The 57671-nt window shown below is 66.1% G+C and carries 48 protein-coding genes and 1 other RNA gene (2 of these 49 only partly in view); 22 read left to right on the top strand and 27 right to left on the bottom strand.

The genetic code is table 11. From position 1 onward, the window contains the following. Both A7D17_RS08605 and grxC read right to left on the bottom strand, forming a co-directional pair. On the bottom strand, positions 1 to 192 hold the beginning of the coding sequence (locus tag A7D17_RS08605; RefSeq protein ID WP_064508695.1) for a carboxymuconolactone decarboxylase family protein. It extends 204 nt beyond the left edge of the window; 192 of the gene's 396 nt are visible here — the first part of the coding sequence; it begins with the start codon at positions 190 to 192; its stop codon lies beyond the left edge, outside the window. Next, the gene (grxC, locus tag A7D17_RS08600; protein WP_064508694.1) at positions 189 to 494 is read right to left on the bottom strand and encodes a glutaredoxin 3; all 306 of its coding nucleotides are present in this window, start codon (positions 492 to 494) and stop codon (positions 189 to 191) included. The genes A7D17_RS08605 and grxC overlap by 4 nt, the downstream gene beginning before the upstream one ends. Before the next feature lie 149 nt (positions 495 to 643). Between grxC and A7D17_RS08595 the strand changes: the two genes are divergently transcribed. The 8 genes from A7D17_RS08595 to lpxH all read left to right on the top strand — a co-directional run bounded on the left by A7D17_RS08595 (position 644) and on the right by lpxH (position 11696). After that, positions 644 to 2290, top strand: a complete 1647-nt coding sequence (locus A7D17_RS08595; RefSeq protein ID WP_064508693.1) for a M48 family metalloprotease — start codon at positions 644 to 646, stop codon at positions 2288 to 2290. A 198-nt stretch (positions 2291 to 2488) separates the two neighbouring features. Beyond that, entirely contained in the window at positions 2489 to 3178 is a 690-nt protein-coding gene (phoB, locus tag A7D17_RS08590; protein WP_002806631.1) for a phosphate regulon transcriptional regulator PhoB, read from the top strand. Between the two features lie 77 nt (positions 3179 to 3255). Continuing rightward, entirely contained in the window at positions 3256 to 4584 is a 1329-nt protein-coding gene (gene phoR, locus A7D17_RS08585) for a phosphate regulon sensor histidine kinase PhoR (RefSeq protein WP_064508692.1), read from the top strand. Between the two features lie 121 nt (positions 4585 to 4705). Beyond that, on the top strand, positions 4706 to 6808 hold the full coding sequence (gene ppk1, locus A7D17_RS08580; protein ID WP_064508730.1) for a polyphosphate kinase 1: 2103 nt from the start codon (positions 4706 to 4708) through the stop codon (positions 6806 to 6808). Positions 6809 to 6866: 58 nt separating this feature from the next. After that, positions 6867 to 8393: an exopolyphosphatase gene (gene ppx / locus A7D17_RS08575; RefSeq protein WP_064508691.1), complete on the top strand. Its 1527-nt coding sequence runs from the start codon at positions 6867 to 6869 to the stop codon at positions 8391 to 8393. Between the two features lie 231 nt (positions 8394 to 8624). Continuing rightward, positions 8625 to 9764, top strand: coding sequence for a glycosyltransferase family 4 protein (locus A7D17_RS08570; RefSeq protein ID WP_064508690.1), 1140 nt, complete (start codon positions 8625 to 8627; stop codon positions 9762 to 9764). Beyond that, positions 9745 to 10287: a phosphatase PAP2 family protein gene (locus A7D17_RS08565; RefSeq protein WP_064508689.1), complete on the top strand. Its 543-nt coding sequence runs from the start codon at positions 9745 to 9747 to the stop codon at positions 10285 to 10287. Before A7D17_RS08570 ends, A7D17_RS08565 begins: the two co-directional genes overlap by 20 nt. Positions 10288 to 10952: 665 nt before the next feature. Continuing rightward, complete coding sequence (gene lpxH, locus A7D17_RS08560) at positions 10953 to 11696, top strand: UDP-2,3-diacylglucosamine diphosphatase (protein ID WP_064508688.1); 744 nt, start codon at positions 10953 to 10955, stop codon at positions 11694 to 11696. A gap of 123 nt (positions 11697 to 11819) precedes the next feature. Here the strand turns inward: lpxH and A7D17_RS08555 are convergent, their stop codons facing one another. The 12 genes from A7D17_RS08555 to A7D17_RS08500 all read right to left on the bottom strand — a co-directional run bounded on the left by A7D17_RS08555 (position 11820) and on the right by A7D17_RS08500 (position 25742). Further along, positions 11820 to 12239, bottom strand: coding sequence for a hypothetical protein (locus A7D17_RS08555; RefSeq protein WP_064508687.1), 420 nt, complete (start codon positions 12237 to 12239; stop codon positions 11820 to 11822). 132 nt (positions 12240 to 12371) lie between these two features. Next, positions 12372 to 13625: a zinc-dependent metalloprotease gene (locus tag A7D17_RS08550; RefSeq protein ID WP_064508686.1), complete on the bottom strand. Its 1254-nt coding sequence runs from the start codon at positions 13623 to 13625 to the stop codon at positions 12372 to 12374. Positions 13626 to 13846: 221 nt separating this feature from the next. Further along, positions 13847 to 14653, bottom strand: coding sequence for a ferritin-like domain-containing protein (locus A7D17_RS08545; protein ID WP_064508685.1), 807 nt, complete (start codon positions 14651 to 14653; stop codon positions 13847 to 13849). After that, entirely contained in the window at positions 14650 to 15096 is a 447-nt protein-coding gene (locus A7D17_RS08540) for a hypothetical protein (RefSeq protein ID WP_153041918.1), read from the bottom strand. Before A7D17_RS08540 ends, A7D17_RS08545 begins: the two co-directional genes overlap by 4 nt. A gap of 133 nt (positions 15097 to 15229) precedes the next feature. Further along, positions 15230 to 16696, bottom strand: coding sequence for an amidophosphoribosyltransferase (purF, locus tag A7D17_RS08535; RefSeq protein WP_064508683.1), 1467 nt, complete (start codon positions 16694 to 16696; stop codon positions 15230 to 15232). Positions 16697 to 16726: 30 nt separating this feature from the next. After that, positions 16727 to 17476, bottom strand: coding sequence for a CvpA family protein (locus A7D17_RS08530; protein WP_064508682.1), 750 nt, complete (start codon positions 17474 to 17476; stop codon positions 16727 to 16729). A 227-nt stretch (positions 17477 to 17703) separates the two neighbouring features. Further along, positions 17704 to 18786 (bottom strand): SPOR domain-containing protein, encoded by a 1083-nt coding sequence (locus tag A7D17_RS08525; RefSeq protein WP_064508681.1) that lies wholly within the window; start codon positions 18784 to 18786, stop codon positions 17704 to 17706. A gap of 68 nt (positions 18787 to 18854) precedes the next feature. Next, complete coding sequence (gene folC / locus A7D17_RS08520; protein ID WP_064508680.1) at positions 18855 to 20153, bottom strand: bifunctional tetrahydrofolate synthase/dihydrofolate synthase; 1299 nt, start codon at positions 20151 to 20153, stop codon at positions 18855 to 18857. A 342-nt stretch (positions 20154 to 20495) separates the two neighbouring features. Continuing rightward, a non-coding RNA gene (locus tag A7D17_RS08515) (sX9 sRNA) lies at positions 20496 to 20567 on the bottom strand. Positions 20568 to 20627: 60 nt separating this feature from the next. After that, positions 20628 to 21272: a histidine phosphatase family protein gene (locus A7D17_RS08510; protein WP_064508679.1), complete on the bottom strand. Its 645-nt coding sequence runs from the start codon at positions 21270 to 21272 to the stop codon at positions 20628 to 20630. A gap of 88 nt (positions 21273 to 21360) precedes the next feature. Further along, positions 21361 to 23445 (bottom strand): S46 family peptidase, encoded by a 2085-nt coding sequence (locus tag A7D17_RS08505; protein WP_193395329.1) that lies wholly within the window; start codon positions 23443 to 23445, stop codon positions 21361 to 21363. A 215-nt stretch (positions 23446 to 23660) separates the two neighbouring features. After that, entirely contained in the window at positions 23661 to 25742 is a 2082-nt protein-coding gene (locus A7D17_RS08500) for a phosphocholine-specific phospholipase C (RefSeq protein ID WP_064508677.1), read from the bottom strand. Positions 25743 to 25846: 104 nt separating this feature from the next. On the opposite strand from A7D17_RS08500, the gene A7D17_RS08495 reads away from it, so the two are divergent. The 3 genes from A7D17_RS08495 to tdh are packed head-to-tail and all read left to right on the top strand — an operon-like array spanning position 25847 to position 29922. After that, on the top strand, positions 25847 to 28261 hold the full coding sequence (locus tag A7D17_RS08495) for a TonB-dependent receptor domain-containing protein (protein WP_082861813.1): 2415 nt from the start codon (positions 25847 to 25849) through the stop codon (positions 28259 to 28261). A gap of 11 nt (positions 28262 to 28272) precedes the next feature. Next, positions 28273 to 28854 carry a hypothetical protein gene (locus tag A7D17_RS24005; protein WP_153041917.1) on the top strand — a complete coding sequence of 194 codons (582 nt, stop codon included), beginning with the start codon at positions 28273 to 28275 and terminating at the stop codon, positions 28852 to 28854. 33 nt (positions 28855 to 28887) lie between these two features. Further along, positions 28888 to 29922 (top strand): L-threonine 3-dehydrogenase, encoded by a 1035-nt coding sequence (gene tdh, locus A7D17_RS08485; RefSeq protein WP_064508674.1) that lies wholly within the window; start codon positions 28888 to 28890, stop codon positions 29920 to 29922. Positions 29923 to 30080: 158 nt separating this feature from the next. Here the strand turns inward: tdh and A7D17_RS08480 are convergent, their stop codons facing one another. The 5 genes from A7D17_RS08480 to A7D17_RS08460 form a co-directional block, all read right to left on the bottom strand. Further along, positions 30081 to 30794 (bottom strand): TorF family putative porin, encoded by a 714-nt coding sequence (locus tag A7D17_RS08480; RefSeq protein ID WP_064508673.1) that lies wholly within the window; start codon positions 30792 to 30794, stop codon positions 30081 to 30083. Positions 30795 to 31173: 379 nt separating this feature from the next. Next, positions 31174 to 32205: a sulfate/molybdate ABC transporter ATP-binding protein gene (locus tag A7D17_RS08475; protein ID WP_064508672.1), complete on the bottom strand. Its 1032-nt coding sequence runs from the start codon at positions 32203 to 32205 to the stop codon at positions 31174 to 31176. A gap of 7 nt (positions 32206 to 32212) precedes the next feature. After that, complete coding sequence (gene cysW, locus A7D17_RS08470; protein WP_064508671.1) at positions 32213 to 33166, bottom strand: sulfate ABC transporter permease subunit CysW; 954 nt, start codon at positions 33164 to 33166, stop codon at positions 32213 to 32215. Then, positions 33163 to 34026 carry a sulfate ABC transporter permease subunit CysT gene (gene cysT, locus A7D17_RS08465; protein WP_064508670.1) on the bottom strand — a complete coding sequence of 288 codons (864 nt, stop codon included), beginning with the start codon at positions 34024 to 34026 and terminating at the stop codon, positions 33163 to 33165. The genes cysW and cysT overlap by 4 nt, the downstream gene beginning before the upstream one ends. A gap of 2 nt (positions 34027 to 34028) precedes the next feature. Continuing rightward, positions 34029 to 35045: a sulfate ABC transporter substrate-binding protein gene (locus tag A7D17_RS08460; RefSeq protein ID WP_064508729.1), complete on the bottom strand. Its 1017-nt coding sequence runs from the start codon at positions 35043 to 35045 to the stop codon at positions 34029 to 34031. A 170-nt stretch (positions 35046 to 35215) separates the two neighbouring features. Between A7D17_RS08460 and kbl the strand changes: the two genes are divergently transcribed. Together kbl and A7D17_RS08450 are read left to right on the top strand one after the other, a co-directional pair. Further along, positions 35216 to 36424 carry a glycine C-acetyltransferase gene (kbl, locus tag A7D17_RS08455; RefSeq protein ID WP_064508728.1) on the top strand — a complete coding sequence of 403 codons (1209 nt, stop codon included), beginning with the start codon at positions 35216 to 35218 and terminating at the stop codon, positions 36422 to 36424. A 2-nt stretch (positions 36425 to 36426) separates the two neighbouring features. Beyond that, a complete protein-coding gene (locus A7D17_RS08450) occupies positions 36427 to 36831 on the top strand; it encodes a hypothetical protein (RefSeq protein WP_064508669.1) in 405 nt (134 codons plus the stop codon). On the opposite strand, the gene A7D17_RS08445 is transcribed toward A7D17_RS08450, so the two are convergent. From A7D17_RS08445 to A7D17_RS08435, 3 genes are all read right to left on the bottom strand, one after another. Then, on the bottom strand, positions 36770 to 37630 hold the full coding sequence (locus A7D17_RS08445) for a pseudouridine synthase (RefSeq protein ID WP_064508668.1): 861 nt from the start codon (positions 37628 to 37630) through the stop codon (positions 36770 to 36772). The genes A7D17_RS08450 and A7D17_RS08445 overlap by 62 nt on opposite strands. A gap of 19 nt (positions 37631 to 37649) precedes the next feature. Next, positions 37650 to 38156 (bottom strand): hypothetical protein, encoded by a 507-nt coding sequence (locus A7D17_RS08440; protein ID WP_064508667.1) that lies wholly within the window; start codon positions 38154 to 38156, stop codon positions 37650 to 37652. Positions 38157 to 38357: 201 nt separating this feature from the next. Next, the gene (locus A7D17_RS08435) at positions 38358 to 39455 is read right to left on the bottom strand and encodes an OmpA family protein (RefSeq protein WP_029219243.1); all 1098 of its coding nucleotides are present in this window, start codon (positions 39453 to 39455) and stop codon (positions 38358 to 38360) included. A gap of 414 nt (positions 39456 to 39869) precedes the next feature. Between A7D17_RS08435 and A7D17_RS08430 the strand changes: the two genes are divergently transcribed. The 5 genes from A7D17_RS08430 to A7D17_RS08415 all read left to right on the top strand — a co-directional run bounded on the left by A7D17_RS08430 (position 39870) and on the right by A7D17_RS08415 (position 46478). Continuing rightward, positions 39870 to 40892 (top strand): zinc-binding alcohol dehydrogenase family protein, encoded by a 1023-nt coding sequence (locus A7D17_RS08430; RefSeq protein WP_064508666.1) that lies wholly within the window; start codon positions 39870 to 39872, stop codon positions 40890 to 40892. 294 nt (positions 40893 to 41186) lie between these two features. Further along, positions 41187 to 43226, top strand: a complete 2040-nt coding sequence (locus A7D17_RS08425; RefSeq protein ID WP_064508665.1) for an NADPH-dependent 2,4-dienoyl-CoA reductase — start codon at positions 41187 to 41189, stop codon at positions 43224 to 43226. A 427-nt stretch (positions 43227 to 43653) separates the two neighbouring features. Further along, positions 43654 to 44967 (top strand): MFS transporter, encoded by a 1314-nt coding sequence (locus A7D17_RS08420; RefSeq protein ID WP_064508664.1) that lies wholly within the window; start codon positions 43654 to 43656, stop codon positions 44965 to 44967. A gap of 521 nt (positions 44968 to 45488) precedes the next feature. Beyond that, positions 45489 to 45836, top strand: coding sequence for a hypothetical protein (locus A7D17_RS24000; RefSeq protein WP_153041916.1), 348 nt, complete (start codon positions 45489 to 45491; stop codon positions 45834 to 45836). A 180-nt stretch (positions 45837 to 46016) separates the two neighbouring features. Beyond that, complete coding sequence (locus A7D17_RS08415; RefSeq protein ID WP_064508663.1) at positions 46017 to 46478, top strand: cell wall hydrolase; 462 nt, start codon at positions 46017 to 46019, stop codon at positions 46476 to 46478. Positions 46479 to 46521: 43 nt separating this feature from the next. Here A7D17_RS08415 and A7D17_RS08410 read toward each other — a convergent pair whose 3' ends face one another. Then, positions 46522 to 48315, bottom strand: coding sequence for a chloride channel protein (locus tag A7D17_RS08410; protein ID WP_064508727.1), 1794 nt, complete (start codon positions 48313 to 48315; stop codon positions 46522 to 46524). Positions 48316 to 48738: 423 nt separating this feature from the next. On the opposite strand from A7D17_RS08410, the gene A7D17_RS08405 reads away from it, so the two are divergent. Next, positions 48739 to 49353: a glutathione binding-like protein gene (locus A7D17_RS08405; RefSeq protein WP_064508662.1), complete on the top strand. Its 615-nt coding sequence runs from the start codon at positions 48739 to 48741 to the stop codon at positions 49351 to 49353. 318 nt (positions 49354 to 49671) lie between these two features. On the opposite strand, the gene A7D17_RS08400 is transcribed toward A7D17_RS08405, so the two are convergent. Both A7D17_RS08400 and A7D17_RS08395 read right to left on the bottom strand, forming a co-directional pair. Then, entirely contained in the window at positions 49672 to 50658 is a 987-nt protein-coding gene (locus A7D17_RS08400) for a malate dehydrogenase (RefSeq protein ID WP_064508661.1), read from the bottom strand. 121 nt (positions 50659 to 50779) lie between these two features. Further along, positions 50780 to 51274 (bottom strand): peptidylprolyl isomerase, encoded by a 495-nt coding sequence (locus A7D17_RS08395; RefSeq protein WP_010368631.1) that lies wholly within the window; start codon positions 51272 to 51274, stop codon positions 50780 to 50782. A gap of 243 nt (positions 51275 to 51517) precedes the next feature. Between A7D17_RS08395 and typA the strand changes: the two genes are divergently transcribed. The 3 genes from typA (at position 51518) to A7D17_RS08380 (ending at position 55555) form a co-directional block, all read left to right on the top strand. Next, entirely contained in the window at positions 51518 to 53347 is a 1830-nt protein-coding gene (typA, locus tag A7D17_RS08390; RefSeq protein WP_064508660.1) for a translational GTPase TypA, read from the top strand. Between the two features lie 18 nt (positions 53348 to 53365). Beyond that, complete coding sequence (locus A7D17_RS08385) at positions 53366 to 53833, top strand: DUF2127 domain-containing protein (RefSeq protein WP_064508659.1); 468 nt, start codon at positions 53366 to 53368, stop codon at positions 53831 to 53833. A gap of 108 nt (positions 53834 to 53941) precedes the next feature. After that, complete coding sequence (locus tag A7D17_RS08380) at positions 53942 to 55555, top strand: amidase (protein WP_064508726.1); 1614 nt, start codon at positions 53942 to 53944, stop codon at positions 55553 to 55555. A gap of 188 nt (positions 55556 to 55743) precedes the next feature. Here the strand turns inward: A7D17_RS08380 and A7D17_RS08375 are convergent, their stop codons facing one another. Next, positions 55744 to 56871, bottom strand: coding sequence for a mechanosensitive ion channel family protein (locus tag A7D17_RS08375; protein WP_064508658.1), 1128 nt, complete (start codon positions 56869 to 56871; stop codon positions 55744 to 55746). 86 nt (positions 56872 to 56957) lie between these two features. Further along, positions 56958 to 57671 carry the 3' portion of a class II 3-deoxy-7-phosphoheptulonate synthase gene (locus tag A7D17_RS08370; protein WP_064508657.1) on the bottom strand. The gene runs 684 nt beyond the window's last position, so 714 of the gene's 1398 nt are visible here — the last part of the coding sequence; its start codon lies off the right edge, out of view; its stop codon occupies positions 56958 to 56960.

Genomic DNA, 57671 nt, shown 5'->3' with positions numbered 1-57671 from the left:
CATCGAGGCGACCAGGCCAAGCAGCTCCTTGGTCTTCACGTCCAGCGCGCCGGCCTGGTAGGTCTGGGTGTCGAGCGCGAAGAAACGCCGCACGACCTGGTTGGGCTCGGCCAGGATGCGCTGGTTCATGCGCTGGCGGAATTGCGTGAATTCGCGCAGGCGGTCGGCGCTGCCGTCGTCGGAACCACTCATGCCTGACCGCCCGTGCCGGTGAACAGCGGTTCCAGCTTGCCAGCGCGATGCATGGCCATCATGTCGTCGTAGCCGCCCACATGGACGTCGCCGACGAAGATCTGCGGCACGCTGGTGCGCCGGGCCAGCGCGACCATCTTCTCGCGCTCGGCCGGGTCCAGGTCGATCCGCACCTCGGTCCAGGTCTGGCCCTTGCTCTTGAGGAAGTTCTTGGCTGCCACGCAGTACGGGCAGATGGCGGTGGAATACAAGGTGATCTGCGGGCCGGCGGCCGCGTCCTGCCCGGTGTGTTCTTGGCTCACGGGAAACTCCGTGGTTGGTCTGAGGTCTGACACATGGTAACGGGCGACTGGAATTTCCACCTCGCCACCGCAACACTGTGGATTAATTGCCGATTCACGCCGCCGCGCCGTGCTGCCCGCAGGCTCCGCGCACTAGCTGGGAGTTCCACTTGCGCCTGCTTCCGCTCGCTACCGCCTTGACCCTGGCCGTCGCCATGGGCGTGGCACCTGCGCAGGAGAACCGCCTGCCCGATATTGGTTCGTCGGCCGGCGAGCTGCTGACGCCGGCGCGCCAGGCCGAGTACGGCAAGATGATGCTGGCCGAGCTGCGCAACTACGACTACGTGCTGGACGACCCGTTGATCGGCGACTGGCTGCAGACCATGGGCACCCGCCTGGGCGCCAATAGCGATCAACCGCAGCAGCCGTTCACCTTTTTCATGCTGCGCGACCGCCAGATCAATGCGTTCGCCACGCTGGGCGGCTACATCGCGGTCAACGCCGGACTGGTGCTCACCGCCGAGCGCGAGGACGAAGTGGCCGCGGTGCTGTCGCACGAAATCGCCCATGTCACCCAGCAGCACGTGCTGCGCGGGGTGGAACGCGCGCAACGCGACCAGATCCCGATCCTGCTCGGCATGCTGGCCGCGGTGGTGGCGGCGCAGCAGGCCGGTGGCAACTCCAAGGGCGATGCCACCATGGCCACGATCACCAGCGCCATGGGGCTGATGCAGCAGCGCCAAATCGACTACACCCGCTCCAACGAATCGGAGGCCGACCGGCTGGGCATCCGCACGCTGGTGCGCAGCGGCTACGACGTGGACGCGATGGCCGGCTTCTTCGAACGCATGTCGGTGGCGATGCGCGCCAACGAGGGCGGCTACAGCGCACCGGATTTCCTGCAGACCCACCCGGTCACCACCACCCGCATCAGCGAAGCCAAGGCGCGCGCCGAGCAGATGAAGAAGAACACCGTGGTGTTGACCACCTCGGTGCCGGGCGGAACGCGCCAGGAGCGCGTGGACCCGGCCGACCCATCGTTGTCGGAGCCGTTGAGCCGCAACGGCAACGCGCTGCTGCCGTATGCGCTGCGGTTGCCGGTGGACGCGTTGAGCCGTGGCGGCGACCAACAGGGGTTCGACTGGGCCAAGGAGCGCCTGCGCGTGCTCAGTGCGAGCACGCCCGATGCGGCCATTCGCGAATACGAAAACCTGCGCCGCAGCGCCAAGCAGGGCCTGACCGATGCGCAGCGTTATGGGCTGGCGCTGGCGCAGCTGCGCAACAGCGGGAGCCGGCCGAGCGAGCCGGTGGCCGAGCTGGCCGGCCTGCTGGAAGCGCATCCGGACAACCTGTGGCTGGCGCTGGGCCTGAGCGAGGCGCAGGCGCGCGTGGGCCAGCGCGAGGCGGCCAACGCGCGCTTCGATGCGCTGCTGAAGCGACTGCCGAACAACCGTGCGGTGGCGCTGACCTATGCCGGGGCGCTCAACGAACAGGCCAGCAAGGAATCCGGTCAACGCGCGCGCCAGGTGCTGGAGCCCCTGCTCTACCGCAGCGGCGAGGACCCGTTGCTGCAGCAAACCTACGCCCGCGCCTGCGAGCTGGCTGGCGATCATCTGCGTGCCAGCGAGGCCTATGCCGAATCGGCATCTCTGAACGGGCGCCCGGAGCAGGCCCTGATCCAGTTGGAGGCGCTGAAAAAGAAGGATCTGGACTATGTGACACGGGCGCGAGTGGATGCGCGTATCGCCGCGATCACGCCCACGGTGCTGGAGCTGCGCCGGCAGGGGATTCGCGACCCGGATCTGTCGACACAGTGACGCTTGGGCGGGAATCGGGAATCGGGAATCGGGAATCGGGTGACAGCGTACCGGCGACGCGCTGGATCTTGTCACTGTTTTCAGTTCAGTCCGTTTGCGCGCGCCGCGTGCAGCCGACTGACCGTGCCGGCCATGTCACATTAGAGTCACAAAACCGTAGTCTACTGGCGATCACCAAAGCCAGACGGTAAGCCCCGCGTGCAGAAACGCATTCTGATCGTCGATGACGAACCCGCGATTCGCGACATGGTGGCGTTCGCGCTGCGCAAAGGCGAGTTCGAACCCATCCATGCTGGCGACGCGCGTGAAGCGCAGACCGCCATCGCCGACCGGGTGCCGGACCTGATCCTGCTGGACTGGATGTTGCCCGGCACCAGCGGGCTGGATCTGGCACGGCGCTGGCGCAAGGAGCAGCTGACGCGGGAGATCCCGATCATCATGCTGACTGCGCGCGGCGAAGAGAACGACCGTGTCGGCGGCCTGGAGGCCGGGGTCGACGACTACGTGGTCAAGCCGTTCTCCGCCCGTGAACTGCTGGCGCGCATCCGCGCAGTGATGCGGCGCACCCGCGAGGACGACGAAGACGGCAGCGTGGCGGTGGGCCGCCTGCGGATCGATGGCGCTGCGCACCGCGTGTTCGCCGGCGATGCGCCGGTGCCGATCGGCCCGACCGAATACCGCCTGCTGCATTTCTTCATGACCCACCCCGAGCGCGTGTATACGCGTACCCAACTGCTGGACCATGTCTGGGGCGGCAGCGTGTATGTGGAAGAACGCACCATTGACGTGCACATCCGCCGCCTGCGCAAGACGCTGGAACCGTTCGGCCTGGAAAACATGGTGCAGACCGTGCGTGGCTCGGGCTACCGTTTCTCTTCGGCAACCTAGTGGTTGCCGCACAGCCGGTCGGCCCTGATGCTGGGCTGGCTCGCACGCCCACCTGACGCTCCGTGGTAACGCCTTCCATGCCTCAACATATCCGTTCCGCCTGGCTCAAGACGCTCGGCACTCTTGCGCTGTTGCTGGGCGCTGCCGTCGTGGTGGGCGTGTTGATCGAGCATGTGTGGATGGCACTGACGCTCACCGCACTGGGCGTGCTGAGCTGGCATTACTGGCGGCTGCGCCAGGTGCTGCGCCGGCTCACCGCGCGCCAGCGCGCCGAGCCGGCCGCCGGCGTCGGTGCCTGGAACGAACTGGACCGCCTACTGTACCGCAGCCAGGCTGAAATGCGCGGGCGCAAGCGACGCCTGATCGACATGCTGCGCACCTACCGCGCCGCGGCGCAGGCGCTGCCGGATGCGGTGGTGGTGGTGGACCGCAATAGCCAGCGCGTGCAGTGGTTCAACAAGGCGGCCGGCGGCCTGCTCGGGCTGCATCATCCCGGCGATATGGGTGTGTCGGTGGTGGAACGGCTGCAGCCGCTGCCGCTGGCCCACTGGCTGGCAGCCGGGCGCAATGCCGAACCAATGCTGGATGCTGCCTCGCCGGTGGACCCGGACCTGCGCCTGAATCTGCGCCTGATCCCGTATTCGGACGATTACTGGCTGCTGGTGGCACGCGATGTCAGCAAGCTGCTGCGCCTGGAGCAGGTACGCCGCGACTTCGTGGCCAATGTCTCCCACGAGCTGCGCACCCCGTTGACGGTGGTGCACGGCTACCTGGACATGCTCGACCCGGAAGACTTCCCGGACTCGGGCCCGATGCTGGCGGAGATGCGCAAGCAGTCGCAGCGCATGGCGCAGCTGGTCGAGGACCTGCTGACCCTGTCGCGGCTGGAATCGCAGGAAGAACTCGGCGAAGAACACGTGGCGATGGCGCCGATGCTGTCCACCCTGCGCCGCGAGGCCGAGGCGCACAGCCAGGGCCGGCACACGGTGGAAGTGATCGACGAGGCCGGCGTGGATCTGCTCGGCTCCAACAAGGAACTGCATAGCGCGTTCTCCAACCTGGTGACCAACGCAGTGCGCTACACGCCCGGCGGCGGCACGGTCACCATCCGCTTCCTGCGCGAAGGCGACGGCGCGGCGCTGTCGGTGCGCGACACCGGCTACGGCATCCCCGCCTCGCATCTGCCGCGCATCACCGAACGCTTCTATCGCGTGTCCAGCAGCCGCTCGCGCGAGAGTGGCGGCACCGGGCTGGGGCTGTCGATCGTCAAGCACATCCTGGGCCTGCACCAGGCGCGGCTGGACATCGAAAGCGAGGTGGGACGCGGCAGCGAATTCTCGTGTCATTTTGTGGCCGCCCGCGTCGTGCAACGCGAGCAGTCCCTGCCACTGTCACGCTCGGCGTGATATGTAAGAGGTGCAGGCCGCAGCGCGGCGCGATGCACCGGCGCCATCCGTGTCGCATCGCCTGCGTCGCGGCCCACGCGCCGCACACCACGCACACCACTTCGCCTTGATGACCGACTCCATGGGCCACGCCAAAGAACTGCACGACGTCACACCCGGCGACGACATCGCCACCGATCCGCTGCGTGATCCGGCGCTGTACATCAACCGCGAGCTGTCGCAGCTGGATTTCAATTTCCGGGTATTGGCGCAAGCGCTGGACGAACAGGTGCCGCTGCTGGAACGCCTGCGTTTTCTGTGCATTTCCTGCACCAATCTGGACGAATTCTTCGAGATCCGCGCCGCCACCGTACGCCATGCGCAGGAGTTCGGCTTGCCGCCGGCACCGGATGGCCTGAGCCCCACTGCCATCCTCAATGCCGTGCACGATCGCGCGGCCAAGCTGGTGGAGCAGCAGTACCACGCCTGGAACGAGGTGCTGCGCCCGGCGATGGAAGAAGCCGGCGTGGCCGTGCTCAGCCGTAGCGCATGGACGGCGCGGCAGAAACGCTGGCTGCGCGCCTACTTCCGTAACGAGATCATGCCGGTGCTGTCGCCGCTGGGGCTGGATCCGGCGCATCCGTTCCCGAAGATCCTCAACAAGACCCTGAACATCGTGGTGGTGCTGGAAGGCCAGGACGCGTTCGGTCGCGCCGGCCACCTGGCCATCGTGCGGGCGCCGCGTTCGTTGCCGCGCATCATCCAGTTGCCGGCCAGCCTGTCGCCGGAAGGCGCGCAGAGTTTCGTGTTCCTGTCCTCGGTGCTGTCCGAGTTCGTGGACGAACTGTTCCCGGGCATGCAGGTCAAGGGGTCCTACCAGTTCCGCGTCACCCGCAATTCCGAGTTGGTGGTGGACGAGGAAGAGGTCGAAAATCTCGCGCTGGCCTTACGCGACGAACTGGTCACGCGCGGCTACCGGCCGGCAGTCCGCCTGGAAATTGCGCACGATTGCCCGGCGCCGATCATGCGCACCCTGCTGCAGAACTTCGGCCTGAACGAGAACGCGGTGTACCGCATCGTTGGCCCGGTCAATCTCAGCCGCGTCACCCAGGTCTACGACCTGGTGCAGCGCCCCGAGCTCAAGTACCCATCGTTCAACCCGCGCACCTTGCGCGACAGCGAAGGCATCTTCGACATCGTCGGCAAGGGCGATGTGCTGCTGCACCACCCCTTCGATGCGTTCACCGCGGTGCTGGATGTCATCCGCCAGGCGGCGGTCGATCCGAACGTGCTGGCGATCAAGCAGACGCTGTACCGCACCGGCAAGGATTCGTTGATCGTCGATGCGCTGATCCTGGCCGCGCGCAACGGCAAGGACGTCACCGTGGTGGTGGAGCTGCGCGCGCGCTTCGACGAAGAGGCCAACCTGGGTCTGGCCGACAAGTTGCAGGAGGCTGGCGTGCAGGTGGTGTACGGCGTGGTTGGCTACAAGACCCACGCCAAGATGCTGCTGATCGTGCGGCGCGAGGGACGCAAGCTCAAGCGCTACGTGCACCTGGGCACCGGCAACTACCATAGCGGCACCGCGCGGCTGTACACCGACATCAGCCTGATCACCGCCGATGCGGAGATCGGTAACGATGTGCACATGCTGTTCCAGCAGTTGTCCGGGCTGGCCCCGCGCATGAAGCTGGATCAGCTCCTGCAGTCGCCGTTCACCTTGCATGCCGGCGTGCTGAAACGGATCGAGCGCGAAACCCGCCTGGCCCGCAACGGCCGCCCTGGCCGCATCATCGCCAAGATGAACGCGCTCAACGAACCGCAGGTGGTGCGCGCCCTGTACACCGCCTCGCAGGCCGGCGTGCAGATCGACCTGATCATCCGCGGGGCCTGCACGCTGCGGCCGGGCGTGCCGGGCGTGTCGGACAATATCCGCGTGCGTTCGATCGTAGGGCGCTTTCTGGAACACAGCCGCGTGTACTGGTTCGGCAACGACGGCGCGGCCGAGTTGTATTGCGCCAGCGCCGACTGGCTGGAGCGCAACCTGTTGCGCCGGGTGGAGACCTGCTTTCCGATCCTGGACCCGGACCTGGCCCGACGCGTGTATCGCGAGGTGCTGCAGAACTATCTGGATGACAACGTCAGCGCCTGGGAGCTGGACGCCGAAGGCGTCTACCACAAGCGTACCCCTGCCCCCGGAGAGCCGGCCCATTCGGCGCAGATGACCTTGCTCGATCGGATCTGAAAACGCCGCCGCCGTGGCCTCTCACGTGGCCAACGGCCCATCGGCTACCATGCGGCCCATGCCAACATCCTCCCCCACGATTGCCCCCCTGCGTGATGGCGATTTTCTTGCCGCCATCGATCTAGGCTCCAACAGTTTCCACATGGTCATCGCGCGCTACCTGATGGGCCAGCTGCGGGTGGTCGATCGCCTGCGCGAAACCGTGCGCATGGCCGATGGGCTGGATGGCAAGGGCGGCCTGTCCAACGAGGCGCGCCAGCGCGCACTGGAATGTCTGGCGCGCTTTGGCCAGCGCATCCGCGACGTGCCCTCGCTGCGCGTGCGTGCCTTGGCAACCAATACGGTGCGTCAGCTGCGCTCGCCGCAGACGTTCCTGATGCCGGCAGAGACTGCGCTCGGGCATGCGATCGAAGTAGTGAGCGGGCGCGAGGAAGCACGCCTGATCTATCTCGGCGTGACCCACGCGCAACCGCCCAAGCCCGACCAGCGCCGGCTGGTGATCGACATCGGCGGCGGCTCCACGGAATTCATCATCGGCCGTGGCTTCCACACCCTGGAGCGCGAAAGCCTGCAAGCCGGTTGTATCGCCAGCACCCGGCGGTTCTTTCCCGGCGGCAAGTTGTCCAAGAAAAAATGGAAGGATGCGCTGACCGAGATCGGTGCCGAATTCCAGCAGTTCGCCGGCCAATACAAGGCGCTGGGCTGGCACGAAGCGATCGGCTCGTCCGGTACGCACAAGGCGATCGGCGAGATCTGCGCGGCAATGAAGCTCACCAAGGGCGCGATCACCGCACAGGCGCTGCCGGCGCTGCGCGAGGAGCTGCTCAAGGCCAGGCGCATCGAAGACATCCAGCTGCCCGGGCTGGCCGCCGAACGCCGGCCGATCATTGCCGGCGGCATTCTGGTGCTCGAAGCGGCCTTCCAGGCGCTGGGGCTGGAGAAGCTGATGGTCAGCAAGGCGGCGATGCGCGAGGGCATCCTGTACGACATGCTTGGCCGCGGCGGCCAGAACGACCCGCGCGACAGTTCGGTGGCCTCGCTGGTGCAGCGCTACGGCATCGACGAAGTACAGGCGCAACGCGTGGAAGCCACTGCCTGCCGCCTGTTCGACCAGGTGTGCGACTCCTGGCAACTGGACGGCGACGATGCGCAGGTGTTGCGCCGCGCCGCGCGCCTGCACGAACTGGGCCTGATCATCGCCCACAGCCAGTACCATGTGCACGGCAGCTACATCCTGGAGCACTCCGATATCGCCGGCTTCTCGCGGCAGGAGCAGCAGGTGCTGGCCGCGCTGGTGCGCACGCATCGGCGCAACGTGCCCAAGACCGCCTTCGACGCCCTGCCCGACCGTCTGCTGCTGCCCACCCGCCGCAAAGCGGCGCTGCTGCGCTTGGCGGTGCTGCTGCACCGTGCACACGAGGCGGACCCGATTCCGACCCTGGAACTCACCGCCGAAGACACACGGCTGTCATTGATCCTGTCGCAAAGCTGGATCGACTCACGCCCGCTGCTGCGCGCCGACCTGATCGGCGAAGTGGAAAGCATGGCCGGCCTGGGTATCGCCTTCAAACCGTTTGTGACCTGAGGCGGGAATCGGGAATCGGGAATCGGGAGTCGGGAGTCGGGAGTCGAGAATTGTCGGTCACCGGCTTCTGATGCAGATGTCTCACAGGCGACCATGCGCTAGACACAAGCAACGCCGCGCTGTTGCGATTCCCGATTCCCGATTCCCGATTCCACTGTCACCGCCACGTCTTGTCGGCGCAACATCAATGCCATCGCCCTCCCGGAAGCTAGCGAAAACGGGAGAACGGGCATGCGCTACGCGATCGTTACCGAAACCTATCCCCCCGAAGTCAACGGCGTGGCACTCACGGTGCATGGCCTGGAAACCGGGCTGCGCGCGCGCGGGCACCAGGTGGACGTGGTGCGCCCACGCCAGAACGGCGATCCGGCCGAGGCTGCCGATGCCCTGCTGGTGCGTGGCGCGGCGCTGCCGCGCTACCCGGGATTGAAGTTCGGGTTGCCGGCCACGCAGCGCCTGACGCGCCACTGGCGCATGAGCCAACCGGATGCGATCTACATCGCCACCGAAGGCCCGTTGGGCTGGTCGGCGATGCGGGCCGCACGCCGGCTCGGCATTCCGGTAGCCAGCGGCTTCCATACCCGCTTCGACGAATACCTGCCCGACTATGGCGCGGCCTGGCTGCAAGGCACCGCGCTGCGCTGGATGCGGCGCTTCCACAACCAGGCCGAAGCCACCCTGGTACCGACGCGCGAGCTGCAGCAGACCCTGCGCGATGATGGCTTCCAGCACGTGCAGGTGCTGGCGCGTGCGGTCGACAGCCAGCAGTTCGATCCGGCCCGGCGCGATCCGGCGTTGCGGGCGGAATGGGGTATCGAAGGCGAAGGTTTTGCCGCGATCTATGTCGGGCGCATCGCCAACGAAAAGAACCTGCCGCTGGCCGTGCATGCATTCCGCAAGCTGCAGCAGGTCCGCCCGAAGGCGCGCTTCGTCTGGGTGGGCGATGGGCCGGCACGTGCGAAGATCGCGCATGAAAATCCCGACTTCATCTTCAGCGGCATCCAGCGCGGCGACGCTCTGGCGCGCCACTTCGCCAGCGGCGATCTGTTCCTGTTTCCCAGCCGCAGCGAGACCTTTGGGAATGTCACCCTGGAAGCCATGGCCAGCGGCGTGGCCACGGTCGCCTTCGACTACGGCGCTGCTCGCGAGTACCTGCGCAATGGCCAGACCGGCGCGGCGGTGGAGACCGATGAGGCCTTCGTCCAGGCCGCCGTGGCGCTGACGCGGGACGATGCACTGCGTCAGCGCCTGGCTGCGGCCGCCGCGCAGGCGATGAAAAAATTGCACCCGGACAATGTGGTGTCCGACTTCGAAGCCCTGCTGCTGGGCATCACCGCTGCACGGGGGCGTTATGTCGTCAACGCGGCTTGAGGTATGGCGCGGTCACGAAGCGCGCTGGTGCCGGCGCGCCAATCACTGGTGCCGTCGCCATCCGGTGCGGCGCACGTTTGCCGCGATCAGCCGGTTGGGCGACGGCGTGTTCTGGTACAGCCTGATGGGGCTGCTGGTGCTGCTCGATGGCATGGACGGCGTGCGTGCCTCCGCGCACATGGCCGCCACCGGCGTGCTGGCGCTGACGTTGTACAAGGCTCTCAAGCGCTGGACCCGCCGCCCGCGCCCCTACGCGGCCGACGTGCGCATCCGCGCCTGGGTGGCGCCGCTGGACGAGTTCAGCTTTCCGTCCGGGCACACCCTGCACGCGGTGTCCTTCAGCATCGTCGCACTGGCCTACTACCCGTGGCTGGCTCCGCTGCTGGTGCCGTTCTCTGCCGGTGTTGCGCTGTCGCGCGTGGTGCTGGGCCTGCATTATCCCAGCGACGTGCTCGCCGCAACGGCGATCGGCGTGGTGCTGGCCAGCCTGTCGCTGTGGGGGCTGCCTGCGGTGCTGGGGTAAGCGATAGCGGATCGCGTACGAGCCGGCTTCTGACCGGCCGGCGCAATGCGGGCGAACAGGGAATCAGTACGAACCCACGCAGGTGGCGGGGCCTTTTTACTAACCCTTCTCCCCGCGGGACATTGTCCTCCTTACGGGGGAGAAGGTGCCCCGCAGGGGCGGACGAGGGTGCGTGCGAAGCCTCATGCACTCGCCGTCGATTGGCTTTTCGCGAAAGCCGAAACGAACCATAACGCTACGGTGCGACTTCAGCGCGTGGCTTCACCCCGTACCCTACCGACGCTCCACGCCCCGGCCCGCGCTTGCGGCGCGAGCGCTCCGAGGCACGCGCGCCAGTGGCGCGCAAGCCGTGCCTTCTCGCCCAGCAGAGAGAGGGGGATCCAGCGCTGAAGGTGTACGGGGCTGACAAAGCCCTGCACACCGGGCGCATATCCGACGTATCGGGGCCTGGCCGGCAGGATAACCGGATGGCAGTCGCCGGCTACTGATACGGAAAGACGCGCATTGCTCGAACAACAGACGCTGAGAGGCTATACCGCCGCACGCTTTCCCGATTCCCGATTCCCGATTCCCGATTCCCGATTCCCGATTCCCGATTCCCGAATCCCGAATCCCGAATCCCGAATCCCAATTCCCGTCCCGCGTTCCCGCCGTACAATGACGCGATGACGACACTGTTCATTTCCGATCTGCATCTGGATCCGGCGCGGCCGGCGATCACCGAACTGTTCCTGGAGTTCCTGCGCACGCAGGTCCCCGGCAGTGATGCGCTGTACATCCTCGGCGATCTGTTCGAAGCCTGGATCGGCGACGACACTCCGTCGACCGCGGCCGATGCGGTCGCGCTGGCGCTGCATGCGGTGGCCGGTGCGGGCGTGCCGGTGTTTTTCATGGCCGGCAACCGCGACTTCCTGGTCGGCGAACACTATGCGCGGCGTGCAGGTTTCCGCATCCTGCCCGACCCCACGGTGATCGACCTGTACGGGCACACCACCCTGCTGATGCACGGCGACCTGCTGTGTACCGACGACACCGCGTACCAGGCGTTCCGGGCACAGACGCGCGACCCGGTGTTTCAGGCGCAATTCCTGTCGCAGCCGCTGGCCGCGCGCGTGGCGTTTGCGCAGCAGGCGCGTGCCGCAAGCCAGGCCCGCTACGCCGAACTCAAGCAAGGCGATCAGGCGCAGCTGGAAACCGTCACCGATGTCTCGCCGTCCGAAGTGGAGACGACCTTCGTGCGTTACGGTGTGGATCGCCTGATTCATGGACATACCCACCGCCCCGCCATCCATACCGTGCAGGCCGGTGACCGCACCTGCACGCGCATTGTACTGGGCGACTGGTACGAACAAGGCTCGGTGCTGCGCGTGGATGCCGACGGCGTCGCGCTGGAACAGCTGCCCCTATAGTGCGCCGCCGGTGTGTTGCGAGCGGCCAACCTGCCGCTCACGTACCAGCGAGCAATGCCTCCGCGCTGCGGCCGGGAGTCGGCACCAGCCGGTATTGAAGACGCGTGTGGTGAAGCGCAGGCCCTACTGCAGGCTGCGCGCGCGCTCGGCGTAGTCGACGAAATCGGCGTTGACCACGTCGTACCACAGCACCGTGCCGTCGGCCTGCACGCGGAAGCGATCGCGCACCGGACTGGTCTGCGGATCACCGGGGCAGCCATTGCCGTGGCGTTCGTGGACGGCAAATTCAAACGCATCCGCGCCAGGCGTATCGCCGGCTTCGGTAAGGATGCTGATGCAGTTGTCCGGATACGCATGATCGCGCTGCAGCTGCGCTTGCAGCACATGCAGCGCGCGGGCCTCGGCGTCGTTGCCGGTCACTGCCGCCGGCGTTGTCGCGGCAGGCGTGGGCGTGCTGGCAGCGGGCTCGGCTGCTTGCTGCCGGCAGCCGACAATGGTCAGCACGACCAGGCACGCAAGGGCATGACGCAAGGACGTGGACATGAGCACTCCGCTGGACAGGACGTTGCCGGCGGGTGCCGGCGGTGTCTCTAGTCTGCGCGATCATCGTGTGCGGGGGTAGCGCTCCCGTCCCGGCACCTGACCGGTGTCGGGACGAGAACGGCAGGCACGGCGTCAGCGGAAGCCGGCGATCGCGGCCTTGGTGTTGACCAGCACGCGCTGGTTGTCGGCGGTGCTGGCATTGCCCATCGGCACGCCGTTGTAGCTGATGTTGGGATTGGACCAATAATTCAAGCGCGGGCAACCACTGGTGCAATCGTAGGCCATGATGGTGCGCCAGCTATTGCCGTAGCGATACCCGTGGCCGTAGGCGTACGGCGACGTGCTCGGGTCGTTGGTGGCATCGTGACGCGCGCTCTGCAGGTGACCGATTTCATGCGCGAAACTGTAGTAGCCGGTAGCGCAATCCCAGTACACCGAGGCGAATGCACTGGCCGCATTCGAGCCGATGCCCGAGGCCAGGCCGCAGTAGCTGCTGTTGTCCAGCACGATCACGCCCACGTCCGCGGTGTAGGTATTGCGGCTGGTGTGGATGCTGTCCATGTACCCGTCGTTGGTCACCCGGAAGCGCTGCAGGTCGGTGGTGAAGTTGCCGGTTTCGGTGTAGCTGGTGGTCTCGTAGCGCGCCAACTGCAAGGTGATGCCGACGTTGCTGTTGATGTAGCCCTGGTTGGCTTCGGCCACCGCCAGCTGCACCAACGATTGCATGTTGCCGCCATACGCGGTCACGGCCTTGTTGGTGGCCACGACCAGTACGCGGATGGTGGCCGGGCTGCCGGATGAGGCAGCAGCGGTGGTCACGCGCCCGTCGCCCGGCATGTCGAACTTGGGCAACAGGCTGTACTCGGCCGGATGCTCCTGCGGCATGCGCTGCTCGTCGACCTGCACCAGCACGTGGCGGCCATCGGCCAGCGGACGCAGGCGATACAGCTTGCCGGCATAGCGGATGGTGCCGGTGACGTTGTCGCCGCTACGCACCAGGATGGCCGAATTGAGCGGATCCACGCCGGACAACGTGCGCGCACGGGTGCCGGCACGCGGGCCGAGATTGCCGTACCAGACGCTGTCGCCGCCCTCCAATGCATCCACCTTGGCCTGCGTGGCAGTAATGGTCTGGCCGTCCAGCTGCAATTCCAGCAGTTTTTCACCGGCGGTCACTGCACCTGCATCGAGCTGGACCACCTGCGCATTGGCAGTGGATGGTGCGCTCAACAGGCGTTGCAGCGAGGGTTCGGCAGTGACGGTGGCAGCGGCGCTGCGGCTGAGCGCGGGGCCGGCCTGATACAGCGGCTTGCCCGCGGCGGCGGCGGTACCGGCCAGGCACATGGCAAGCAGACCCACCGTGGTGCACATCGACTTCGACTTCATCGTCTCTCTCTCCTAAGACATGGAAGTTACGGATGTGAAACACCGGGCCCCTGTCCCCGGGACGCCATTAGGGCGCGCGGGAATGTGCGGATTGCAAGTTGTTACAACAGAAAATTACAGTTCTGTGATGCCTGGCGGCCACTGGATGCGATTCCGGCAGTGACGTGGAGGGAACCAGCGCACAGTCCTGTTCGGCAGGGATATGTAGCGTTCCCGCCCGCCTAGCCGGCCTGCTCCACCAGGCTGGCCAACTCGTCCTCATCGAAACCGGCAAGCAGCCGCGCCTCGATGTTGAACGGTCCGTGCAGGTAGCCGCCGGCGTACTCGCGCAGCAACGTCTTGAAACGGGCACGCGGCTCGATGCCGGCCCGCTCGCAATACCAGCGGTACCAGCGCGAGCCGGCGGCGACATGCGCCACTTCTTCGCGCAGGATGGTTTCGAGCACGTCGGCGGTGGCGGCATCGCCCAACGAGCGCAGCTTGACGATCATCGCCGGTGTCACATCCAGCCCGCGCGCCTCCAGCACGCGCGGCACCAGTGCCATCCGTGCCAGTCCGTCGTGTGCGGTCTTCTCGCACATCTCCCACAGCCCGTTATGCGCGGCGAAATCGCCGTAGTCGCGCGCGTGCGCCTGCAACCGCGCGCGCAGCAGCATGAAATGCCGCGATTCGTCGTCGGCCACCGCCACCCAATCGGCGTAGAACGCATCAGGCAGCCCACGGAAGCGGTACACCGCATCCCACGCCAGATCGATGGCGTTGAGTTCGATATGCGCGATGGCGTGGATGAAGGCCGCGCGCCCGTCCGGCGTGCCCAACCCGCGCCGTGGCAGCTCGCGCGGATGCACCAGGATCGGCGTGGAAGGACGGCCCGGCATGCGGATCGGCGCAGGCGCCGCCGCTGCCGGATCGATCGTCAATTGGCCTGCGCGAAACGCCGCTGCGTACTGCTGCGTCAACGCAACTTTTTGCAGCGGATCGGCAGCGTCCAGGCACGCACACGCAGCGTCGAACAGATCCGTGATCACAGTGCCTGCCGCAGTGGTGGCTGGCTCGGTGCCGCGAGCGATGCTGCACGTACCCGCTCGCACGCGTTCGCCTTGTTCCGCAACGCGCAGGCGGTACGGTTGGCGCGCACCCGCCCGAGCAGACGGGTGCGATCGGCCCGGGCAGGCGCCGGCACCGATAAGGACAACGCACCGGGCAGACCTGCGCCAATAGCGATTCCTGCACCGAGCGAACGCGTTTGCTGGCCGCGGCACTCCACCGCGTACGTCCATTCCGCCAGGCCCACTGGCGCCGCGCCTGCGGCCGCCGTCTCGCGCAGACGCACCGCTACGATCGCCCTGCCCACGCGCGTGGCGGCGGCAAGATCCAGCCGCCGCGCACCGGCTGGTGTGGCGAATGCGGGGTCTGGCGCGGGCTGTTGCTGCCAATCCAGTTGCATGTCCAGCGTGGTGCCTAGCGCCATGGGCGGCTGCCGGTGGCGCAGGCGCTGCTCGTCTACCGAGCGAACTGCCGCAGTGTCATCGGCGGCACAACCGGCCAGCGGCGCCGCCGCCCCAGCCGCGAGCACGGCCAGGCGGCGGCAGCGCCGCTGGGACTCATGCGCGGCGACGCTTCTTGGCATCGTCCGAGCGCAGCTGCTGGATGCGTTCGAAATACCCCGGCTCGATGCCGGTGATGTATTCGCCGTTGAAGCACGAGGAATCGAACTGCTTGATGTCCGGGTTGCCTTCGCGCACCGCCACTTCCAGGTCTTCCAGATCCTGGTAGATCAGCCAGTCGCAACCCAGAAATTCCTGGATTTCCTGCTCGCTGCGGCCATGCGCGATGAGTTCTTCGGCGGCCGGCATGTCGATGCCGTAGATGTTGGGATAGCGCACCGGCGGCGCGGCCGAGGCCAGATACACCTTGCGCGCACCGGCATCGCGCGCCATCTGCACGATCTGCCGGCTGGTGGTGCCACGCACGATGGAATCGTCCACCAGCAGCACCACGCGATTGCGGAATTCCAGATGGATCGGGTTGAGCTTGCGGCGCACCGACTTCTGCCGTTCGCCCTGCCCCGGCATGATGAAGGTGCGGCCCACGTAGCGATTCTTGACGAAGCCTTCGCGGTACTTCACGCCGAGCACGTTGGACATTTCCAGCGCCACGTCGCGCGAGGTGTCCGGAATCGGGATGATGGTGTCGATATCGTGGTCCGGGCGCAGGCGCAGGATCTTTTCGCCCAGCTTCAGGCCCATGCGCATGCGCGCCTTGTGCACCGAGATATTGTCGATCATCGAATCGGGACGCGCGAAATACACGTATTCGAAAATGCACGGCGCGTTGTTGGTCGGCGACGCGCACACTTCCGAAAACAGCTCGCCGCGCGCGGTGATCACCAACGCTTCGCCCGGGCGCACGTCGCGCACGCGTTGATAGCCGAGGATATCCAGTGCGGCCGATTCGGAGGACACGATGTATTCGGTGCCTTCGGCGTGTTCGCGCTTGCCGAGCACCAGCGGGCGGATGCCGTGCGGGTCGCGGAACGCGACCAGGCCCAGGCCCAGCACCACGCTGACGACCGCGTAGCCGCCCTTGCAACGGCGGTGCACGCCGGCCACGGCGCGGATCGCCGCTTCCGGGGTGAGCATGCGCTGCGCATCCAGCTCGTAGGCGAACACGTTCAACAGCACTTCGCTGTCCGAATCGGTGTTGATGTTGCGGCGGTCGGCCTCGAACACCTGCTGGCGCAGCGCCTCGGTGTTGATCAGGTTGCCGTTGTGCGCCAGCGCGATGCCGTAGGGCGAATTGACGTAGAACGGCTGCGCTTCGTCCATGCCCTCCGACCCGGCGGTCGGGTAGCGGCAGTGTGCGATGCCGACACGGCCCTCAAGCACCGCCATCTTCTTTTCGTCGAAGACATCGCGCACCAGGCCGTTGGCCTTCTGCACGCGCAGACGCGTGCCGTCGGCGGTGGCGATGCCTGCGGCGTCCTGCCCACGATGCTGCAGGACGGTCAGGCCGTCATAAAGCTGCCCGGCGACGTTCTGGTTGCCGACAATACCGACGATGCCACACATGGTGCGTGTTCTCCGCTTCGGCTTGCGCCGTTACTGTGAAGGTGGCCGTGCCTGGCCATGGGACTCGACCCGCGCGGGGTCGCTTTCTCCGCCGCGAACCTGCGCCGGATCGATATTGGCCGGCATCGCCTGCGCCGGATCGCGTCCGTCGCTGGCGGCCTTGCCGGGTTGCTTGCCAAGCGCACGCGTGATGGTGTCGCTCAGCCCGGAGCCCGCAAGCGCCTCGCCCAGGTCCGCATTATCGCCTGCCGAGGGCAACTTCCCCAACTCCGTTGGCAGGTTGCGCAGTTCCATCGATGGCATCTCCATCGACGGCATCCGCCACGCCGGCAGTTGTGCCCGCATCCAGCCCGCACCGGGCTGCAGTACCGGCAACAGCACCGACTGCCGCCATGCCGCCTCGCGCGGCAACGGGGTGAACCCCATCAGCAGCACCAGCACGCTGGCCAGGAATGCGCCGCGCACCACGCCCAGCCCGAACCCGAGCATGCGGTCGGTACCGCCCAGCTTGACCGCGTCGACGCCGGCGCGGATCACCATGCCGGTCACTGCCACGGTGATCAGCACGCCGACGAACACCATGGCGTAGCCGCCGAAGGACTCGGTAGCCGATGGCTGCCTGCCATCGGCCAACCAATGCGCGGCCGCACCGCCAAACTGGAACGTGGCCCAGCCGGCGAGCAACCACGACAAGGTCCCCACCACGATCGCGACGAAGCCGCGCAGCAGGCCCAGCAGGGCCGACACCAGGATGATGACGCCCAGCACCATGTCGATCATCGGCAAGGTCTCCGCGCGGCATACGGGCCGCTTGTGCAACGTGGCGGGCTGATCATGGCCTTCCCCTCCCTGGGCGTGAGGCTGTCGAACGATTCGGTGAAGCAGATGCGTGCTCAACACACGCACTGGTCAAGGCAGCGTCTGCTTTACGCAGGTAGCGCAGCCAGCATGCTACGCCGTCGTGCTGCCGCAACCGCCAGATGGCGGCGCGGCGCAATGCGTGGATCTCACGGATGCGGGCGGACCATGCCGGAAATGCCCACCTTGGCCGCCACTTGCGCACGCAGCTGTTCGGCATCGCCTCGGTTGGCTACCGGACCGACGCGCACGCGATTGAGCGCGCCCTTGTCGGTGCGGACCTGTTCGACGAACGCGCTGAAGCCGGCGGCGCGCACGCGGTCGCGCAGCGCGTTGGCGTCTTCGGCGCGGCCGAAGGCACCCAGCTGTACCGCAAACCCGACGCCGCTGGCGGCCGGCGCTGCCGGAGCCGTGGGGGCAGGCGCAGCCGGCTTGGCCGTCTCGGGCTTGGCGGGCTCCGGCGTTGCCGGGGTCTTGGCGACCTCGGGCTTGGCCGGTGCCGGCTTCGGCGCCTCGGCGGGCTTGGGCGCGGCGGCAACCGGCTTGGCCGGCTCCGGCGGCAGGCTTTCGGTCCTGGTGGCGGCAGGCGTGGCAGCGGCGGTGGCAGTGGTGCTGCTGGCCGGCTTGGACGCCGGTGCCGGGGTCGGGGTTGTCACCGGCGGCGGAGCGCTGGCGCTCGCATCCAGCGTCACCACCTGGGCATTGACGTCGCTGCGGACCTTCACCGCCTGCAGCCGGGCCGATTCGGCCTGGGCCTGATCGGCATACGGGCCCACGCGCACGCGCCAGGCCGGACGGCCGCTGATCTGGGTCTTTTCGCTGAAACCAGGCAACTGCGCCTGCTTGAGCCGGGCGATCACCGCATCGGCATCGGCGCTGGTGGCGTAGGCGCCGAAGTTGACCGCGTAATTGCCGGCCGCCACGTCCGGCGCGGAGGGTGCGCTGGAGGGCGCGGCCAGATCGGCGGCGTCGGGGTTGTCCTGCACCGCTGCCGGGGCGCCGGGAGCACCGGCCATGCCCAGCGCGCCACCGGCCGGGGCATTGCCCGGCGTCACCAGCGGCAACTCACGGGTTTCGAATTCGCCCTTGCCGGGCGCGGCGGGCGCCTCGAGCGGCACATCGGCCACGCCGCTGGACGGCGCGGGGCCCTTGACCAGCATGGGCAGGAAGATCACGGCGAGCGCCACCAGAACGATGGCGCCAATCAATCGCTGTTTCAGAGCAGTGTCCACAGAAGAGAGCTAAAGGCGGCGTGGCGGGGTGCCGCGGCGATTATAAGGCCGGCGCCCGCTCGCCGACCCTAACGGGCTGAACGAAGTGCGCTCAGCGCGTCGGCAACGGTGTGAAACGAGCCGAACACCAGCACCCGATCGCCGGCCTGGGCAGCGGCCAGCACTGCCTGCAGCGCCGCAGCAACGCTGGCGTGGCAAGCGGCCTGTGCGGCGGCAGTGTCGCGCAGGCGTTGCTGCAGGGCCTGGGCCGACTGACCGCGCGTTCCGTCCAACCCTGCCAGCACCCAGTCGTCGACCTGCGCCGCCAAGGCCTCGACCACACCCGGCGCATCCTTGTCGGCCAGCGCGGCATAGATCGCATACGTGCTGCCGGCATGCGCCTGCGCACCGAGCGCAGCGGCCAGCGCGCGTGCGGCCTGCGGGTTGTGACCGACATCCAGCAACACCTGCACGCCCTCGACCTCAAGGCGTTGCCATCGCCCGGCCAGGTGTGCGTTGCCGATGCCCTGCGCCCAGGCTGCATCGGGCAACTCCACCGGCAGCGCCTGCAATGCGGCGATTGCGGCAGCGGCGTTGGCCAGCTGTACCGGCGCGTGCAATGCCGGCATCGGCAATTGCAGCGTCACGGCCACATCGCGCCAGCGCCATTGCCGCGCATCGGCGTGCGGGGTCTCACCCTGCCCTGCGTCGATCGGCTCGAAGAAGTAATCGCTACCGGCTCGGATCGCATTGGCGCCCAGCAGGTAAGCGCGGCGCAGCACGCTCGACGGCGGGTCGATCTCACCCAGCACCACCGGCTTCCACGCGCGGATGATGCCGGCCTTCTCGGCACCGATCGCCTCGCGGTCCTCGCCCAGCCAGTCGGTGTGGTCGATATCGACCGTGGTGATCACGGCGACGTCCGAGTCGACGATATTGACCGCATCCAGCCGTCCACCCAGGCCGATTTCCAACACCGCCAACTCCAGCGCGGAGTGTTGAAACAGCCACAGCGTCGCCAGCGTGCCGAACTCGAAATAGGTCAGCGCGGTGTCGCCGCGCGCTGCCTCTACCGCAGCAAACGCATCGACCAGCTGCGCGTCGCTGGCCTCCTCGCCATCGATACGCACGCGCTCGTTGTAGCGCACCAGATGCGGCGACGTGTAGGCACCCACCCTCCACCCGGCAGCACGCCCGATCGCCTCGATAAAGGCCACGGTCGAGCCCTTGCCATTGGTGCCCCCCACGACGATGACATGCCTGGCTGGCGCTGCAATCTGCAACCGCGCGGCGACTTCGCGCACGCGCTCCAACCCCATCGCGATACTGTTGGGGTGTTGCTGCTCGATATAAGCGAGCCAATCGGAGAGTGTGGTGGGAGTGGTCACGGGGTTACCTGATGTCGTGCGTTGCGCCGCGCATTATCGCGCTTGCGATGCCGCTGTGGTCTTTGAATCACCACAGCAGTTACTGCATCGGAGTCACGTGGCGCCAACGATGCAATCCATTTCGATTGACGCGTCTGTCGGCAGAGAAAACTGATATCTGGCACGCACGCAATGCCAGGAAGATCGGAAGACTTTTGAATTCCATCCGATGACATCGCCGGTTGCCGGTGCGCTGACTCCTTCAATGCTGGGTCGGAGACCGAGCCCTCCCCAACGTCGTGACTTAGCACGCATCGCGGTTGCGTCCTGCCGGACGCGCCACCCGTCAGATCGCCTTCGAGTGGCTATCAACACGGAGCGGGCGGTCGCTAGGTGCGTACGCCGCGGAGGAACCGACGTGCACGCGTGGTACATGCCGATTCGAGCGCCGGCGGCGCCCGCCTGGCAGCCGCGCGGTTGCTTTGCTAGCTGCTCTTACAACGCCCGATGCTTGGCCTCACCAAAGAACGGTGTGTGATGCGCACAATCGTTGAGGCGCACCACTTCCAGGTGCTCGACGTCGTCGCCTTCGAGCAGGTTGAGCGTGGTCGGGGCCTGGCGAAAGCTCCACAGCCTGGACAACGGCAGGCCCAGGATCTTGCACAGGATCACGCGATTGACGGCGTCGTGCGCGACCACCAGCAGGGTGTCGTCGACACCCAGTCCATCGGCGGCGCGCGCCAGGCCGCGCCAGCTGCGGTCCAGCACCTGGCGCAGCGATTCGCCGCCGGGCATCAGCACGGTATCGGGTTCCTCGCGCCATGCGCGCAGGCGTGCCGGGTCCCTGTCGTTGATTTCGCTTGCAAGCAACCCTTCCCATTCGCCATGCGCGATTTCCTGCAGGTCGGCATCGGTCTGCAGCAGCGAGGCGCGCGACGCACCCAGGGCGGCCTTGGCAGTGGCCTGCGCGCGCGACAGCGGCGAGGCGACCGCGCGGGTGATCTGCAAGGCCTGCAGCCGTTCGCCCAATGCGCGCGCCTGGCCTTCGCCGACCGGCGACAGCGGAATATCGATCTGACCCTGGTAACGGCCTTCGGCGTTCCACGGCGTCTCGCCGTGACGAGCAAGCAGGATGCGCATGCGCTGAGAGTTCCTTGGGGGAGGGGCCGGCTCGCGGCAGCGAAACCGGACCGCATCATAACCGCTCCCCGCCCACGGCCCGGCCGACTCAGCGCACACCCAGCTCCTTCAGCAGCTGCGGCGCAGGCGCCACCTCGGTCATGATCCAGCGCAGGTAGCGGCTGTCCACGGCGATCATGCGGGTCATGCCCGGATCGAAGATCCAGTTGCTGCTCACCGATTCCCAGTTGCCGTCGAACGCCAGGCCGACCAGCTTGCCGTGCGCGTCCATCACCGGCGAGCCGGAATTGCCGCCGGTGATGTCCAGGTCCGACAGAAAGTTGACCGGCACCGAGCCCAGTCGCTTGTCGTCCAGACCGGCGTAGCGCTTGGCCTTCACCGCGTCCAGCAGCGGCTTGGGCGAGTCGAACGGATCGGCGCCGGTGTCCTTGGCGGTCACGCCCTCCAGCGTGGTGAACGGCGTGTAGGCCATGCCGTCCCTGGGCGCGTAACCCTTGACGTTGCCGAAGGTGATGCGCAGCGACAGGTTGGCATCCGGATAGACCGCCTCGCCCCTGCTCTTCTTGTAGTCGGCCAGCGCCTGCAGATAGAGCGGCCGCGCCTTGAGCGCTTCGCCGGTTTCGAGCTTGTCCTCGCGCTCGATCTGCAGCAGTGCCGGCATCACCGCCACTGCATACCGGATTGCCGGATCGGTGCTGGCCTCGAACGCGGCACGGTCGGCAGTCAACCATTTCAGGCGCGCCTCGGTGCTGCCCAGGGTGGTGGCATCGAGCTTGGCAAGCGCCCCCTGCACGGCGGCCGCATCGCCGCCGCCCAGCCACTGGTCCAGCGCCGCAATGCGTTGATCGGCAGGCAGCGCGATGTACTGGCTGAGCCAGTAGTGCTGCAGCTGCCGGTCCATGGCCGGCACGTAGCGGCGCTCCATCTGCTTCATCGTGCCTTCGATGGCCGGCAGGTCGCGCTCCTGATATCCCGATTCGCGCTCGGCATTGGGCTTGGCGCGCTCCAGGGCCAACCGGTACAACGTTACCGCCGCGCCCACCGTGCCGGTGGTATCGAACTGGCGCAGCACGAAGTCGCGGCGCTGAGTGGCCTGGTCGCGCTTGACCAGCGTGACCAGGGTGTCGTGGGCCTTGAGCGCGGCGCGGCCGCTGGCGCCCTGCCGCTTGAGCCAGGCCAGCACGGCGGCTTCATCGGCCTGCTTCTGCGCCTGCGCGCCGATCCGCTTGAACCCTTCCAGCTGACCGTCGAAATTCTTGGCGGCGTTGTTGAGGCTGGCAACGGTACTGGCGTACTTCACCTGGATGTCCGGGTTCTGCTTGCCGGCCTGCTCGATCAGCGCAATCACATCCTTCAGGTGGCGGCCGACCACCGGGTAGGTCCAGCTGGCGGTGTTGTCGAATTCGGCCGCCAGTGCATAACGGTTGGTCCGGCCCGGATAGCCGGCCACCATCACGAAATCACCGGCACCCAGCGGCTGGTCGGCGAACGTGAGGAAATGCCTGGGCTGGTACGGCACATTGTCCTTGGCATAGGCGGCCGGCTTGCCGTCCTTGCCGACGTAGGCGCGGTAGAACGAGAAATCGCCGGTATGACGCGGCCACATCCAGTTGTCGACGTCGCCGCCGAACTTGCCCACGCTGGCAGGCGGTGCGTAGGCCAGGCGTACGTCCTTGATCTCCAGGTTCTTGAACAGCCGGTAGGTGTTGCCGCCGGCAAAGCTGAAAAACTGGCAGCGATAGCCGGGCTGCGCTTCGCATTGGGCGATCTGCTGCTTGCTGAACTCCTCCAGCGCCAGGGTGCGCTTGAGCGGGTCATCGCCAGCCGCCGCCATGGCGGCCTTGGCGGCAGTGGTGACATCAGCAATGGCGTCCAGCACATAGATGCGTGCGGTAGGGCCGGCGCTGAGTTCGTCAGCCGGTGTGGCCGCGCTGAAGCCGTCCTTGATCAGGTTTTTCTGCGCGGTGGAATTGAGCTGGATTGCGCCGTAGGCGCAGTGGTGGTTGGTCACCACCAGGCCCTGCGGCGACACGAAGCTGGCGGTGCAGCCGCCCAGCGCCACCACCGCGCCCATCGGGTCGCCAGTGAGATCGGCCAGCTGTTGCGGCGACAGTTGCAAGCCGGCCTGCTTCAACGGCCCGGCGATATCGGGCAATTGCTGCGGTACCCACATCCCCTCGCCCGCCTGTGCGGAAGACGCCACGGCGAGTGTGGACAACATCGAAACGGCAAGCAGACGTGGGCGCATTGCATGATTCCGGCATAGGCGAGAGTTATAGTGTAACGCTCACGATTGCAGCCGAACGCATGACTGATGGCAGGGATACGTGACCTCGCAACCGCGCCAGACCACTTGATGCGCAGCTGGCCGGCCCGGCTCACCCAGGCTCAGGCGCGCCCAAAGCTGGGATCGCTGCGGCTGGGTCGCCCGGTTTCCAGGTGGCCGGCCAGGCGGCGGCGGAAAGCCGCACCCGGCTGCTCGATCACCAGGTCGTACCAGTGATCGCTCGCCGCCAGCGGCAGGCGGATGCTCTGCCGCTGGCCGGCGGCGAGTTGCAGCGGCCGCGGCGTCGGGTCGCCATGGTCCAGCGCACGCAATTGCAGCGCACAGGCCTGTCGCCCTGCGTTGCCGATCTCCAGCACCAGCGCATCGCCGTCCTGCCGCGCTTCCACCCAGGGGCTGGCCTGCTGCTCGGCGTCGGGGTGCAACTCGCCGGCGAACTCGCGCAGGAATCCATTCGGCCCATGCACGCGCAGCGCGTACGCCCCCTCGTGCAGCGCACCTACCGGAACATCGTCGAGCTGCGTGCCCGGCAACACGGTGTAGTACCAGGGCCCACCGCTGGCGGTGCGGGTATAGACGTTGAACGCTGCCGCAGCGGCGCCGCTGTTGACGAACTGCAACTGCAGCGCGTTGCCGGCGTGCACGCGCGCATGCACCTGCAGGGCATAGGGCAATGCGCGCGCGGGGCGTTGGCCCGGCTCCTGCCTTGGCATGCGAGGGTCGCTCGGCGGCACCGGTGACGGTTTGTTGCGCAACGAAGCGGTCCGCACGCGGTAGTCGTCGATCGATGGCAATGCGCTCAGTGCCGAATCGTCCGGTTTGCGGAAATCGAACACGCTGGTCAGATCGCCGCTGACCGCGCGGCGCCAGGGGCTGATGTTGGGCTCGGCCACGCCAAAGCGGCGCTCCAGCAGGCGCAGCACCGAGGTGTGGTCGAACACCTGTGAATTGACCCAGCCGCCGCGTGTAAACGGCGAGATCACCAGCATCGGCACGCGGATGCCCAGACCCACCGGTACGCCGTCATAGGCTTCGCCGCGCACATCGACATTGCTGCGCCCCATGCGCGCATCCAGCGCCGGCAGCGGCGCCGGCACATGATCGAAGAAACCGTCGTTCTCGTCGTAGTTGATGATCAAGGCCGTCTTCGCCCAGACCTGCGGATTGGAGGTCAACGCATCGATCAGCCGCGCCACCAGCGACTCACCGTAGGCCGGCGGTGCTTCGGGATGTTCACAGTACGCAGTGGGTGGAATGATCCACGACACCTGCGGCAGGCGATCGCCCTGCACGTCGGTCGCAATTGCGGCGACTAGATGATCGGCCTGTGTGGTGGCCGCGTTGTCTGCGGTGGATCCGGGCACGCAGGCACGCGCGCGGCGATAGCGCTCGTCGGCGGGATCGAGCCCACGGTAATGGGAAAAATACGCCAGCGAGTTGCAGCCGAAGTTGTCGTATTCCTGGTACACGCGCCAGTCGATGCCTGCCGCCTGCAGCCGCTGCGCATAGGTGGTCCAGCCCATCGCCGCGTAACCGGGTTTGTCGCGCGCCATGTCGGCGGTCCAGTTGCCGTCATCGGCATTGCTGGCCACCTGCGCGCGCAGATCGCCCACGCTCAGGCCGCTGGTGCCGGTGAACAGATACATGCGATTGGGATTGGTAGGCCCGTGCATCGAACAGAAATACCCATCGCAGATGGTGAAGGCATCGGCGAGCGCGTGGTAGTACGGGATGTCCTGGCGCTGGAAATAGCCCATCGTCAGCTCGCCCTTGTACGGCACCCAGGCATCGTATTCGGCCCAGCGCATCGGGTCCTGCCCATGGCCGGCCTTCCAGGAATGATCCAGGCTCTTGATCAGTGGTGCGCTGGTGTTGTGCGAATCGAACGCGAACGGCAACAGTCGCCGTCCATCGGCGGCAGGCTGGCTCCAGACCGGGTTGCCGTCGCGCAGCTGCAGCGCGTGCGGATCGCCGAAGCCGCGCACGCCGCGCAGCGCGCCGAAGTAATGATCGAACGAGCGGTTTTCCTGCATCAGGATCACCACATGCTCGATGTCGCGTAGCGTGCCGGTGCGCGCATTGGCCGGCAGCGCCAGCGCGCGGCCGATCGATGTCGGCAAGGCTCCGGCCGCGGTGAGCGCGGCAACGCGCTTGAGAAAATCGCGGCGCGAAGAAGATGACGTCATGACGGAAGCCTTGCCGAAGTCGGGGCGATGCAGCGCGTGTCGCGATGCGCAGCGCACACGTATAGCCGTCAAGCACGACAGTTTTGCGACAGCGGCCGTCATCAATGTTTCATGAGCCGTTGACACCCTGCGTCGCGAAACGCCGGTCTTGCACCGCGCGTCCGCCCCCAGCCGTGCTCGAACAGGATTCCCCCATGACTTCCGCTCGTCGTTTTGATGTCACTCCGTTGGCGCTGGCCCTGGCCGCGCTGCTTCCCGTCATGGCATACGCCGCCGAGCCGGTTGCCGCCGGCAGTGCAGATGCTCCGGCCGCAGTGGCCGATGCCGCGGGAAACGCCACCCAACTGGATGCGATCAATGTGGTCTCGCAGGGCAGTACGCGCCAGGTGCAGCGCATCAGCCGGCAGGACATCGAGCAGCTGACACCGGGCAGCAGCGCCTTCAAGGCAGTCGAAAAACTGCCGGGCGTGCAGTTCCAGTCCGCCGATCCGTTCGGTACCTACGAGTGGTCCACGCAGGTCACCCTGCACGGTTTCGATCAGAGCCGCCTGGGCTACACGCTGGATGGCATTCCGCTGGGCAACATGAGCTACGGCGTCACCAACGGCCTGCACATCACCCGCGCCATCATTTCCGAAAACCTCGGTTCGGTAGAGATCGCGCAAGGCGCCGGTGCACTGGGCACCGCCTCCAACACCAATCTCGGCGGCACCATGCAGTTTTACTCGGCCGATCCGCAGACCACGCCCGGTGCGCGGCTGGTGCAAACGGTGGGCAGCGATGCAACCCGCCGCACCTTCGTGCGCGCCGACACCGGCGATCGCAATGGCCTGTCGGCGTACCTGTCCTACGCCAATGCCAGCACCGACAAGTGGAAGGGCTTCGGCGACCAGACATCCGAACAGGCCAACCTCAAGACCGTCTACCAATGGGGCGACGGTAATCGCCTGAGCCTGTTCCTGGATACCTCGCGGCGCAAGGAATACGACTACATGGACCTGTCGTTGACCAGCCAGCGCGCGCTGGGCTGGGACTACGACTACCTGCAGCCGGATTGGGCCACTGCCGTGCAGATGGCCCGCGCGTACCAGAGCACCGGCGCCACCAGCGGCGTGGCCAATGGCTATCCGCAATCGCTGGCCGGCCTGCCCAGCGACTACAGCTGGCTGGATGCCAGCTACTACGCCGGCGGCGGCCTGCGTCGGGATAATCTGGCCGGCCTGTCGGGAACGTTCGTGTTCGGCGGTGCAACCCTGGATGCCGCCGGCTACTACCACGCCAATCGGGGCGAAGGGCAATGGGTGACGCCATATGTCGTCACCTCGGCGCAGATTCCAGTGTCGATGCGCACCACCGACTACGGGCTGGATCGTTTTGGCGGCACCAGTGCGCTGAAGTGGTCGTGGGGCAACCACGATCTGGAGATCGGTGCCTGGGCCGAGAACGCGGGTACCACGCAGGGCCGCAACTACTTCGCGCTCGGTAACGAGGGCTACACCTCGCTGTACAACGTCTTTGAGGCGCAGACTCCGTTCCGCCGCGATTTCCTGCAGCGCTACACCACCCAGACCCGCATGCTGTACCTGCAGGACACCGTGCGCCTGCTCGATGACCGCCTCACGCTGAACTACGGCGCAAAGGCGCTCGACACCACCACACGCGCGCAATCGCTGGTGCCGACCACCGCGCTGGCGCAAGGCCGCATCCGTGCCGAAGACAACTTCCTGCCGCAGGTGGGCATCAACTACAAGCTCGACGAGCGCCAGGACCTCTACGCTTCCTACAGCAAGAACATCGCTGCATTCGGGTTCACCCCGTTCGCCACCTCGCAGGCCGCATTCGATCGCAGCCGCTCCACGCTGGAGCCGGAAGAATCGCAGACCGTGCAGGTGGGTTACCGCGTGCAGGATGCGCAGTTCCAGCTGTCGGCCGACGCCTATTTCACCAAGTTCTCCAACCGCTTGTTGACCACTTCGCCGTGCACCGCGGTGCAGACCTGCGCGGCGATCCTGAGCAACGTCGGCGCCGTGCATAGCGCCGGTGCCGACCTGGCGCTGATGTGGCGCCCGGTCGAAGGCCTGAGCTGGTTGAACTCGCTGTCGTGGAATCGCTCGCGTTATCAGGACGATTACCTCAACAACGGCGTGGTCGCCACCTCCGGCAAGGACGTGGTCGGCATTCCCGCGCTGATGTTCTCTTCCAGCGCCAGCTACCAGCTCGGCAACCTGCGCCTGGACCTGGACGGCAAGTACGTCGACAAGCGCTATATCACCTTCCTCAACGATTCGCAGGTGCCTTCGTACTGGCTGTTCAATGCCGGCGCGCGTTACGACTTCGGCCGCCTCGGCGGGGTAGCGGACGTGGCCCTGGCGCTCAATGTCACCAACCTCACCGACAAGCGCTACTTCGCCAGCACCGGCACCAACGGCTATGTCGCCTCCGATCCGGCCGGCTACAACCAGACCATGGTGGTCGGTGCGCCGCGGCAGACCTTCCTGAGCCTGGATGTGAAATTCTGAGCATCTGCCGATTGCGCCCTCATCCGGCGCTGCGCGCCACCTTCTCCCGCATGCGGGAGAAGGGTGAAAACGGTGGTGACCTCCATTCGGCGCTGCGCATCGCCTTTCCCCGCATGCGGGAGAAGGCTGAAGACGGTGGTGACCTCCATCCGGCGCTGTGCATCGCCTTCCCCCGCAAGCGGGAGAAGGCTGAAGGCGGTGACCTCCATCCGGCGCTGCGCATCGCCTTTCCCCGCATGCGGAAGAAGGGTGAAGGCGGTGGTGACCTCCATCCGGCGCTGTGCTCCACCTTCTCCCACATGCGGAAGAAGGGTGAAGGCGGTCGTGGCCTCCATCCGGCGCTGTGCTCCACCTTCTCCCACATGCGGAAGAAGGGTGAAGGCGGTGGTGACCTCCATCCGGCGCTGCGCATCGCCTTCCCCCGCAAGCGGGGGAAGGTGCCCGAAGGGCGGATGGGGGCAGCGCGAGGTCGCCCCTTACCCGGCTCGTGCGCCCGCTCGTACACCGCCTGCTCCCGTCTCCCGGCAGGCGCCGGATCAACGTGGGCGGCCGTCCTGCACTGCCGCATGGCGAATGCGGCATCGGGCATATAATTGCCGACTTATTTCACTTAGCAGGCTCGCCATATGGCGCAGACGATGAAAGCGCTGGTCAAGCGCGACGCGGGAAAAGGCATCTGGATGGAGCAGGTGCCGGTTCCCACCCCCGGCCCCAACGAGGTGCTGATCAAGCTCGAAAAGACCGCCATCTGCGGCACCGACCTGCACATTTACCTGTGGGACGAGTGGAGCCAGCGCACCATCACCCCCGGCCTGACCATCGGCCATGAGTTCGTCGGCCGCGTAGCCGAGCTCGGTTCAGCGGTGACCGGCTACCAGGTCGGCCAACGCGTCTCGGCCGAAGGCCACATCGTCTGCGGCCATTGCCGCAACTGCCGCGGTGGCCGCCCGCACCTGTGCCCCAACACGGTGGGCATCGGCGTCAACGTCAACGGCGCCTTTGCCGAATACATGGTGATGCCCGCCTCCAACCTGTGGCCAATCCCGGATCAGATCCCCTCCGAACTGGCGGCATTCTTCGACCCTTACGGCAACGCCGCGCATTGCGCGCTGGAGTTCGACGTCATCGGCGAGGACGTGCTGATCACCGGCGCCGGCCCGATCGGCATCATTGCGGCGGGCATCTGCAAGCACATCGGTGCGCGCAACGTGGTGGTCACCGACGTCAACGATTTCCGTCTCAAGCTGGCCGCCGACATGGGCGCCACCCGCGTGGTCAACGTGTCCAATACGTCGTTGAAGGACGTGATGAAGGACCTGCACATGGAAGGCTTCGACGTGGGCCTTGAGATGAGCGGCAACCCGCGCGCGTTCAACGACATGCTCGATTGCATGTACCACGGCGGCAAGATCGCCATGCTCGGCATCATGCCGCGCGGTGCCGGTTGCGACTGGGACAAGATCATCTTCAAGGGCCTTACTGTGCAAGGCATCTACGGCCGCAAGATGTATGAGACCTGGTACAAGATGACCCAGCTGGTGCTGTCGGGCTTCCCGTTGCAGAAGGTGCTGACCCACCAGCTGCCGATCGACGATTTCCAGAAGGGTTTCGACCTGATGGAAGAAGGCAAGGCCGGCAAGGTCGTATTGAGCTGGAACTGATCGACTGATCCTGCAGATACGCAAAAGGCGCCGCGAGGCGCCTTTTGTATTTCCGTTTCCTGACCTCACCTGGATGCAGAGACCGAAGATGCTGCGCGCAACGCTTCCCGACGCACGGTGATGCAGCAAAGGTGTGGAGTCGCTTCAGCCAATCACACTTACGGCCAAGTGACCGTTGCCGTCGCCACCAGATGGTTCTGCGAATTCTGTCGTCCGAAGCCGAATTCGGCCGCTTCGCTGGTGTCGTAATAGCCCACGCTCAGGCCCAGTGGACCGAAGGTCTTGCCCACGTTGACGCCAAAATCGTTGTAGTCGTGATCGACCTGGCTCAGCGCCGAGGTGTAGATGCTGTGCCCGGCATGCGCGCCGATGGTGAAGTTGTGCGGCAACGCCCAATTGGCATCCAGCGCGTAGTAATACCCATCGGTATCGGTGCCGTACAGATCGTTGGTGTACGCCAGGGTCAGGCTATAGGTCTTCAGGAACGTGGTCTTGGTGATCAGCTCGGCGTAGTTGGACGCACCGGCACCGAGATAGTGATAGCGGTTCACCATCACGTCGAAATTGAAATTCGCACTCAAGTCGGTGTTGTAGCCGACAAAACCGTCCACTTCCCAGTCCGGATCGCCCGCGCCGAAATCGACATTGGAGCCCCAGGTCCCGACGTAGAAGCCATACGGCAGCTTGTAGGTCAGGCCCGCCTGGAACGCAGGTTCTTCGTTGGTCTGCGAGATGCCGCGGAACAGGTAATCGCTGGTCAGCGCAAACGTGCCACTGAGCGGTGGCGCGGGCGCGTCTTCGTCTTGCGCCTGGGCCAGGGGCACCACGCCAAACAGCAACGACAGACAACAAGCGAGCGAGGACGGCTTCATGGGGCTTCTCCTGGAGCGATGGGCGGTCGGATGGCGCGAAGCGAGAGCTGCAATGGATTCTTAGTCGAACTGTCGTTGCAGCGCAACATAAAAGTCGCGCTCGCTTGATCCAGCGCACATCCTTCGCCTGTCGATGCGCCGATCGGGTATGCGTGTCATCGACCGCCGCTGCGGAATCTTGATGTTGGGGAATCGGGAGTCGGGAGTCGGGAATCGTTCGCGAACCACCCATTGCCTCGCATGCAGCGCGGCTAGCGCCGATCGCTTGCCGGTCGGTCGTGGGACACCGCATTCAAGGGCACGGCAAACCGGGGGCTCCCCTCAGCAACTCCCGGGCACTTCCATCGCGCCCCGAGTGAAACGCCTCGGCGGCGGCTCCTCAGGCCGGAAACACCCCGTACTGGCGTGCGGCCAGTCGCAGCTGTTGGCCGGGCTGGAAATTGCCGGCCGAGGCCGGCAGCTCCACTTCCACTTCGTTGCCTGCCGGCTGCAGGGTGGCGCGCAGCCGCAGCCGTGGGCCGCTGCGCTGCGACCAGGCCACCGTGGCCGGCCAGCCGGCGTCATCGGGCACCAGGTCCTCGGGCCGCACGTAGACTTCCACAGGGCCGGCAGCCAGTGCAGCATTGGCTGCCGGCAAGGCATGACCTGCCACGTGGATCTGCCCCTGCTCGAGCACGCCGGGAATGCGGTTTACTGCCCCCACGAAGGAATACACGAACGGCGAGGCCGGCTTGTCATAGATCAGCGCCGGGGTGTCGAGCTGTTCGATGCGACCGCGGTTGAGGATGGCAACCCGGTCAGCCAGCTCCAGCGCCTCCTCCTGGTCATGGGTCACGAACACCGTGGTCAGGCCGGTGCGCTCGTGCAACTCACGCAGCCAGCGCCGCAGGTCGCGGCGCACCTGCGCATCCAGCGCGCCGAAGGGCTCGTCCAGCAACAGCACGCGCGGTTCGATCGCCAGCGCCCGCGCCAGCGCCACGCGCTGCCGCTGGCCGCCGGACAGCTGGGTGGGATAACGCTGCTCGAGACCCTGCAGCTGCACCAACGCCAGCAACTCTTCCACCCGCGCGCGGATCCGCGCTTCGGCCCAGCGCTCGTTGCCGCGCCGCACGCGCAGCCCGAAGGCGATGTTCTCGAACACATCCATGTGCTTGAACAGCGCGTAATGCTGGAAGACGAAGCCGACCCGGCGCGATTGCACGCTCATGCGGGTCGCGTCCTCGTCGCCGAACAGCACCTGCCCACCATCGGCGTGCTCCAGCCCGGCCATGATCCGCAACAAGGTGGTCTTGCCCGACCCGGACGGCCCCAGCAACGCCAGCAGCTCGCCCTGGCGCACGTCCAGGCTGATGTCGTCCAGTGCGGTGAAACTCTCGAACTGCTTGCGCAGGCGGTGGATACGGATGCCCATGGTGACCTCAGTGGCGGTGGTTGGCGGCCAGCGAATCGCCGTGCCGCCATTCCAGGTACGTCTTCAGCGCCAGCGTCAGCAGCGCGGTCAATGCCAGCAGCGAGGCACATGCGAATGCCGCGCTGTAGGCGTATTCGTTGTAGAGAATCTCCACATGCAGCGGCAGCGTATTGGTGCGCCCGCGGATATGCCCGGACACCACCGACACCGCGCCGAACTCGCCCATTGCCCGCGCCGCGCACAACAGCACGCCATACAGCAGGCCCCAGCGGATATTGGGCAGCGTTACCCGCCAGAACATTTGCCAGCCATTGGCGCCCAGGCTCAGCGCGGCCAATTCCTCGTCGCTGCCCTGCTGTTCCATCAGCGGCATCAACTCGCGCGCGATGAAGGGAAATGTCACGAACGTGGTGGCCAGCACAATGCCCGGCAACGCAAACACGATCCGTGGCAGCTGAATCACATATTCGCCCAGCGCCGGCAGCTGCACATGCCAGCCTTCGTCGATCAATGGCCAGGCCCAGCCATTGCGGCCGAAGATCAGCACGAAGATCAGCCCCGCCACTACCGGCGAGACCGAAAACGGCAGGTCGATCAGGCTGACCAGCAGGCGCTTGCCGCGGAACTGGTGCTTGCTCACCGCCCAGGCAGCGGCCACGCCGAACACCAGATTCAACGGCAGCACGAAGGCCGTCACCAGCAGCGTCAGCTTGATCGCCGACAGCGCATCCGGGTCGACCACCGCGCGCAGGAAGGTCTCCCAGCCGCCGCGCAGTGCTTCGGCGAAGACCAGCACCAGCGGCAGCAACAAGAACGCCAGCAGAAATCCCAGTGCACCCAGGATCATCAGCCACTGCACCCAGCGCGGCTCGTTGGTGGCCGAATCGGTGATGCGGCGCGCCTGCTCGGTCATCGCACGGGTCTGCAGCATCGAGGGCAACGAAGAAACAGCATCGGTCATGCCGGCCTCCGTTGATAGCGCAACAGGCGTGCCTGCAACGTGTTGACCACCAGCAGGATCACCAGCGACAGCAACAGCATCGCCGCCGCGATCGCGGTAGCGCCGGCATAGTCGAACTCTTCCAGCCGAATGGTGATCAGCAGCGGCGCGATCTCGGTGGAGTTGGGCAGGTTGCCGGCAATGAAGATCACCGACCCGTACTCCCCCACCCCGCGTGCGAAGGCCAGCGCAAATCCCGTCAGCACCGCCGGCCACAGCCCCGGCAACACCACCCGCCAGACCGTCTGCCAGCGCGAGGCGCCCAACGTGGCGGCCGCAGCCTCCATTTCACGATCGCTTTCGGCCAGCACCGGCTGCACCACCCGCACCACGAACGGCAGGCCAACGAACACCAGCGCGATCACGATGCCGAGCTGGGTATAGGCCACCTTGATCCCGGCCGCCTCCAGCCAGCGCCCGATCCAGCCGTTGCCGCCATACAACGCGGTCAGCGCGATACCGGCCACTGCGGTGGGCAGCGCGAACGGCAGGTCGATCACTGCATCGAAGAAGCGCTTGCCCGGGAAACGATAGCGCACGAACACCCAGGCCACCCAGGTGCCCATCAACGCATTGAACGCGCCTGCCGCCAGGGCGGTACCGAAACTGAGCCGCAACGCCGCCAGCACGCGCGGTTCGCTCCAGACCTTCCACAACCCTTCCCAACCCAAGCCGCTGGTCTTGATGAAGATGCCCAGCAACGGAATCAGCACGATCAGGCCGAGCCAGGTCAGGGTGATGCCCAGACTCAGGCCCAGCCCCGGCATCACGCGGCGGCGGCGCGCTGGCGACACCGGGCGGGGTGCAACCGAGGTCTGCATGCCTACTTCTTGGCCTGGATCTGGTCGAACAGGCCGCCGTCGGCGAAGTGTTCCTGCTGCGCCTTGTCCCAGGACCCGAACGCCTGCTGGATCGTCACCAGCTTGATGTCCGGGAAACGGGCCAGATCCGCCGGATCGGCAAACTCCGGATGGCGCGGGCGATAGAAATGCCTGGCCGCCAGCTTCTGCCCTTCCGGCGCGTACAGGTAGCGCAGATAGGCGTCGGCCACCTCGCGGGTGCCGTGCCTGTCGACGTTCTTGTCCACCAGCGCCACCGATGGCTCGGCCAGGATCGACAGCTTCGGCACCACGATCTCGAACTTGTCCTTGCCCAGTTCCTCGCGCGCCAGCAGCGCCTCGTTTTCCCAGGCCAGCAGTACGTCGCCGATACCCCGCTGGACGAAGGTGGTGGTCGCACCGCGCGCACCGGTGTCGAGTACCGGCACGTTGCGGAACAGCGCCTGCATGTAGCGCACGATGCGCTCGCGGTCGCCCTTGAAGATGTGATCCGCATACGCCCAGGCGGCCAGATAATTCCAGCGCGCGCCACCGGAGGTCTTGGGGTTGGGCGTCACCACCGCCACGCCCGAGCGCAGCAGGTCGGGCCAATCCTTGATGTTCTTCGGGTTGCCCTTGCGGACCAGGAACACGATGGTGGAGGTATACGGCGCGCTGTTGTCCGGCAGCCGCTTTTCCCAATCGCTGTCGATCAGCTTGGCCTTCTGCGCGATCGCATCCACGTCGTAGGCCAGCGCCAGGGTCACCACGTCTGCCTCGATCCCGTCGATGACCGCGCGCGCCTGCTTGCCGGACCCGCCGTGCGAGGTCTCCACCGTGACCGTGTCCTGCGGGTGCTGCTGTTTCCAGTGCGCCGCGAATGCGGTGTTGAAATCGCGGTAGAACTCGCGAGTGGGGTCGTAGCTCACATTGAGCAAACCGATGTCGCGTGCGCCTGCCGGGCCGGCCAGGGCCAGCAAGATGCATATGAAGGAAACAAGGCGGAAGCGGGGGTGTGTCACAACGATCTCCTGGCCGGGGGCACAGCTGAACAGCAAGCATGCCATGCTGCGCAGCGTCACGCGGGCGGTGAAATGACATCCACGCCGCTGCTTATGCCGATTTTGCATGACGTAGTGGTATGCCATGGTGATCGTTAAGATTGCGCTTCTTCCTTGCCACTGCGACCGCCATGACCCGTCCGCCTGCCGCGCTCACCGCCCACTACGCCGCCGAACTGGATGCCATCCAGTCCCAGGGCCTGTTCAAGTCCGAGCGCATCATCACCGGCCCGCAGTCGGCACAGATCACGCTGGCCGATGGCCGCAGCGTGCTGAACTTCTGCGCCAACAACTATCTTGGCCTGGCCGACCATCCGGATATCATCCAGGCCGCCAAGGATGCGCTGGACAGCCACGGCTTCGGCATGGCGTCGGTGCGCTTCATCTGCGGCACCCAGGACCTGCACAAGCAGCTCGAGCGCACCATCGCCGAGTTCTTCGGCACCGAGGACACCATCCTCTACGCCGCCTGTTTCGATGCCAACGGCGGCCTGTTCGAACCACTGCTCGGTGAGCACGATGCGATCATTTCCGATGCGCTCAACCACGCCTCCATCATCGACGGCGTGCGCCTGTGCAAGGCCAAGCGCTTCCGCTACGCCAACTGCGACATGGCCGATCTGGAAGCGCAGCTGCAGGCGGCAGACGCGGCCGGCTGCAAGACCAAGCTGATCACCAGCGACGGCGTGTTCTCGATGGACGGCTTCATTGCCCCGCTGGACGAAATCACTGCCCTGGCCCGCAAATACAACGCGCTGGTGCATATCGACGAATGCCATGCCACCGGCTTCCTGGGCGCCACCGGCCGCGGCTCGGCCGAGGTCAAGGGCGTGCTGGACCAGATCGACATCTTCACCGGCACGCTGGGCAAGGCCATGGGCGGCGCGCTGGGCGGCTTCACCACCGCCAGGCGCGAGGTGATCGAACTGCTGCGCCAGCGCTCGCGCCCTTACCTGTTCTCCAATTCGTTGCCGCCGCACGTGGTGGCTGCCGGCATCAAGGCGTTCGAGATGCTGGACGCGGCCGGCGAGCTGCGCACGCAACTGGTCGACAACACCCGCTATTTCCGCGAGCGCATGACCGCCGCCGGCTTCGACCTCAAGCCCGGCGTGCACCCGATCAGCCCGGTGATGCTCTACGACGCACCGCTGGCGCAGAAGTTCGCCGAGCGCCTGCTGGAAGAAGGCATCTACGCGATCGGCTTCTTCTTTCCGGTGGTGCCCAAGGGCCAGGCGCGTATCCGCACCCAGATCAGCGCAGCGCATACCCGGGAGCATCTGGATCAGGCCATCGACGCCTTCATCAAGATCGGCCGCGAACTGGACGTCATCAAGGCCTGAGCATGCGGACAGTGCTGCGCCGACGGCTGCTGCTCGCGGCGCAGACCGATGCCCAGGCCCGGTTGCTGGACGGCAGCTGGGAAACCCGCTGCCTGCATTGCCGTCGCCGCCTGCACATCGGCATCGACGGCGAACCGTTGGGGCACACCACACTGGAACACGTGGTGCCGCAGGCTTGGTTCGGGCGCCGCGCCGCAGCCGATCTGTGCATGCGGGTGGGCAATGCGCCCAACGATGCGCGCAATCTGGCGCTGGCCTGTGCAGGCTGCAATCACGCCAAGGGCCGGCGCCATGACGCCAACGGTGCCGGCGACGCACGCGCGGTGGACGTGGTGAGCGCCTTGCTCAGCGCGCGTCTGGCGCGCTGGCGCGACCCGGCGTCAGCGCCAGGACTTCCGCCGCACTGAGCATCCGCCAGGCGCCTTTGCCCAGCTCGCCGATTGCCAACGGCCCGATCGCCACGCGCACCAACCGCAGCACGCCGATGTCCACGGCCGCGAGCAATCGGCGGATCTGCCGGTTACGGCCTTCGTCCAGCACGATTTCCAGCCAGGCATTGCGCTCGCCCTCGCGCAGCAGACGCACCTGCTTTGCACGCAGCAATCCACCATCACTGTCGGGATCTGGATCGATCACTCCGACCTGCAGCTGCGCCAGCTGCCCGGCGTCCGGGTGGCAATCGATCTGCACGTGATAGGTCTTGTCCGGCCCGCTGGCGGGATCGGTCACCGCCGCCGCCCACTGCGGGTCGTTACTGAACAGCAGCAGGCCTTCGCTGGCCTTGTCCAGGCGCCCGACCGGCGCGATCCACGGCAGGCCCGCACCATCGAAACAGCGGTACACGGTGTCCCTGCCCTGCTCGTCGCGCACCGTGGTGACCACGCCGCGCGGCTTGTTGAGCATCAGGTAGATCCGCGCAGGTCCAGCCAGGGCTTGGCCGTCGATGGCGACGGCCGCATGTTGATCGGTGCGGATCGGGAATTCGGGGTCGCGGATCACCCGTCCATCGACGCTGACCCGCCCATCGGCGATCCAGCGGGCCGCCTCGGTCCGCGAGCACACGCCCAGCTTGGACAGCACCCGCGCCAGCCCATGCCGCGGCGCGGAGGTGCCCGGTGCGGCGGCGGACGCACGCGCGGCGCGCGCCGGCGGTGCCGGGCCACGCGTGCGAGGCCGGGACGTCGCCGGCGGAGGTCGCCGGGTCATGCCGTCCCGACCGCGTGGATTACTTGTTCTCGACCGGCTTGGCGTCGGCTGCCGGCGCCGCTGCAGCAGGAGCCGCACCGGGGGCAGGACGCGCCTTGACCACGCGCACGCCACGCGCCTTCATCCAGGCGTCGAATTCTTCGGCCGTCATGCGCTTGCCGTTCTGGCTCATGTCGAAGCGCCACGGGGTGTTGTCGAAAGCGGTGGTGGCCTTGTAGGCCGCCGGATCGTTCGGGTTGACGGTGCCGCCGGGCGGAATCACCTTGGCCACGTCCTGGCAGCCTTCCACGCGCAGGCGCAGCAGCACGCGGTCCACCGATTGATCGCTGCTGTAGGGCTGGGCCAGCACGCCAGTCGGCATGCCCAGCTGCACGCTGCGGGTATAGAACTCGGCGGCCGCCGGCGCAATCACGGTGGCGGGCAACGGCAGCGGCTGGGACACCGTGCTGCCGGCGCAGTTCGGAGTGGCGTAGGCGGCGGGAATCAGAGCGAGACAGAGCAGTCCTGCCGTAGCGGTACGCAGCATCGTTGGTTCTTCCAGTAAGAGTGTGGTGTCGACGCGGCGAGTGTAGGCAGCGATGAACGCTGTTTCAACAGGAACCGTGCCGGGAGGGCAACACAGACAGCATTGCAGCCTATGTGCCGAGGAATTGGGGGACTTTCGGAGCACACATAGACAAAACCCGGCGCGAGGCCGGGTTTTGTATGAAGCAAGCTAGCGGTCCAATTAGTTCTGGACGTTCAGCTCGGTACGACGGTTCTTCGCACGGCCTTCCGGATTGTCGGAACCATCCGGGTTGGCGTTCGGAGCAATCGGACGGCTCTCGCCGTAGCCGATCGGGCCGACCAGACGCGACGCATCGACGCCGTTCTTGGTCAGGTAGTCGTACACGGTGGTCGCACGACGCTCGGACAGCTTCTGGTTGTACGCGTCGGTACCCTTCGAGTCGGTGTGACCGGCAACCTCGACCTTCAGGTCGGGGTAACGCTTCAGGATCTCGGTCGCTTCGCTCAGGATCGACACGGCATCCGGACGCAGGGTCGACTTGTTGAAGTCGAAGTTCACGCCCTTCAGGTCGATCGACACAGGCACCGGGCAGCCGTCCGGACCGATGGTCTGGCCAGGCTGGGAGTTCGGGCACTTGTCGTCGCAGTTGTTGACGCCGTCACCGTCGTCATCCAGATCGGCGCAGCTCGGAGCAACCGGAGCCGGAGCCGGCGGCGGAGCGGTCGACGGAGCCGGTCCCAGCGGGATCACGACGCCGACCGAAGCCAGCACGTCGCCGAACCAGTCTTCCTGCGGAGCAGCAACGCTCTGGTCGTTGAAGTCGGCGCGGTAGGCCAGTTCAGCACGCACGGCGACGCGCTTGTCGAAGGTGGTCTGCAGACCCACACCAGCCTTGGCGGCAAAGTTGCCGTCCTTCTGCTGGCCCGGCGACACCGGGTTCGGGGTGGCGTCGAACTCTTCTTCCGAACGCTGGTAACCCAGGCCGAACAGCAAGTACGGGTTCCAGCCGCGGCCTTCCTGGATGAAGTGGCGACGCAGGTCGAACGAGATACCGTACTGGCTCCAGTTCTGGTCCTGGTTGGCGTCGAAGTTCGGGTTCTGATAGTTCAGTTCACCGTCGATCGACCAGTTCGGGCTGACGAACTTGCCCAGGCCCAGGGTGACGAACGGAGCATCATTGGTCAGGCGATCGCTGTCCTGGAAGTTGAAGCCAGCGCTACCGGTCAGGTACCAACGGTCATCGAACTCCTGCGCGGAAGCAGCCTGGGCAACTGCCAGACCGCCGAGCAACGCGGCAGTGAGAATTTTCTTGTTCATTTATACAGCTCCTTCTTTGGGAGATAAAACCGATAGAGGCGTTGTTCTTGGTAAAGATGCTCGTCACATCCAGAGCCATCGGGGCGCAGATTAAGCCGGCCTCAGTGAAGATCGCGTTAACGGTCATATAACATGTGAAAGCAATCGCCAGGGCTGCAAACCCCAGCCAATACTACGTATACAGTTTCATGAAGAAAAGGACCGGGCACCCACTTTTGCGGTCCACCCGATATGAACAGGAGCCGAATTAAGCCCAGTGAAGACGATGACACCCGCACCTGTTTTTGACCTTGCTGAGCGCTGTCAAAACCACATTGGTGAACGTCAGGCCCCGTCCGAGCTGAATTGTGGGGTCGATGGTTGCAGCCAACTTGCTTCACAACGCACCCTGAACTCCCCACCAGGAGCGTCCCGATGAAAGCTGTCGCCTTCACACGTTATCTTCCGATCGACGACCCGGCATCGTTACTTGACATGGAGCTTCCGGCTCCCGCGGCGCCGTCCGGATATGACTTATTGGTACGAGTGGAAGCAATCTCGGTGAATCCGGTCGACACCAAGGTACGCGCACCCAAGCCGCAGACCCTGGAAGCACCCAAGATCCTGGGCTACGACGCTGCCGGCGTGATCGAGGCAGTGGGTCCGGACGTCACCGCGTTTGCGGTAGGCGATGAGGTCTATTACGCCGGCGACATCAGCCGTCCGGGCAGCAACGCGCAGTACCAACTGGTGGACGCGCGCATCGCCGGCTGCAAGCCAACCTCGCTGAGCTTTGCGCAGGCCGCTGCACTGCCATTGACCACACTCACCGCATGGGAGCTGCTGTTCCAGCGCATGCCGTTCGCCTTTGATGGCGCACGCAACCGCGGCCGGCATCTGCTGATCATCGGCGGCGCCGGCGGGGTTGGCTCGATCGCGATCCAGCTGGCGCGGCATGCGGGGTTCACGGTGATCGCCACCGCATCGCGACCGGAAAGCATCGAGTGGGTGCGTCAGATGGGCGCCCAGCATGTGATCGATCATCATCAACCGCTGCATCCGCAGCTGCAGGCGCTGGGCCTGCACAACGTGGATGCGGCACTGAACCTGTACGACACCGATCGCTACTGGCAACCGTTGGGCGAGATCCTTGCGCCGCAAGGGCATGTCGGCCTGATCGTCGAGCCGCGCGGCCCGTTGGCGATCGGCGACCCGTACAAGTCCAAGTGCATCGGCATCCATTGGGAGCTGATGTTCGCCCGCTCGCGGTACGCCACCGACGACATCGTGGAACAGCATCGCATCCTCAACCGTGCGGCGAGCCTGATCGACGCAGGTGAACTGCGCACGACACACACCGAAACGTTGTCGCCGATCAATGCCGGCACCTTGCGTGAAGCGCACCGTCGGCTGGAAAGCGGCAGTACCATCGGCAAGCTGACGTTGGCCGGCTGGTAGCCACCACAAGCGCCACGTGATTGCCTGTCCGGTTTCGATGCCGCCGCGCGTCTCGAGCGAAACAGGCAGGAAGACACCGGGACGTGCCCGTCGCACGCCACGCGCGTCGGGGACATGCGCATCCGGACGCAGAGACAGGCGCTGCGCGGCGCACACCCTGACGGGACAGGAGGCTACCCGCCCGGCCTTCCAGCAGCTGCACCGCGGCCGACAACCCGGACCGGACACCCGGGACTTGCCGCCACGCCCGTTTGCCTGCATCGTGCGCACTCCGTACGCCAGCGTATCCATATCATGTCGCCCGCCACCGGCCCTTCGCCCTCGCCCTTCCCGCACCTGTTCACGCCGCTCGATCTGGGCTTCACCCAACTGCGCAACCGCGTCCTGATGGGATCGATGCACACCGGGCTGGAAGACCGCGCACGCGACTTTCCCAAGCTGGCGGCGTATTTCGCCGAGCGCGCGGCCGGCGGGGTTGGCCTGATCGTCACCGGCGGGTTCTCCCCGAACGTGGTGGGCTGGCTCAAGCCCTTCGGCGGCAAGCTGTCGTGGCCCTGGGAAGTGCGCCCGCACCGCCAGGTCACCCGCGCCGTGCACGAGCACGGCGCCAAGATCTGCCTGCAGCTGCTGCATGCCGGGCGCTACGCCTATCACCCGCTGTCGGTGGCGCCGTCCAGGTTGCAGGCGCCGATCAATCCGTTCACCCCGCGCGCCCTGTCTGCAGCGGCGGTGGACCGCCAGATCGCCGCCTATGCGCGGTCGGCACGGCTGGCGCGCGAGGCCGGCTACGACGGCGTGGAGGTGATGGGTTCGGAAGGCTATCTGATCAACGAATTCACTGCGGCACGCACCAACAAACGCAGCGATGCCTGGGGCGGCGATGCGGCCAAGCGGATGCGCTTTGCGGTGGAGATCGTGCGTCGCATCCGCGAGGCCTGCGGGCCGGACTTCATCATCATCTACCGGCTGTCGCTGGTGGATCTGGTCGAAGACGGCAACCAGTGGCAAGACATCCTGGCCCAGGCCCAGGCGATCGAGGCAGCTGGCGCCACCCTCATCAATTCCGGCATCGGCTGGCATGAGGCGCGCATCCCGACCATTGCCACCTCGGTACCGCGCGCCGCATTCGCCAGCGTGACTGCCAAACTCAAACCGCACCTGCGCATTCCGGTGGTGGCGAGCAACCGCATCAACATGCCGGAGGTGGCCGAGCGCATCCTCGCCGACGGCGCGGCGGACATGGTGTCGCTGGCGCGACCGTTGCTGGCCGACCCGCAGTGGACCAACAAGGCCGCTGCCGGGCAATCGCACACCATCAATACATGCATCGCCTGCAACCAGGCCTGCCTGGATCATGTGTTCGAGAACAAGCTGGCCACCTGCCTGGTCAATCCGCGCGCAGCCCATGAAACCGAACTGGTCTACACGCCCACCGCCACGCCCAGGCGCATTGCCGTGGTCGGTGCAGGCCCGGCCGGCCTTGCCTGCGCCACGGTCGCGGCCGAGCGCGGCCACCGGGTGACCCTGTTCGATGCAAACAGTGCGATCGGCGGGCAGTTCAACATCGCCAGGCGCATTCCCGGCAAGGAAGAATTCAACGAAACGCTGCGCTACTTCAGCCACCGCATCGAGGCGACCGGCGTGCAGTTGCGCCTGGATACCCATGTGCAGGCAGCCGACCTCACCGAGTTCGACGAGGTGGTGCTGGCCACCGGCATCGAGCCGCGCAAGGTCGACTTCCCGGGTGCCGACCATCCGATGGTGGTGAGCTATCTGGACGTAGTGCTGGGCCGCCACGTGCCCGCCGGCAAGGTCGCCATCATCGGTGCCGGTGGCATTGGCTTTGATGTCGGCGAATTCCTGGTGCACGAAGGCGAGGCCGTGTCGCTGGACCCGGCGCGCTGGATGGCCGAATGGGGCGTGGACCCGACCTTCGAGACCCGCGGCGCGCTGGCCAAACCGCAGCCCGAGCGCCCTGCCCGCCAGGTCTGGTTGCTGCAACGTAGCCCGGGGCGACCGGGTGCACGGCTGGGCAAGACCACCGGCTGGATCCACCGCGCCACACTCAAGGCCAAGGGCGTGAAGATGCTTGGCGGCGTGGAGTATCTGGGCGTGGACGATGCCGGACTGCGTATCCGCGTGGAGGGCACCGAGCAATTGCTCGATGTCGACACGGTGGTGATCTGCGCCGGCCAGGAACCGCGCCGCGAGCTGCTGGCCGCCTTGCAGGCGCTCGGCAAGCAGCCGCACCTGATCGGCGGCGCCGACGTGGCGGCCGAGCTGGATGCCAAGCGCGCGATCAACCAGGCCAGCCGACTCGCTGCAACCTTGTGATAGCTGCGCCGGTACGCCGGTGCTGTTGCAGCGCGTTGCGCAAGGCGACAGCAAGCGGCTGCCGGCGGACCAGACTCACTTCGCCGGCACGCCCTGCTTCGCACCCCTGCGAAGCGCACTGAAGCCTGTAGCGACAGCGCCGCTCTGATGCAGTGGCAGCAAGTTCGTGACATAGGGCTGCGTCCCAGGCCGCATGCCGGTCACTTACGCTTGACCAGGTCATGAGCCGCCGGTGCGGCCAGACTGGCAGGGGCGACGGCGGCAGATGGCCAGATGGATAGCGCCGGCGCTCGCATTGCCTTCCGCCGCAGACCCACGATCCCAGTTGCATGATTGCCAGGTACTCACCTCAGCCGTCGCCAGGCCGCGATCGCCGCATTCTGCGGCGTTCTTTTTGGTGTCGTAGAGCCCGGCTATAACCGGCTGCATGCACACCCCGACGGCACCGCCTCAGCTCCCCACCCTGCCGCTGTCGGCGATGCTGGCGTACACGGCTGCGCACTTCGGCAAGAGCCTGCTTTGGTATACCGGCGAGCTGTTGCTGATCTTTGCCCTGACCGAATACGTACAGCTGAGCGCCACCGCTGCCGGCATGACGGTTGCAGCGGGATTGGTGGTCAGTGCGGTGATGGGCTTGCTCGCTGCCGGTCGCTGGCAGGGGAGCAGCAGCCTGGCCTGGGCCGGTCGTGCGCAATGGCGCGGCATTGCGATCGCTGCCGTGGCGATGGCGCTGCTGTTCCTGGCTCCCCTGTTGCCCGCTGCAACACGCTTGGCCTGCGTGTTGCTTTTCAGCCTGCCGTTCCGCGCGGCGTACGCCGTGGGCGATGTTGCGCAGAACACGTTGCTCGGCCTTGGCCGCTGGCCATGGCGTGGTGCAAAGGGCATCAGCGCACTGCGGTTGGTCGGCAGCGGCCTGGCCGCATTGTCGGTCAGTGCGACGATCGGGCTGCTCGTGCATTCCAGGCCGTCTGCAGGCGCACCCGTCGCAATGACGGTGGTGGTCGCCGTCAGCACCCTGGCCATGCTGACGGCAGGCTGGCTGCGCCACACGCTGCAACCGCATGCGCCCTACGTTGCTGGACCGCAAGCACACGCACCGAATGCAGGCCTGCACCGCGCCTGCTGGCTGCCGTTGATGGTGATCGCAGCATTGTCGCTGGCCTTGCCCACCTTCACCAAACTGGCGCCGTATCTGGCGCAAACGCTGCTCCCCTCACCCCGCTGGGGCAGCGCGATTCTGATCAGCTACGCCGTCGGCACCGTGGCCATACAGCCGTTGGCGGCACGGCTGCAGACCCGCGCCTTGCAGCGGCTGGGATGCAGCGGGTTCGCGTTGGTCGTATTCGGGCTGTTGTTTGCAATGCAGACCATGCGCGGCGTGTGGCCAGACGCCGCGCTGGCATTCGGCATGGGGATGGCAGCCGGTAGCGCCGGCCAGTGGGTGTGGGCGCGACATGCCGAACTGTCGATACGCCACGCCCCCGCGCAACAGGCACGTGGCTTCGCCCTGCTGACGGCTGCCGCCCAGATCGCGCTTGCGCTTGGCAGCGTGTTGATTGGCCTGCTGCTGCACTTGAACAAGGATCACGGCGCGGATCATGCACAGCTGGCATGGTCGATGGCGATCGGCCCGATGCTTTGCGGTGCGGCATGCATGCTGTTGGCCTGTATCAACTCATCCTGCATGACGTCCGGACAGAAGCCACCGGCTGAAAGAGCGGCAATGCCGCACCGAGTCTGAAAGCATTCGCGCTAGGCGTGCATCCCTCTGTCGTACCGGTCTGACGCAGGCGTGTAGCGGTGGTAGCAACAGGATAAGACCTGCAGGGAGTCAAGCGAGTAACAGACGAACATGTCCTGCGTAGATGCCAAAAATTTGCAGCAGCGCACTGCGTTGCTTCGGCGTATCCAGTGCTGGATCGGAGATAACGGCAAAGACGCAAGTTAGGCCATAGGTGATACCAGGCGAGGTTTGCCAACCACATTCATGCTGGCTGCAAGAGCTGGAATCGGTAGCTGCCGAACTGCATGCATCACGGATGCGTCATGCTCAAGCATCACCCATCAGATGCGCGTCCGACGCTCCGCAACGTATTGCGGCAATTTCGAATCGCGTCATCGATCAAGCACAATATGGCCGAGCCGCGCCCCATGCATCTCAGTTGATGGCAGCGACCTGACTCAAGGTGCGCGCCGCACTGATACAACGCGAGGGGCTTTCACTGCGCGCCTGCTCACTCATCGCCAGTCACGCGATACGTAATGGATGCGCAACTGACTCTGTGCCTCGCGATCTATGTGTCTCGTGATGCATCTGCGTGTTGCCATGAGCTGCAAAGTGCCACAGCCGTCGACAGCTTCCCGGTCGATGCAGTCGGCTTCTATCGATCAACAGATGACGCGTGCAGTCGGCGTGAATCCGTCACGCATTTCGGCAATGCGCATCGTCATTCCAAATGTATCGACGCCGATGCAGCGACGCTTACTGCACTGTCGCTGCACCGATGCGACGCGCATGCGCTGCTGCAGTGCAGTCCGTCAAACCGTGCAAAGCAGGCACAGCAGACGTTGTACCGCGTCAACCCCGCCCATTCAGCCACGATTCTGTGATCGACGCCTACCTTGCGCCAACTTTTTGACCCACCCACTTGGTGGGCGCCTTCGGCAGATCTCTTTCGCCGGAGACCGGGCGGCCCGTGACAGGTCGCCTCCCCATGACGCCAAGCCTTTCGCACTGGTGCATCCACCTTGGATGCCCTGCGGACCGGCCCATACGGAGCAAGGAGTTGTATGAAGATGATTTGGATTTTCTGGCTGGCGCAATTGATGCCGCAGCCAGCTGCAGATTCGCTGTGCTTGAGTACCACCGTGTACCTGGAGGCGCGCGACCAGACCTTGCGCGGCCAGCAGGCTGTCGCTGAAGTTGCACTGCGCCGGCTGGACAGCGGCCTGTGGGGCGATTCGATGTGCGAGGTGGTCACCGCGCGCAAGCAGTTCGCACCGACCATCGTGGCCCCGGGCACGCAGCTGAAGAACGATGACGCCTGGAACAAGGCGCTGGGTGTTGCACTGGCTGCAGAACGTAATTGGGCATTGCCTGCCGGTCAGCGCAAGGAAATCGTGCCGGGTGCCAGCCACTTTGCCGCCAGCGCAATTGCAAGCCCAAGCTGGCGCAATGCCTACCAGGTGGCCACCATCGGCGACCACACCTTCTATCGCGTGCAGAAGCTGCGTCCGCGCACAGCGTCCTAAGCGACACCCCGCACCATGCTGCGGCGTGTCGATACCGCCGCCATCACGCCTCTGGAATTGCTTGCGCTGTCTTGGCCTGGAGTGAACGGCGCACCCTGGTTCGTACGATGTCCCGAGCTGCCTGCAGCCGGCCGCCATGTGCCGCGAGCAGATCGCTACGCGTGATGATGCCGACGATACGCAAGGTCTGCGGCCCGTCCACGACCACCAACCTGCCGACACCCGCATCGCTCATGTGATCGGCCGCCTCGCGGAGCGAGTGCTGCTCGCCGATGACCACCGCAGCGCGCTGCAGCAGCGCAGCGAGCTGCATGTCATCGGCCTTGCGTTGGTCGAGCAGATCGCGGCGCGTCAGCACGCCCCATAGCGCGCCCTCTGCGCCGGTGACCGGAAAGCCCTGGTGGCTGACCTCGGCACCACCCCCGCGCAACCACTGGCGTACTTCGCCCAATGTCTGGGTTGCCTCCAGGCTCACCACGTCGCGGCTGCACACCGTGCCGACTGCGATCTGATCCAGATGATCTGCACTGTAGTCGGATGGAACGCGAACGCCGCGACGCACGATCTTCTCGGTCATGATGGTGTGGCGCATCATTAGGCCGGAGACCAGATACGCCGCCGCGCAGCCGCCCAGCAGTGGCAGCAGCCCATGCGTTTGCTGGGTCGCTTCGAAGGCAAACAGGACCGAGGCCAGAAATGCCCGCGAAGCACCGGCGAACATGGCCGCCATGCAGACCAGCGCCGCCATCCGTGGGTCGACACCAAACCACGGTGCATAGGTCGCCACGGCCACCCCGAGCACGCCACCCAGCGCACCACCGATGGTGAACAACGGCGCCAACGTGCCGCCGGAGGTTCCACTGCCCAGCGCCACCGACCACGACACCAGTTTGGCCACGCACAGGATCAACATCGTGCCCAGTCCCACGCCACCACCCAGTACCAGAATGATGTTGTCGTACCCCACGCCCAGGGTACGCGGCACCCAGTAGCCGACGACGCCCACTACCACGCCACCGATCGCCGGCCACCACATCCAGTGCAGCGGAATCCGCTCGAATGCGTCTTCGATGCCATAGGTCAGACGTGTCACGCCGACGCTGATGGCACCGACCACGGCTCCCATCGCCACATAAGCGAACAACGCACTCAACACCGCTGGCGGCAGCATCGGCATGGGAAATACCGGGCCGGTGCCTTCGAACACACCGTGCATCGCGGCCCCGACCATCGCCGCCAGCGCCACCGGAATCAGCGAGCGCGCGCGACGTTCGAACAACAGCAGTTCGACCGCCAACACCACCGCCGCGATCGGCGTTGCAAAGATCGCAGCCATGCCGGCGGCAGCACCGGCAGCGAGCAAGGTTTTGCGCTCGTCGGCAGTGACATGCAGTCGCTGCCCCAACAGTGATCCAAGTGCGCCGCCCGTGGCAATGATGGGTCCTTCCGCACCGAATGGCCCGCCGGTCCCGATCGCCACGGCCGACGATGCGGGTTTGAGCCAGGTCATGATGGGCGGAATGCGGCTGTCGTTACGCAACACCTGCTCCATCGCCTCGGGAATGCCGTGCCCCCGGATCGCACGCGAACCGTAGCGCGCCATCACGCCGACGATCACGCCACCGACGACCGGCACCGCAATCGCCCAGGCTCCCCACGCGTGCCCTGCCGGGCTGACCATCTCGACGCCCAGGCGACCGAAATATGCCAGGTTGGTGACCAACCCGATCAGCGCTGTCAGCAGCTGCGCAACGCCCGCCACGACGAACGCCAACAGCAGGCTGAGACCGGCGATCCAGGGCACGCGGCGATCGAGCGGCCGAAACTGAGCCGGCATCTGTGCCTGCGCCAATGCTGGATCCAATGATGGGGCGAGCGGAATCGCCACGCGTGGAGGCGTGGTGGAGTTGGAATCGATCAAGGGGGAAACGCCAGAAGTGCGACGCGGCAAAGGCTACGCCGATCGTCCCGCAGTAGCTGGCTGAAACTTAAACCTGCAGGTACGCGTGTGTCGAAACGAATCCGCATGGCGCGGTCCACGCCCACCTACCGTACGACCACATCGGTGCTACCGAAACACCGGCGGCAGAGTTCGCGCAGGACCGAACCGCCTCGTCGGTGCCTCGTCCGTCGCAGCGGGCGCATCGATGCACCACGCCATGCGCACCCGTCATTGCGCAGCGCGCTACGCGTGCAGGCGTGCCACAGCTCGCAGGACAACCCGGCTAAGCTTGCGGTCCTGTTCCTTACTGGATTGACCATGAAGCTCTACACCAAGCCCGGCGCCTGCTCGCTCGCTGACCACATCGTCCTGCGCTGGTCCGGGCTGCCGTTCGATCTGGTGGTGGTCGATGCCGCCACCATGAAGTCGCCCGACTATCTGCAGCTCAATCCGGCAGGTGCGGTGCCGTTGCTGCTGATCGACGATTGGGCGCTGACGCAGAACGCCGCCATCCTGAATTACATCGCCGATGTTGCGCCACTGAGCGGCCTGGGCGGTGATGGCAGCGCGCGCAGTCGTGCCGAGATCAATCGCTGGATCGCATTTTCCAACGCCGACGTCCACCCGACCTTCAAGCCGATCTTCGGCAGCACCGCCTACCTGCAGGATCAGGCATTGATCACGCGCAGCCAGGACGATGCGCGCAGCAAGTTGCGCACGCTCTACACGCGTGCCGATGCGCATCTGCAGGGCCGCCAGTGGCTGGCCGGCGACAGCCATACCGGCGCCGATGCGTATCTGTTCGTGACCTTGCGCTGGGCCCGCAAGGCCGGCGTGGACGTGAGTGGGCTGACGGCACTGGATGCCTTCTTCCAGCGCATGCAGGCCGATGCCGACGTGCAGGCAGCGCTGAAGGCCGAAGGCCTGGAATAAGCGCGGCGAACTGAACGACGGCGCAGCCCTCAGGCGGGTGCCGCCGGTTCCCGGTGCGGCATCCACCACGCGTACTCGCCGGACTGGACGCGCCGTCCACATCCAGCTATCGATGGCTCGCTACGTCCCGCGATAACGCGGCCAGGGCACGTACCTTGGTCGCCGAATCACCCAGCGCACCTGCGGCGCGTTGTCGCTACAGCCGTGCACCCCACGCAGCACCGCCGCGATGCCCACCCGCTGGCGTCATCGCTGGCGGGCAGGCACAAAAAAACGCCGGGCAATGCCCGGCGTTTTGACTTGCAGCAATTGTGGTGCTCAGCCCAGCAGATGCGACACGCCGCTGCGCTCTTCTTCCAGCTCGGCCAGAGTCTTGTCGATGTACTTCTGGCTGAAGTCGTCGATCGGCAGATCCTTGACCAGGGTGTACTGGCCGTTCTCGGTGGTCACCGGGAAGCCGAAAATCACGCCTTCCGGAATGCCGTAGGAGCCGTCGGACGGCACGCCCATGGTCACCCACTTGCCGTTGCTGCCCAGCACCCAGTCACGCACGTGATCGATGGCGGCATTGGCGGCCGACGCAGCCGAGGACAGCCCGCGCGCTTCGATGATCGCCGCGCCACGCTTGCCCACGGTCGGGATGAAGGTGTTGGCGTTCCATTCCTGGTCGTTGATCGCATCGCCGATGGACGCGCCATCGGAGGTGGCGAAACGGTAGTCCGGGTACATGGTCGGGCTGTGGTTGCCCCATACCACCAGCTTCTCGATGCCGCCGACCGGCTTGCCGAGCTTGAGCGACAGCTGGCTCAGGGCGCGGTTGTGGTCCAGGCGCAGCATGGCGGTGAAGTTCTTCGGGTTCAGATCCGGCGCCGACTTCATCGCGATGTAGGCGTTGGTGTTGGCGGGGTTACCAACCACCAGCACCTTGACGTCGCGCTTGGCCACCTTGTTCAACGCCGCGCCCTGCGCGGTGAAGATCTTGGCGTTTTCCAGCAACAGGTCCTTGCGCTCCATGCCCGGGCCGCGCGGACGCGCGCCGACCAGCAGGGCCACGTCGATGTCCTTGAACGCCACTTCGGCGTCGTCGGTACCGACCATGCCGGCCAGCAGCGGGAACGCGCAGTCTTCCAGCTCCATCATCACGCCCTTGAGCGCGGCCTGGGCCTTCTCGTTGGACAGTTCCAGCAATTGCAGGATCACCGGCTGATCCTTGCCCAGCATTTCGCCCGAGGCGATGCGGAACAGCAGGGCGTAGCCGATCTGGCCGGCAGCGCCGGTCACAGCAACACGAACAGGTGCTTTCATGGGGTGTTTCCTCTGCTAAAAAGCGTTGGTGGGGGTGGCGCGCTGGCGGGGCCGCAAGGCCTGGCGGCGCGCGTTGACAAGCAAACGGCCGCACAAGGCGGCCGTTCGACGGGAACTGCGATCAGGCGGCGAGGATCTTGTTCCACTCCGCAACGCGGTCGGCCTTGGCGGCCAGCACGGCGTCGGTATCGCCTTCAATGGTGAGCGTATTGATGGTGTCGCCCTGGGCAACGCTGTCCACCACGTCCAGGCCCTGGGTGACCTTGCCGAACACGGTGTGCTTGCCGTCCAGCCATGGGGTGGCGGTATGGGTGATGAAGAATTGGCTGCCATTGGTGTTCGGGCCAGCATTGGCCATGGACAGCACGCCACGCTCGTGACCGACGCCGTTATTGGCCTCGTCTTCGAAACGGTAGCCCGGGCCGCCGCGGCCGGACCCTTCCGGGCAGCCGCCCTGGATCATGAAGTCGGCGATGACGCGGTGGAAGCTCAGGCCGTTGTAGAAGCCGCGCTTGGCCAGGTTGACGAAGTTGGCAACCGTCAGCGGAGCCTTCTCCGGGTACAGCTCGACAACGATCGGGCCGCGGGAGGTGTCGAAGGTGGCGATCAGGGACATGGAAATCCTTGCAGGTTCTGGAGTGATCAACAGCCCATTAGGATACACCCGGGCGCGTGACCGGCCGCGCGGTTACGACCATGGTCCAACGGCCCTGCCCGCCCCGGCCGCCCGGCCCGTCACGCTGGCTGAATGGGCGATCTGAATCGACTTGCGCCAATCCGCAACGGCAACGCAACGAAACCGCTATAATGTCGGGCTTACCTCATCTCAAGACTGGCGCCAGACAGGGGCCCTTTCCGCATGTCCATTGAAAAACTCCGCAATATCGCCATCGTCGCGCACGTCGACCATGGCAAGACCACCCTCGTCGACTGCCTGCTGAAGCAGTCCGGCACCCTGTCCGAACGCACCGTCTTGGCTGAGCGCGTGATGGACAGCAACGACCAGGAAAAGGAACGTGGCATCACGATCCTGGCCAAGAACACCGCCATCACCTGGCAGGGCAACCGCATCAACATCGTCGACACCCCGGGACACGCCGACTTCGGTGGCGAAGTCGAGCGCGTGCTGTCGATGGTGGACTCGGTGCTGATCCTGGTCGATGCGATGGACGGCCCGATGCCGCAGACCCGCTTCGTGACCCAGAAGGCCTTCGCGATGGGCTTCAAGCCGATCGTGGTGGTCAACAAGATCGACCGTCCCGGCGCACGCCCGGACTGGGTGATCGACCAGGTGTTCGACCTGTTCGACAAGCTCGGCGCAACCGACGAGCAGCTGGACTTCCCGATCGTCTACACCTCGGCATTGAACGGCTACGCCAGCCTGGATTCGAGCGTGCGCGACGGCGACATGACCCCGCTGTACGAAGCGATCATGCAGCACGTCTCGGCCCCGGACGTCGATCCGGACGGCCCGTTCCAGATGCGCATCAGCCAGCTGGACTACAACAACTTCGTCGGCGTGATCGGCATCGGCCGCATCCAGCGCGGCGTGCTGAAGAAGAACATGCCGGTCAGCGTGATCGACCGCGAAGGCAAGAAGCGTCAGGGCAAGGTGCTGCAGGTGCTGGGCTTCCTGGGCCTGGAGCGTATCGAGCAGGACACCGCCGAAGCCGGCGACATCGTCGCCATCTCCGGCGTGGCCGAGCTGACCATTTCCGACACCGTGTGTGCGCTTGAGCACCCGGAAGCGCTGCCGGCGCTGACCGTGGACGAGCCCACCATCTCGATGACCTTCCAGGTCAACAACTCGCCGTTCGCCGGTAACAAGGACCTGTCCGGCGGCAAGTTCCTGACCAGCCGCCAGCTGCGCGACCGTCTGGACCGCGAGAAGGTGCACAACGTGGCACTGAAGGTCGAGGAAGGCTCCGACGCCGACAAGTTCCTGGTCTCCGGCCGTGGCGAACTGCACCTGTCGGTGCTGATCGAAAACATGCGTCGTGAAGGCTACGAGCTGGCCGTGTCGCGCCCGGAAGTGATCATCAAGGAAATCGACGGCAAGCAGATGGAGCCGATCGAACAGCTGGTGGTGGACATCGAAGAACAGCACCAGGGCGGCGTGATGGAAAAGCTGGGCACCCGCAAGGGCCAGCTGAAGAACATGGAGCCGGACGGCAAGGGCCGCGTGCGCCTGGATTACATGATCCCGGCGCGTGGCCTGATCGGCTTCCAGAACGAGTTCCGCACCCTGACCCAGGGTTCGGGCCTGCTGTTCCACGTGTTCGACCATTACGGCCCGAAGGAACAGGGCGCCATCGCCAAGCGCCAGAACGGCGTGATGATTGCCAACGCACCGGGCGCAACCCCGGCCTATGCGCTGGGGCCGTTGGAAGAGCGTGGCCGCCTGTTCGCCGCCGAAGGCGACAACGTCTACGAAGGCCAGCTGATCGGTATCCACTCCAAGGACAACGATCTGACCGTCAACGCGATCAAGACCAAGCCGCTGACCAACATGCGCGCGTCGGGCAAGGATGACGCGATCAAGCTGACCCCGGCGATCAAGTACACGCTGGAACAGGCGCTGGACTTCATCGAGGACGACGAGCTGGTGGAAGTCACCCCGAAGGAAATCCGCCTGCGCAAGAAGTTCCTGACCGAAAGCGACCGCAAGCGCGCTGGCCGTTCCGGCTAAGCCCTGGCGTTCACGCTCGTGCAGCGCAAGCCCTACAGCCCGGATCCGCGTGCGCATCCGGGCCTTCATGCGATCGCCTTGCTAGAGGCGGTCAAGGGCGGGCTTGCCCTGCTGGCGGCGACGGGCCTGGAAATTCTGGGCCCGCTCCCGCTGCAACATGCGGTCAGCACGCTGATCCGCCGTTTCAATCTGGATCCGGACCACGGCGCACTGCCGTCGTTGCTCAAGACCATCAGCCCCGATGCGGTGCATCTGGCGGCCGCCGCCATGCTGGCCTACGGCCTGCTGCATGTGGTGGAAGCCTGGGGCCTGTGGCGCGCCAAGGCCTGGGCCTCGCTGCTCGGCTGCCTGTCGGCCGCCATCTATCTGCCATTCGATATCTACGCCATCGTCCGCCATCCTGGCTGGACCGCCTGGGCCGTGCTGGCGATCAACCTGATCGTGGTCGGCGTGCTGGCACGCGATCTGGTCCGGCGTCGCCGCTGACCCTCCCTGCCCCGTCCACGCGGACGCGGCCATCCGTTGTCACCCCGATCCTGCGCCGTTAGCCTGCGGAGACTTCCCGGGGAACCCGCGCCGATGCGATCCATCACCTTGTCCTTTGCGTTGCTGCTGGCGCTGTGCGGCTGTGCACATGCCGACGCCCCAACGCGCCATGCCCCCCCCACGGCGGCCGGCACCGAGCCACTGGAGCTGGTCGAGGCCGATGTGGCCGACCTGCAGGCGCGCATGCAGTCCGGTAGCACCACCAGCCTCGCACTGACCCGCGCCTACCTGCAGCGCATCGCCAGCATCGACCGCGCCGGCCCGCAACTCAATGCGGTGATCGAACGCAATCCGCAGGCCGACGCCGAGGCGCGCCGGCTCGACGACGAACGCCGCGCAGGCAGCGTGCGCGGACCGTTGCACGGCATCCCGGTACTGCTCAAGGACAACATCGACGCCGTGCCGATGGTCAACAGCGCCGGCTCGCTGGCACTGGCCGCGTTCCTCCCCGCCCGCGATGCCTTTCTGGTGCAGCGCCTGCGCGCGGCCGGCGCGGTGATCCTGGGCAAGACCAACCTGAGCGAGTGGGCGAATTTCCGATCCACCCAGTCCAGCTCCGGCTGGAGCGCCCGCGGCGGGCTGACCCGCAACCCCTACGCGCTCGACCGCAACCCGTGCGGCTCCAGCGCCGGCACCGGTGCGGCAATCGCCGCCAGCCTGGCCACGGTGGGCATCGGCACCGAAACCGACGGCAGCATCACCTGTCCGGCATCGGTCAACGGCCTGGTCGGGCTCAAGCCGACGGTGGGCCTGGTCAGCCGCGACGGCATCATCCCGATTTCGGCCAGCCAGGACACCGCCGGCCCGATGACCCGCAGCGTGGCCGATGCGGCCGCGGTGTTGCAGGCGATTGCCGCGCCCGATCCGCAGGATCCGGCCACGCGCAGTGCGCCGTCGTCCCCTCCAGACTATCTCGCCCACCTCAAGCCCGATGGCCTGCGCGGCGCGCGCCTGGGCCTGCTGCGCAATCCACTGCGCGAGGATCCCGTGATCGCCGCCGCAGTGGATCGCGCCGTGCAGACCTTGCGCGCGACAGGCGCCACCGTGATCGAAACCCGCCTGGCCACCGATGGGCAGTGGGATACCGCCGAGCAAACCGTTCTGTTGGTCGAGTTCAAGGCCGGCGTGAATGCCTACCTGCGCAGCCACGCCGCGCCGGTCAAGGACCTGGACGCGCTGATCGCCTTCAATCGCGCCAATGCGCAGCGCGAAATGCCTGACTTCGGCCAGGAGTTGTTCGAGCAGGCGCAGGCTGCGCCGGGCCTGGAGGACCCGGGCTATCTGAGCGCGCGTGCCAGCGCCAGACGGCTCGCCGGCGAGCAAGGCATCGACGCAGCCCTGAAAGCTGACCGCCTGGACGCGCTGATCGTGCCAACCACCGGTGCGGCCTGGGTCACCACGCTCGGCAAGGGCGACACCTTTCCCGGTGCCGGCTACGGTGCCGCAGCAGTGGCCGGATATCCAAGCCTGAGCGTGCCGATGGGGCAGACCCAGGGCTTGCCGCTCGGACTGCTGTTCATGGGCACCGCCTGGAGCGAGCCGCGCCTGATCGAACTGGCTTACGCCTACGAGCAACGCAGCCACGCGCGGTTCGCGCCCGGCTACGCGCCGAGCGCACCGCCGGCGCCATCGTCCGCATCGCCGGCCAAGACAGCCGACTGATCGCACCGCCAAGCCGCACAGAGCCGGTGCAGGCGTCGACATCAGGAGATCGCATCACCCGGATGTCGCGCTGCTTGCCGGCATGCGGCGCAGCAGCGCGACGGAGTCGATGCGCCACATCGCAAACCAGTTGATCGCCAGCGCACACCACGGCCTCCGAGCCAAGCCAAGCAGGCAGGCAGGCAACGCTAAATCGATGCTGCAGGCTCGCCGTCTTCGGCACCCGGCGAACGCACGCTCTCCGGCGAGATCGGTTCTGCAGCGCGCGACACCGGCTTTTCCTGCGCCGCAATTTCGGCGCGGATCCTGGGCAGCGCATACGCGTGCTCGCGGGTCAGAAAGTCGATCATGCGCTCGCGCACCAGGCAGCGCAGATCGAAGGCATCGCCGGAGTTGCGCGCACTCACCAACAGGCGCACCTGGATGGTGTTGTCGCTGGTATCGGTGATCTGGGTGACGCAGACGCGCCCATCCCACAGCGGCTCGCTCTGGCAGATGCGCTCCAGTTCCGCGCGCACTGCGGCGATCGGCGTGCGGTAATCCAGCCACAGGAACGCGGTACCGAGCAGATCCGCGCTGGCGCGCGTCCAGTTCTGGAACGGGTTTTCGATGAACCAGGTGAGCGGCACCACCATGCGTCGCTCATCCCAGATCCGCACCACCACATACGAGCTGCCGATCTCCTCGATGCGGCCCCATTCGCCTTCCACGATCACCACGTCATCCAGCCGAATCGGCTGGGTCAGCGCAATCTGCAGGCCGGCGATCAGATTGCCGAACACCGGCTTGGCCGCGATGCCCGCCACCAGACCGATGATGCCGGCCGAGGCCAGCAGCGTCTTGCCGATCTGGCGCACCTGCTCGAAGCCGAGCAGCACCACCGAGATGCCAAGCAACATTACTGCGCCCATCACCACGCGGCTCAGCACCCGGGTCTGGGTCTGGATGCGGCGCGCGGTGAGATTATCCGACACCTCGATCGGGTTACTGCGCAGGATCGCTGCTTCACCGGCCGCCACCGCGCGTACCAGCAACCAGGTCACGCAGCCGACGATGCCGACATGCAACAGGTGCTGCACTGCCGCCAGCGCCTTGCCGGTCAGCGGCGTGGCCTCGGTGGCAACGCCCAGGAACAGCAGCGGCAGGATGAAGGCCGCTGGCAAGGTGATCACGCGAATGATGCGCGCGCGGCGGTAGTCGCGTCCCTGCATGCGGCGAAACAGCCACAGCATCAGCGACCAGGTGACGACGCCGGCCAGCAGCGCGGCGCCCAGGGGAATTGCGTATTCGCGAATGACGTTCCAATCGGCAGTCAAACCGTTCCTCCTGTGGGGGGGAAAGAGGGATGGCTGCAGCAGCATGCCGCACGCGGCATGAGCATCACGTCATGCGCGCAGTCCGGTCAGCTTCCCAGCGGCTGCGATGCGGCCTGTTGCTGCTTGCGCACGATCGCCATCGCAATCTCCAGCGACTGCTCGTAATTCAGTCGCGGGTCCACGCTGGAGCGGTAGGCGCGTTCCAGATCGCGCTCGGTCAGTTCGCGTGCGCCGCCGGTGCATTCGGTGACATCTTCGCCGGTGAGCTCCAGATGCACACCGCCCAGCCGCGTACCGGCAGCCGCATGCAGGTCGAACGAGGTCTCCACTTCACCGCGGATGTTGTCGAAACGCCGGGTTTTGTAGCCATTTCCGGTGCTTTCGGTATTGCCGTGCATCGCATCGCACACCCATAGCACCCGGCGTCCATCGCGCTTGACCGCCTCCAGCAGCGGCGGCAACTTCTCGGCAATCTGCGCCGCGCCCATGCGATGGATGAAGCTCAGGCGCCCGGGTTCGTCTTCGGGATTGAGTACGTCGATCAACCGCAATAGCTGGTCCGGCTGTACCGACGGCCCGACCTTGATGGCGATCGGGTTGCGCACCCCGCGCAGGTATTCCACATGCGCGCCATCCAGCGCTGCGGTGCGCATGCCGATCCAAGGGTAATGCGTGCTGAGGTTGAACCAGCCCCATTGGCGCGGCACCTGGCGGGTCAGGCACTCCTCATAAGGCAGCAGCAACGCCTCGTGCGAGGTGTAGAAATCGATGCGATTGAGGTTGTACACCTCGGCGCCGGA

Source organism: Xanthomonas floridensis (assembly GCF_001642575.1).
GTDB classification, from domain to species: domain Bacteria; phylum Pseudomonadota; class Gammaproteobacteria; order Xanthomonadales; family Xanthomonadaceae; genus Xanthomonas; species Xanthomonas floridensis.
The sequence above is the reverse complement of the archived record's forward strand: the minus strand, read 5'-3'. Positions and strand labels throughout refer to the sequence as shown.

Excerpts from the sequence above, each read along its gene's own strand:
- A7D17_RS08435 (WP_029219243.1), bottom strand. The coding sequence starts at position 39,455 with ATGAACAAGAAAATTCTCACTGCCGCGTTGCTCGGCGGTCTGGCAGTT.
- A7D17_RS08570 (WP_064508690.1), top strand. The coding sequence starts at position 8,625 with ATGCGCTACGCGATCGTTACCGAAACCTATCCCCCCGAAGTCAACGGC.
- A7D17_RS08420 (WP_064508664.1), top strand. The coding sequence starts at position 43,654 with ATGCACACCCCGACGGCACCGCCTCAGCTCCCCACCCTGCCGCTGTCG.
- ppk1 (WP_064508730.1), top strand. The coding sequence starts at position 4,706 with ATGGGCCACGCCAAAGAACTGCACGACGTCACACCCGGCGACGACATC.
- ppx (WP_064508691.1), top strand. The coding sequence starts at position 6,867 with ATGCCAACATCCTCCCCCACGATTGCCCCCCTGCGTGATGGCGATTTT.
- A7D17_RS08540 (WP_153041918.1), bottom strand. The coding sequence starts at position 15,096 with ATGGCGCTAGGCACCACGCTGGACATGCAACTGGATTGGCAGCAACAG.
- A7D17_RS08480 (WP_064508673.1), bottom strand. The coding sequence starts at position 30,794 with ATGAAGCCGTCCTCGCTCGCTTGTTGTCTGTCGTTGCTGTTTGGCGTG.
- A7D17_RS08395 (WP_010368631.1), bottom strand. The coding sequence starts at position 51,274 with ATGTCCCTGATCGCCACCTTCGACACCTCCCGCGGCCCGATCGTTGTC.
- A7D17_RS08500 (WP_064508677.1), bottom strand. The coding sequence starts at position 25,742 with ATGACGTCATCTTCTTCGCGCCGCGATTTTCTCAAGCGCGTTGCCGCG.
- A7D17_RS08565 (WP_064508689.1), top strand. The coding sequence starts at position 9,745 with ATGTCGTCAACGCGGCTTGAGGTATGGCGCGGTCACGAAGCGCGCTGG.
- A7D17_RS08450 (WP_064508669.1), top strand. The coding sequence starts at position 36,427 with ATGCGGACAGTGCTGCGCCGACGGCTGCTGCTCGCGGCGCAGACCGAT.
- A7D17_RS08555 (WP_064508687.1), bottom strand. The coding sequence starts at position 12,239 with ATGTCCACGTCCTTGCGTCATGCCCTTGCGTGCCTGGTCGTGCTGACC.
- A7D17_RS08400 (WP_064508661.1), bottom strand. The coding sequence starts at position 50,658 with ATGAAAGCACCTGTTCGTGTTGCTGTGACCGGCGCTGCCGGCCAGATC.
- A7D17_RS08425 (WP_064508665.1), top strand. The coding sequence starts at position 41,187 with ATGTCGCCCGCCACCGGCCCTTCGCCCTCGCCCTTCCCGCACCTGTTC.
- A7D17_RS08430 (WP_064508666.1), top strand. The coding sequence starts at position 39,870 with ATGAAAGCTGTCGCCTTCACACGTTATCTTCCGATCGACGACCCGGCA.
- kbl (WP_064508728.1), top strand. The coding sequence starts at position 35,216 with ATGACCCGTCCGCCTGCCGCGCTCACCGCCCACTACGCCGCCGAACTG.
- A7D17_RS08510 (WP_064508679.1), bottom strand. The coding sequence starts at position 21,272 with ATGCGCATCCTGCTTGCTCGTCACGGCGAGACGCCGTGGAACGCCGAA.
- phoR (WP_064508692.1), top strand. The coding sequence starts at position 3,256 with ATGCCTCAACATATCCGTTCCGCCTGGCTCAAGACGCTCGGCACTCTT.
- A7D17_RS08415 (WP_064508663.1), top strand. The coding sequence starts at position 46,017 with ATGAAGATGATTTGGATTTTCTGGCTGGCGCAATTGATGCCGCAGCCA.
- A7D17_RS08405 (WP_064508662.1), top strand. The coding sequence starts at position 48,739 with ATGAAGCTCTACACCAAGCCCGGCGCCTGCTCGCTCGCTGACCACATC.
- A7D17_RS08440 (WP_064508667.1), bottom strand. The coding sequence starts at position 38,156 with ATGCTGCGTACCGCTACGGCAGGACTGCTCTGTCTCGCTCTGATTCCC.
- lpxH (WP_064508688.1), top strand. The coding sequence starts at position 10,953 with ATGACGACACTGTTCATTTCCGATCTGCATCTGGATCCGGCGCGGCCG.
- A7D17_RS08475 (WP_064508672.1), bottom strand. The coding sequence starts at position 32,205 with ATGGGCATCCGTATCCACCGCCTGCGCAAGCAGTTCGAGAGTTTCACC.
- A7D17_RS08505 (WP_193395329.1), bottom strand. The coding sequence starts at position 23,445 with ATGTGGGTACCGCAGCAATTGCCCGATATCGCCGGGCCGTTGAAGCAG.
- purF (WP_064508683.1), bottom strand. The coding sequence starts at position 16,696 with ATGTGTGGCATCGTCGGTATTGTCGGCAACCAGAACGTCGCCGGGCAG.
- A7D17_RS08530 (WP_064508682.1), bottom strand. The coding sequence starts at position 17,476 with ATGATCGACATGGTGCTGGGCGTCATCATCCTGGTGTCGGCCCTGCTG.
- A7D17_RS08410 (WP_064508727.1), bottom strand. The coding sequence starts at position 48,315 with ATGCCGGCTCAGTTTCGGCCGCTCGATCGCCGCGTGCCCTGGATCGCC.
- cysT (WP_064508670.1), bottom strand. The coding sequence starts at position 34,026 with ATGCAGACCTCGGTTGCACCCCGCCCGGTGTCGCCAGCGCGCCGCCGC.
- cysW (WP_064508671.1), bottom strand. The coding sequence starts at position 33,166 with ATGACCGATGCTGTTTCTTCGTTGCCCTCGATGCTGCAGACCCGTGCG.
- A7D17_RS08495 (WP_082861813.1), top strand. The coding sequence starts at position 25,847 with ATGTTTCATGAGCCGTTGACACCCTGCGTCGCGAAACGCCGGTCTTGC.
- A7D17_RS08445 (WP_064508668.1), bottom strand. The coding sequence starts at position 37,630 with ATGACCCGGCGACCTCCGCCGGCGACGTCCCGGCCTCGCACGCGTGGC.
- typA (WP_064508660.1), top strand. The coding sequence starts at position 51,518 with ATGTCCATTGAAAAACTCCGCAATATCGCCATCGTCGCGCACGTCGAC.
- A7D17_RS08550 (WP_064508686.1), bottom strand. The coding sequence starts at position 13,625 with ATGAAGTCGAAGTCGATGTGCACCACGGTGGGTCTGCTTGCCATGTGC.
- A7D17_RS24000 (WP_153041916.1), top strand. The coding sequence starts at position 45,489 with ATGGATGCGCAACTGACTCTGTGCCTCGCGATCTATGTGTCTCGTGAT.
- tdh (WP_064508674.1), top strand. The coding sequence starts at position 28,888 with ATGGCGCAGACGATGAAAGCGCTGGTCAAGCGCGACGCGGGAAAAGGC.